A 46,657-nucleotide genomic window follows, 5' to 3' on the forward strand; every position below is an offset into this window, starting at 1 on the left:
GCAGCGGATCATCGTCGATTTGCCGGAACCCGACGGGCCGGCGATGACGATGCGCTCGCCGCGCATGACCTTCAGGTTGATGTCGCGGAGCACGTGGAAATCACCATACCACTTGTTCATGTTGACGATATCGACGGCGACGTCGGTCGCCGACACAGTCATCTTCTTTGCTTGGGCTTCTGCCATGGTCTCTGCCTTCGGTAGCTTGTCAGCCGTACACCGGCGCACCGGCACGGGAGGAAGGAAGGAAAAGATTGGTTCCTCCGCAGACTGTCTGGCGAGCGCCCTGATGGCGCACGCCGCTCGTATCTCGCGCTCAGCCGGGAATGGCGGCGGTGAACTGTATCTCGACCAGAATGTCCGGAAGCCCAAGAACGGACTGGACGGTCGCCCGCGCAGGCGGTTCATCCTTGTCGATCCAATTCACCCAAGCGGCATTCATGTGGTCGAAATCGTTGATGTTGCGAAGCCAGATCGTAGCGCTCAGCAGCATCGACCGGTTGGATCCGATCTGCTCCAGGAAAGCATCTGCTTTCGCCAGGATTTGTTCTGTCTGACCAACCGTATCCTGGCTGCGATCGCCGGCGGTTAGGCCGGAGAAGTAAGCCACGTTTCCATGCACCACGACGCGGCTCAGACGTTCTGTCTTCTCGATGCGCTCTATGGTCACGACCGCGCCCCCATTCCGTTCGTTGCCGCCATGAAGCGATCCGGGCGAAAATCAACGAGGCTTTCATTAACACGGCCGCGAACGACCTCGTCAGCGACAGCCTTGCCCAGATACGGCGCGATCGTCGCCCCGCTATGGGTCACGGCGACATAGTAACCACTGACGCCCGGGACCCAGCCACTGCATGTCAATCGGTCGCTCGGAATCGGCCGCATCGTTGTGCGGATGGATTCAAGATGCTGCGCCTGCGCTGCGGGCACGACCGTTCGGACGGCCTCCAACAGGAGCGAAGCCTCGAGGCCCTTCGGATCGAGGTCCTTGATCTCAGGCACCAGGGAGTCGACCGAGATCTTATGGATCATCAGACGTCCGGCGCCGTCCGGGCGCACATCCAGGTCATCCATGTGAAACTGCCGCTGCAACGTGACCGCCACTGGGAAGGTGAAGCCGAGGACGCCGACATTTGAAGCCATGGGAATGGGAGGAACGCCGCCAAGATCGCGGTCGGCCCAACTTCCGGTGCAATTGATGACAACATCTGCCTCGTAGACAGCGCCGTCTGCAGTCCGCACCGCCTTCGCCGCGCCGGCTTGGACGTCAATCGCAGTCACTTGCGTGAACGGATGGACGACCGCATCCCATTTTTCTTTCGCCGCACGCAAAAGCCATGCAACGTAGAGTACCGGGTGAACCCAACCCTCTTCCGGATAGTAGACGATGGGCGAATCCTTGATCGCCGCAAGATCAATCTCGGGTTCGAGTTCCTGCAACCTGCTCTTGGAGATCCACTCGACACCGTAGCCCCAATCGCGCATCTGTTCAGCGTTTTCCTTCTGCGCCGCCCACTCCTGCGGATTGGCGTACCACTCAATGCTACCCGTCTGCTTGAACCAGGGTGCATGTCCGAATTCCCGGCTGAGATCCAAGTGCGCCCGCATGCCGGCGACATTCAGGGCGAAGTAGGCATGCGGCCTTTTTCCGGTTGCGTTGGTCCACGCATAGCTGGTTGCCGACGCCCCGCCAGCGATCCTTCCGGCTTCCAGAACCGTGACCTTCGCGCCGGCTTTCGCCGCTTCATAGGCAACGGAACTTCCGATAATCCCTGCCCCCAGGACAATGACGCGCATCTTCTTCTCCACTGATTATTTCGACAGCCTCGATCGCTTCGCTAAGGAAGCAGCCGCCGAGGTAGCGACATGTCCAGTTTTTGAAGAAGGGTGCAGTCAGGGTCAAACAACCCCATCGCGGCCGCTTATAATCAATAGTTATGAAGGGCCGATCAGACTGGCGGATCGGCTCAAAGCGACGGAAACTATGAGAAAACACGCGAACGTCGCCGGCGCAGGTTATGAAGTTTGACGACCCCCGCTGTTTCGGCAGCTGCTACATCTAGCGAAAAGTGCAATTGACTTGGGGTTCGGATGTCATCGCATTCTTCGCACGCAGGCGGTTCGGCAGGCACACTGTTGATAATCGACGGCGCCACCGTAGAGAAACTCGTCACGCCTCAGGAAGCCTTCACTGCTGCCGAGGCTGCCCTAAAAAAAACTTCAAGCGGCGTCGCAGATCAGGACATCAGGAGGACATTGGCATTGCCGGGCATGCCCGGATCATGTTTGTCGCTGATGTACGCGTCGATTTCGGGCCAGCCTCATTACGGCGCCAAGGTCCTGTCTGTTTCGCCGCGGAACTTCGATTACGGACTGCCGTCGCATCAAGGCGGAATCCTACTTTTTGAAAAAGAACGTGGTCGGCCCGTCGCCCTGGTCAACGGTCATGCGATCACCGGACTCAGAACGCCGGCTGCGACGGCTGTCGCCACGGCGACACTTGCGCGTCAGAATGCTTCAGAGCTTGCGATCATCGGATACGGCGAGCAAGCCGCACGGCACATCCAAACCATCGGATTGGTGCGCCCTATTGCAAGGATCCGGGTTTGGGGACGCGATCCTGGAAAGGCAGCGACCTTTGCAGCGGCACAGCGGATGGGAGGCTACCCAGCCGAGGTCTTTTCGACGGCGCAGGAGGCAGTTGCGGGCGCCGATATCGTTTGCACCGTCACGTCGGCAAGGTTTCCCGTCCTCGAGGGCAGATGGATCAGTCCCGGAACACATGTGAATGCAGTTGGTGCGAGCGTCGCGGGCCTTCAGGAAGTCGACACGGAATGCGTGGTTCGCTCGAGCGTCTGGGTTGACTACTTGCCCATGGCGCTGACATCGGCGTCAGACCTGGTCGAGCCAATCTCGACAGGGATCATTGATCGCTCGCATATCATTGGCGAGATCGGTGCCGTGCTGAACGGCGATCTCCGCGGTCGCCAGGGCGCCTCCGAAATCACGCTCTATCGCTCGCTCGGCGTGCCCGCCCAGGATATCGAGCTTGCAAATATCGTCTATCAGAAAGCCAAAGCCCTCGGTCTAGGCACCGAGGTATCATTGTGAGGGTTCCCGATGCTCCCCTGCCAAAGACACCTGTTCTCCATTCCTGAAGACGTCATCTATCTGGATGCGGCCTACATGACGCCAATTCCTCAAACGGCCATCGCAGCTGGCGTCCGCGGCGTCAATGTCAAAGCCGCGCCATGGGACATGACGATCAACTCCTACTACGATGAGGTCGAAAAGGCGCGAGAACTTGCAGCGTCATTTATCGGCGCGAGCGCTGAAGACATCGCTATCGTTCCCGCTACCAGCTACGGTATTGCGGTGGCCGCGGCCAACGTCGACGTTCCGTCGGGCTCGGTCATATTGATGATGGAGAACGAACATACGTCGCACCGCTACGCTTGGTACGAGCTTGCAAGGCAGAAAGGCGCACGCGTGGTTACGGTTTCTCGGCGGGCTGGCGAACCATGGGCGCCAGCGATTGTTGCGGCAATCCGGGAATCGAATGCTCCGGTCTCCGTCGTGGCAGGAACCATCGTTCACTGGTTCGAAGGCATGTCTGTCGACATCGAAGCAGTCGCTGAGGCAACGCATCAGGCCGGAGCGAGTCTTGTCATGGATGGAACGCAGTGGGTGGGCGCGGTTCCCTTCGACGTCTCGCGGGTTCGTCCGGACTTTCTCAGCTTCGCGACCTACAAATTTCTCCTCGGTCCGTACCGCCTTGCCTTTCTCTACGCCAGCAAGGATTGGCAAAAAAAGGGCCGGCCGATCGAATTCCATTCCTGGAACCGTAGCGGTGGGGAGCGTCCGGACTTCTATCTCGAAACCATGCCGGACTATCTGCCAGGGGCGCGTCGCTTCGACATGGGCGAGCGCTCGGATTTTGCCGTCCTGCCGATTGCAATTAATTCGCTGGAGTTGATCTGCAGCTGGGGTACTGCGGTCGTTCACGAGCGGCTCATCCAACTCAATCGTCTTGTCTGGGAGGAGGCGGAAATGCTCGGTTTCACCGGACCGAAGCCGGACCAGCGTGCCGGGCACATTTCAGTCTTGGATCTCGGCGACAGATATCGCGACGATCTTGCCCAGAGGCTGAGGGAACACAAGGCGTTCGTTACCGTGCGAGGGACCAAGATGCGGATCACGCCGCACGTCTACAACGACGGACAGGACATCGGCAGGTTCTTCGCGCTGGTCGATGCGCTGACGGCTTGATGCGCAGGTTCCGCATTTCTGACCACCCCGTAAGCTGGGCTAGATCTCACCCAGCGCCTTGATCTCGCGGTCGACGACGTTCATGTAATCCCTGGTCGATTGGATGAGATGCTCGATGAAGGTATCGGCGGCAGAGGACGCGATCGTACCCCAAGGTCGGTAAACGCTCAGATTGATGTCGAGGTGCGGATGGAAGTCGCGGATATCGATTGGCAGGTCTCTTGCCATCCAGGCCGACAGTCTGTCCACGACGGCAATGCCAATGCCGTTGGCCACCAGATTGATGCAGGTATTGGAAAGAGCCGCTTCGATTTTCAATGAACGCTTAACGCCGCGCTCCTCGCACAGCGTGTCCAATTGCCGGCGCATCGGATCGCCCACACCGAGAGACACGAAGTTCGAGCCGTCGAGGTCATCGACTTGAACGACCTTAAGACGACTGAGAGCATGGCCTTTTGGCATGATGCAAACAGGGGGAGTGGCGACAAGCGACCGGCGTACGACAGAGGGTGTTTCATCGTTGACCTCTGCTGCCACCCCGATATCGAGCTGGTTTCGGCTGGCGCGCTGGATGATCGTCGATGAACTTCTGATGTCCAGCGTCACCGCTACATCGGGAAATTGTTGCGTGAATCCTGCTACGATGGAAGGCAGCAGGGTCAAGCCGAACGCCGGAAGCGCCGAAACGTTCAGGCGACCGCTTCTAAGCTCCTTGATCTCCTTCGCTGCCCGCGAGATGCCACGGACAGATTCGAAGACACGCCGCACCTCCGCATAAAGCATGTGTGCCTCCGGGGTCGGGATCAGGCGCTGTCGATGGTTCCGAAACAGAGGGAAGCCAGCTTTGTTCGTGAGCTGAAGAATGATCTTGCTGACGGCCGGCTGCGTGATGTTGAGGGCATCCGCTGCTCGAGTCGTCGTTCCATGCGTCATGACGGCCGCGAAGACCTCAATCTCACGCGGCGTGAACTCCGTGTCGTTTGAAACCAACGGGACCTCCGGTAGCGAACGGGACGACTGCGGTGCAACGATCAATACCGCGATGCGATCCGTTTTTCCAAGAACTTGAAACTGGACGTGATGATGACAGCGAGCAGAAAGTAGGCGAACGCTGCTGCGAGAAGTGGTTCATAAACACGGAACGTCTGAGCCCTCACGAAATTCGCCGCCGCCATCAGCTCGAAAACCGTGATCGCTGCCGCCAACGCCGTCCCTTTGAGGAGCAGAATGTTCTGCCCGCCGATGGAGGGCAGCGCGAGGCGCAAGGCCTGCGGCAAAAGGATGAAGCGCATGATCCGGCGGTCAGACAACCCGAGCGACAGGCCTGCCTCGGTTTGTCCTCTCGGGACACCGAGTATGGCGCCCCGCCATATTTCCCCACAATAGGCGGCAGTGTTCAGCGATAGTGTCAGGAAGGCGTAGCTGTAGGCGCCGCGCAAGAACGGCCACATCGGGCTGTAACGTATCGATGGGACGCCGGCGAGGATCTGGCCGACCCCGAAGTAGAAGATATAGAGCTGCACCAACAGAGGCGTGCCTCGAAACAATAGCACGAAGGCGGTCGCCGGATATCTGAGCCAGCGCCGGTTGGAGATCCGCGCGAAGGCCACCGGAAGCGCCAGCAGATTGCCAACGACAGCGCAGCACAGGAACAGCGCCACAGTCGTCTGCAGGCCAACAAGAATCTGATTTGTCAGATAGACGGCGAAATCACTCATTACCCTCGCCTCCACGCGCGATCGGCGTTCAGTTCGATGACGTGCAGAACGAGCGTCGATATCCCGGACATGACCAAGAAGATCCCGCCCACCGCCGCGTAGAACAACAGATAGTGGCGGGTTGCTCCGGCGGCCATCTTGCCCGCCAGCACCAGTTCGGTGAATCCGATCAGACTGACCAGCGAACTCTCCTTCAAGACGATGAGCCACAAGTTGCCCAACCCCGGTAACGCCAGCGGGATCACCTGCGGCAACGTCACTAGGAAGAACGTCTGCCGACGGGTGAGACCGACCGCAAAAGCCGCCTCCGACTGCCCGCGGGGCACGGCAACGATGGCGCCCCGCAAGACCTCCGTACTGTAGCCCCCCTGAACGATGCCAAGTGAAAACGACGCCGCCGCAAATCCGTTGATCTCGAAGTTTGAAGAGAGGCCAGCCATGCTCACCAGCGAGCGCAGCGCGTCGGTGGCGGTGTAGTAGACCAGGAAGATAATAAGGATATCGGGAACAGATCGAATAATCGTGGTGTAGGCACTGGCAAGCGAAGTTGCCACAAGGTTTTTGGAGAGCTTCGCAACGGCCCCGATGAGGCCCAGGATCAGCCCGGTGATATATGCACTTATCGAGATCCCTAGGCTCAGATAGGCGCCCTTGATGAGTTGGTTCGCCCAGCCGTGATCTCCGAAGCTGAGCAAGGTCAGCCAAGACGATGTCAAATCCATGCAGCACTTCCCGGTCAACTACGATGGTGCCGGCCGCGACTAGGGGGCCAGCACCCATTTGAGCCCAGCGGTCAGTCGCCGTAAATGTCGAAGTCGAAATAGCGCTTCGTTATGGCATCATATTCGCCGCTCGCATGCACGGCTTTCAGCGCTGCATTGAGGCGGTCCCGGAGCGCGGTATCCTCCTTGCGGACGCCGCCGCCGTCCCCGTAGCCGAACATCTTCTCCTGAGGTAGCGTGACCTTCACCTCATATCCCTGCCCTTCCGGCTTCTTCAGGAAATCGGAAATCTGAATGGCGGAAGCCGCGATAAGATCGGCACGTCCGGCCTGCAGGTCGGCGACTTCGTCATCAAGCGTGGGGTAGATCTTGAGATCCGCCACACCCTTGAGTTTGTCCTGTAGGTAGGTGGCCTGCAAGCTTGCCGTCTGTGCCCCGACGGCAACGCCCTTGAACGAATCTGGTTTGGTGACGTCGAAGCTGCGCGTATCGGCCTTGGCGCCGACGAGAACGTTTGGCGAGAAGTAATACTTGTCGGTAAAATCGATCACCTTCTTTCGCTCGTCGGTGATGGACATCGAACTCCATATGACGTCGAACTTCTTCTCAAGGAGAGCCGGGATGATCCCATCCCAAGCGATGTCGACAACCTCGCACTTTGCCTTCATCTGCTTGCAGACGGCATCCATGAGGTCAATTTCCCATCCCTGCCATTTGCCGCTCGCGTCCTTGACGGAGAAGGGAGCGTATGGCTCGGCGGCGACGCCAAATCGGATCACGTCGTTGGCTGCCTGAGAAGGCTTGGCGACAACAAGCGTGGTCAGAACGACCGATAGAACTGCTACAATCGTTTTCACTTTATTCCCCTTTTTTGGTTGCTGTGAAATATCGAATTCCTGCCTGTCAGACCCCCACCTGGCAGAGGGCCGTGCATGTTGAAAACAGCGCCTCCTCCTCATTCGGGAGCATCGAGATCTGGATCGATGCCGGAAGCCCGCCCTCGATCGGCAACGGCATCGCGAGGGTCGGAACGCCAAAGAAGTTCGCCCAGCGCCGGAAGTTGCCGCCGGCCAGTCCGTAGGGAACGAAGTCTTCTCCTACCTTCGTCATCTCGTCTGAAAGACGCGGCGCCAATCCTGGAACCGGGGGAGTGGCGAGTAAATCGACCGATGAAAGCAAGCTCAGAAACTCGCTCCTCATGTCCGACCGGGACGCGACTGCAGACATGTACGGTTTCTCCCCGATCGACGAGGCCGTCGACAGGAAGTCGAGGACGGCCCTTCCGACGCAATCTGGATGACGCTCGACAAGCGAACCATATTGCTGGGCGAACTCGTACATCAGGATGATACGACCGGCTTCGCGAACGTTTTCGGCCCGATTAAAGGGCAAGGTGACGGTGGTCGCGCCCGCGTCCGCCAGCGATCGTAGCCACCGATCATGTGCCCGTGTTACTTCCGGATCGGTCGTCGCGAAGTAGATATCCGGACACAGGCCGACGCGAAGACCTGCTGTTTCGATCGCGCGTGGCTTGGGTGGGACCGCCCCTCGCATCGCGAAATGGACGAGCCGTGCATCCTCGACGCTGTTTGCGATGGGACCAATCGTATCGAAGCTTGGCGCCGTCGCCCGGACGCCGCCGGGATCGATAATTCCGTTTGTCGGCTTCAGGCCGACCAATCCGGTTGCCGCTGCAGTCGATCTGTTGGAGCCTCCGGTATCCGTACCGATGGCGGCTACACAGAAGCCCGCAGCCACGGCGGCCGCCGATCCGCTGCTTGTTCCACCAGTACCTCGTGTTGAATCCAAGGGGTTCACGACTTTTCCATACCAGGGATTGTCATGGTCTCCGCCAGTCAGTTCGTGAAGGTTGGTCTTGCCGATGATGATCGCCCCGGCGGCGCGAAGGTTTCGGACGCAAGATGCATCCGCACCTGCGACAGAATTGCGGAACAGGCGAGAACCAGACGTCGTGGGCCAGCCGCAAACGTCGATCACGTCCTTGATCGCTATCGGTATGCCATGAAGCGTGCCTCTGCGCCGACCGGCCCGAAGCTCGCCCTCAGCAAGACGGGCACCGGCAAGGGCTTCTTCCCGAGCAACATATATCATTGCGTTGCAGTCGGCGTTACCCCGGTCGATGCGCTGAAGACAGTCTTCGATCAAGCGTACAGGAGAGAGGCCATGGTCATAGTCGGCCTGTATCTTCGTGATCGATTGGGGAACAAATCCAGCCATCGTCTTTAGTTCGCCTTTCACTCAGCCCGCTCGCACGATCAAAGGCTAGCAGTTGGATTCAAGTCTTCCTAATTCCGTGGGCCGGGTGGTTGATTACCAATAGTTATGATTGCCAGGAAGCGGTGCTACCCCTTAGCCCTTGAGCAGCTTGCGCATCAGCCGAAGAGCTGCCTTCCTGTTTCTGTGGCTTTGCAGCAGGGCATCGAGAACGCACCCGTTAGCATCGACGGCGCGCCACAGCCAGTACTTCTTCCTCTTGGTCGCCACGACCATCTCATCGAGGCGCCTCTTATCGGCAAAGTTACCGCGAGACCGTCGACGAAGCTGATGGGCGAACATCAGGCCAAATTTCGTCGCCCATTCAGCGACGGTCTGAAACGAGACATCAATGCCGCGCTCGGCAAGCAGGTCCTCGACGTCACGCAGGCTCAGCGGAAATCGATAATAAAGCCACACCGCATGCGCGATGATCTCAGCAGGAAATCGGTGGCGTTTGTAGTAGGCAGACACGTCTTCAGTCATGCCGGTAGACTATCGTCTCGATCCGTACCAGCCCGTTAAGACGACGCTGCCCCTAGCATCAATGAGCTTTTCGTGCATTCGGCACCTGATGCGGTCGGCTTCTATAAGAGACTCGGCTTTTTACCTTTTGAATTGGAAGCTGGCAATTTTAGCAGTGTGCAGTTGCACACAAAGCGATCTAGCTATCCGTTTGCCGGAAAAATCCTAACTTTCTATCGGCGCGAAAGTCAGGGTATGTATGGAGCAAAGTCCGGGAATTTAGCAAAGGAAGGGGATTGGGCGATATCATCGGGTTCTTGGGTAGAAACAGTTCGGCAGAACGCTGCCAAATATGGAGAGCTTGTTGCCGGCATCGATCCCTCGCCCTCCGAGATTCCTTTGTTTTTTGAGCAAGACGACCCTGCATGGATCAGCCGCTTTGTCGATTTCGTTCTGGATACGATCGAGGGACAAGTCGGGTTCGTGAAATTCCAGAGCGCTTACTCTGAGGCATGCGGCTTTGCCGGCCTCACGGCCCTTTCCCTCGGCATGAAGCGCGCAAAGGCTGCCGGCATCGGTGTGATCCTCGACGCTAAAAGAGGCGACATCGGAGCCACCGCCGCCGCCTATGCTCGCGCCTATCTGACGCCGGTATCAGAAGGTGGATCTGGCGACTTTGAGGCCGATTGCCTGACCGTGAATCCGCTGATGGGTCCCGATACGCTCGAACCATTTGCCGAATGTTCCCGCCGTTACGGAAAAGGCCTCTTCGTTCTCTGCCGCACGTCCAATCCGGGTGCGGGATGGCTACAGGACAGAATGACGGGGAACCGACCGATTTCCGATCATGTTGCCGAACTCATCGGAGGTATCGGCCGAGTAGATGACGAAGACCTGAATCCAATCGGCGCAGTCATCGGAGCGACCGTCGCACATGAAGGGCGACGACTGCGAATGCTCATGCCTCATACGATCATTCTGGCACCTGGCTTGGGAGCGCAAGGTGGCGACGCAAGCAGCATCAATGCGCTTCGTGGCAAGCAATTAGGCGATCTTTTGGTTCCGGTGTCCCGCGGCCTCGCGAGTGTCGTTAACCGCGAGATCTCCCCGACAGACTATCGCGAGCTTATCTTGAACCGGATTACTGTGTTCAAGGATGCCATCGCTCATCGTCCTGCCTCCCAGCAGCAGCTAACCGGTGACATGCAATGCCTGAGTTTCAGTCGGTTTATGCTTTAATTAGGCAGTTAAAGGGGGAACGCGGTGCGGCCATTAGGTTCGACCCATAGATAGGATGATTCTTCGCATCCGATTTCACCGAAGTGTTCAGTGCAAGGCAGTCTCGAAATCGAATACACCAAGGTCGGCTCGAGCATTTCGACGGTTTGTGGGCAGATTTTATTAGATTGAGGGGCTGGCTGTGATCCAAACGAAGATCGACATTCTTTGGCTCAGGCAGTGCTGCGCTCTTCACTTGCAGTACTTTCCGGATACTCCGCTTCTAACAAAATTCTGCGACCTGCAGAACCGTATCGAGCAGGACAGTACCGCGCCACTTTTGCATGTCCTCCCAAAAAGCCTGCACATGAGGGTCGCCACGTTGATGGGACGCGAGGAGCCAATTCAAGGTTTCAAATCATGGGCTCTGGAAGATGGAAGGGGCTCGATGTAGGGATATCATCGAAAAGCTTGTTGAGAAGACGCGGCCAATTGATCTTGAATTCACCGAGCTTGCTACGTCGGAGGCCGCCGTCTTCATAAAGCACAAGAACCATCAGAACTGCACAAACTGCGTGCGGCGATCTCACATACCGTCTGCTTCGAAGATTGGCTACCGAGACCGCCAGCCCATATAATCTTGTTCAGGTTTTCTGCCGCAAAATCGATATCAAGGGTGAACGTTGATCCCGGATTTGCCCCGATGGAGGCCACAGTACGATCTCTTCAGTTGCTAGAGGAACTGGTTTATCCGAATATCGAGATCAACAGGCTGAGTGCGCCGCGATTGCTGGGCGTGCGGGATGAAGCTTCGTGAACGCACCGGCAAACACTCGAGTCTTGCTCTCGCGGCCAGCTCGCTTAGCGCTATTAGCATTCTGATGATCCGACCGATATCAATAATCCGATCTTGAGGTGACCAGTCGCGATGCGTCTCATAAGCCGATGGCAGAATTCCGCTGGGGAGCGTGTGCGGATTGCCCTTCGCCTCAAGGGTATCGATCACACCTACGTCCCGGCCAGCTCGCTGCAACGCGGCCAATTTACCGAACTCAACCCCCAGGGACTGCTGCCTGCGCTCGATGTCGGCGGCCGCATCATCGCCCAGTCGGCCGCCATTCTCGACTATCTTGAAACAACATTTCCGGAACCAAGCCTGTTGCCTGCCGACCCCGTGGTCCGCGCCCAGGTAAAGGCCTTCGCAGCCCTGATTTCTTCTGAAATGCATTCCTTGACGGTGCAGCGAGTGAGACGGTTTCTGACGAAGGAATACGGCGTCGAAGACAAGGGCGTTGAGCGCTGGGTTCATCATTGGCTGACATCGGGCCTCCAGGCGCTGGAGACTACGCTTAAGCAACGGCCAGTGCAGTCGGTCTTTGCTTTTGGCGACCGTCCGGGCTGGGCCGACCTGCATCTCATACCGCAGCTGAGCGCGGCGCGCCGGTTGCAGTGCGATCTATCGCCTTACCCGCGGCTCCTGGAGGTGGAACAGCATTGCACTGTCCTGACGCCTTTCGCATGTCACGCCCTGAGGCCCAGCCGGATTTTCCGTCTTCACCGTGATCGCGAGGGCGACCTTGGCGATGTCCAGCCGTCCACTCTGGGCGATTGCGCGACTATGAAGCCAGCCGTCGGAAAATGTCGAACATGTCTTCCACGGAGATTTGGCGCTACCGATAGCCGAGCGCACTAATCATGCCGCGTGCCGTATCGCCGCTGGTGATGTAGAACGTCATCGACGCCAGATAGAGAAGGCTGACCAGGCCCGTGGCAACCCAATAGACGATCTTCTTGATCTTCATAAATAAGTCTCCTCAGGCGAGGCGGTTGGCGAGCAGGTCCCGCAGCCTTCGCGGCTTGCGACCCGACAGGCGCTCGAGGTCGGTGGTGAGGATGTCGTATCTTCCGGCGACGAAATCGCGCTTGATGTCGGTGAGGGCTCCGATCACGACGTCGGGCAGACCTGCCTGATTGAGCCCGCCACGCAGGGCCTCTTCCGTGATGACGACGAACGGGATTGATTTGCCCGTCACCTAGGACAGTATGCTCGCCCGATCCTCGCCGCTCAGCGCCTCTGGACCGGTGACGTTATAGATCGCGCCGACATGGCCCTCGGACACCAATGCGCCGGCGAGTGCGGCAGCGAGGTCGTCACGCGACACATAAGCCACCCACTCGGCCCCTGAGGACATTCTCTGAACGGGCCCCTTCTCTCGCTGGCAAGTTGGGCGCGAAGCCAGCAGGATATATCGAAAGCGCGCGTAAAATATATGACGAGCGGTCGGGAGAATAACGAGCTGCTCAATAAACGCTTGTGAGCGCGGTACAATGGGCGCGACTTCGGATGATGTTCTGGCCGAAATCAAGGACCAAACACCTGGCTTTATCCGCGGGGCGCAGCCTCTTATCAATTTGAACATCCGACCCACCCAGCGTGACCGACGGCACAGTGCTCTCTGAGCACCCGCCAAAAATATCCAAGAGCAAGCGGCGCCTCAGTTGGCTCCCATGATCATTCCGATAAGCTCAGGAACGGATTCCTTCCTAGGAATTGCCGTACCCGAGATGCGCCCCTGCCGCATGACGACGGCTCTGTCCGCAACCTGAACCACGTGATCCATGTTGTGGCTGATAAGAATTACCGAAACGCCGCGCTCCGGAAGCGACTTGATCAAGCGGAGCACCTGAGCTGATTCACGTACACCGAGTGCGGCGGTAGGCTCATCCAAGATGACCACCTTGCTCGCGAACGCCACCGCTCGAGCGACGGCAACCGCTTGACGCTGTCCGCCGGACATCAGCCCGATCTCCTGACCAGGATTCAACGCCTTGATCCCGAGGTTGTTTGCAGCGCCGACCCAACCGGTTGCCTCCCGAGTCTTATTCAGGAAGCCAAAGGGCCCCATCCAACTCGGCCATGTCTTCTCGCGACCGATGTAGAAATTGGAGGAGACATCCAGATTGTCCAAAACGGCGAGATTCTGAAACACCGTTTCTATGCCCGCACGACGCGCATCGCCCGCCGAACTCAGCGAAAGCTTCTCGCCAGCAAGATGGATATCGCCCTCGTCGAGCTGCATGACACCACTGATCGCCCGAACCAGGGTAGTCTTCCCAGCTCCGTTGTCGCCGAGGAGAGCGAGAATCTCGCCCTTGTGGAGGGTCAGGTCCACACCGCCCAGGGCAGTGACGAACCCGTAGGATTTCACGGCGTTGCGCACCTCTAAAACGACGTTGCTGTTCATCGCATTGCCCTCGCCGCACGTGCACGGAGTTTTTCTTCGAAGTATCGACGGAGGACGTCGAGTTCGAGCGCCAAGAGGATGGAAGCGCCAATGGCGATGGCTTCCCAGAACGGAGAGACACTCATCAGGTTGAGACCGTTGCGGATGACCCCGATGATTAGAGCGCCGATCAGGGCGTTGACGATATGGCCCCGACCGCCAAAGAGGCTGGCCCCGCCAATGATCACGGCAGTAACGGCGTCCAGTTCCATTCCCACACCCGCGAGCGGCGAAGCGGCATCCGTGCGGCCGGCATAGATCAGCCCGGCGATGCCTGCGGTCATGCCCGACAGCATGTAGCAGCTCATGATTACCCGGTCCCGCGGAACCCCCAACCATCCCGCAACATCTGGGTTACCGCCAACGGCATAGATCCACCGGCCCCAAAGCGTCCTGAGCGTCAGAACCGCGAGCACCAGCGTAACGAACGCAACGAGTATCGCAGGGACCGGAACGCCCCCAATCGACCCATTGCCAGCGGCTTGCACGAGAGGTGCCATCCCGATGTGCTCGGTGCCGCCGCTCAGAAGAAGCGCCATGCCTCTACCGATACCCAGCGTCGCGACGGTGACGATCAAAGGCTGTGGAATTCCACCCTTCACGATCATGAAGCCGTTGAACAGTCCGAAGAGTGCACCTGCCGAAAGGAAGACCACGACATGGAGTAGACCGTTGTCGATGCCGGAATCCATCATCAAACCGGACAGCACCACCGTCAGACCAAGGACGCTACCTACCGAAACATCGACCCCCCGCACGATGATGACAAGCAGCTGCCCTAGCGCCAGTGTTGCGATCATCGTTGTCTGCGTCAGGAGGTTCTGGAGATTCCGAACCGTTAGGAAATACTCATTGAGGAAGCTCATTATGATTATGAGCGCGATGAGGATCACCGCCGGTCCCGTTCTCAGGATACGCAGCCCCAATCGAATACCGGGTGCTTTCAAAGCTTCGGAGCTGTCCAGCTCCGGCGTAGTCGGTTGGGCATTCGCCGCACCTGCCACGTTATCTGTGTTGGTGGATGACATGATCGAAACCTTCTGACGTCGGCTGCCGAGCCGAAATCGGCTGAAATTACAACTTTGCGCCCCTGAGCGTCGCCCTGGGGCGCAGTCTCACGCTGGTGCCGTGAATTACTTAACGGCGAGCTTCGCCTTGAGGTCCTTCACGTAAGCCTCGGCGTTGTCCTTGGTCAGCGGTGTGGCGACAGGCACGACGGTTACAGGCTCAACGGCTTCGTTCTTGGCGACCTTGACGGCGGTATCGATCGCGGTCGAGCCAATAGCTTCGAAAGGATACGGCACGGTGTATTTCCAGTTGCCATCAGACGCGACCGCCTCTGCACCATACAGCTGACCGCCGATCGACCCCAAAGGCACCTTGCTGCCGCTGGATTTGAGCGCTTGGAGGGAACCCTGTGCGGACACGTCGAACACGTTGAAGATACCGCCCAGATCAGGCGAAGACGTCAACATGTTTTCGGTGATCGTTCGCGCGCTGGCGGGATCGCACTTGGCATCGGCGTCCATAACGACGTTGTACTTCTTCGACTCCGTTGCCTTCTTGAAGCCATCGATAAAGGCATCGGTGTCCGGATTGCCAATCAGGCACCGGATGATGCCGATCTTCGCCCCTTCTGGCACAATCTGGGCAAACAATTCGCCTGCCTTACCCGACGCGCCGGGAATGTCGTAGAGCACGTCGGAGGCGTGCCCCTTCAACTCGGGTAGACCGGTGTCGAAACCGACGACCTTGATGCCCTGCGCCTCTGCCTTCTTCAGCGCCGGGTAGAGCTGTGCGGCCGCACCGCCATGGTTTATAGCGATTACGTTGTAGTTTTCTGTCATCGCCTTTTCGATGGCGGTGATGAAGTAGTTGGCATTGGTGCGATCTGGACCAGCAACGATGTCGATCTGGACGTCCGGGAATTTCTTCGCCTCCGTCTCCGAAGCCTTGTGCATTCGAACGAACGACTGGTCGCCCAGGTACGGATAGATCACAAGCACCTTGGGCTTGTCCGCCGCATACGCGGTAGCGCTCAGCATAGATGCGGCTAGCCCCAGCAGGATGCCGGCTTTCACTGTCAGTTTCATTGGTTCCTCCACTTCCCGTTACGATCGATGTCGCTCCAATCTGAAGCTCACTGTGCCGCCTCGACCTCCTGCGGCTTTCGCTGCCGATACTGTCTGTCCCGGGCATCGAACATGTGAAGCGAGCGCATGGCCCGCCGTAACTCTTCATCCGCAGCTAAGCGTCTGTATTCGGCGTAAAGCTCCTGATAATCCGCCAAGCGATCCTGGTTCGGCTCGAACCTCTGGAGGCTGCGTGCCCCAAGTTGCTCAGCGCCCTCGGCAAACGAGCCGACAATCCCAGCCGCGACGGCACCGTGGATTGCGGCACCGAGCGCAGTCGGGTTTTCAACGTCGGGGACCTCAATAGTCCGCCCCAAAACGTCCGCCATTGTTTGGACGAGAAACGGGTTGTTGCGTGTGAGACCGCTCGTCATGATCACGCGCCGGACAGGAACGCCCGCAGCGAGGGCCAAGTCCAAGATGGTTTTCGTTCCGTAGCAAAGAGCTTCGATGAGGGCCCGATAAATCCCCGCAGCCGTCGATTTGAGGCTCAGGCCAACGAGTAGTCCGGAAAGGGCTGAATCTCCGAGCGGGATGCGGTTGCCGGCAAACCAGTCGAGAGCCATGACGCCGCCTTCGCCCGGGCCGAGCGCTTGAGCGGCTTCGTTGTAAGAGGCGAAGTTTTTTGAGAGGTCGGGGTCGCGAGGAAACGTCTTCACGTACCATGCCAGCATATCGCCGAAGGCCGCCTGCCCTGCCTCGTAGCACCATAGGTTCGGCAGAACGGCACCAAATGCCGCGCCCTCAAGACCGGTCGGCAGGCCTCGTCCCCCGTCGTCCAGGATAAGGAATCCGGCAGAAGTTCCGAGTGCGCCAACGAACACACCTGGGGCGACGGCACCGACAGCAGGCAGAACAACGTGACTGTCGATCACTGCGACGGAGACAAGGGCATCGCCCAGGATGCCGGTGCGTTTGCGCCACTCAGCCGTCAGAACGCCCGCCGCGCTACCAACCTGCAAAGGCGGAGACAGCCGCCGATTCAGCCCGGGCACGACATCTTGCGGGTAGCCTGTTGCTGCGGAGAACTGTGCCTTGTAAGAGGCGAAGTCCAAGCTTCGCATCTCGTTACCGGTAAACTGCCACACAAGCCAGTCGCCCGCCTCGATGAAACGGTCCGTCTCATCCCAGATTGCAGGTGCCTCGGAACTCAGCTGAGCCGCCTTCGCGATCAACCATTCTCCAGACAGCTTCCCACCAAAGTTTTCGAGATACTCGCCGCCGCCAGCGTTGATCGCGTCCGCATGAGACTGGGCCGAGTGCTTCCACAGCTTCACATAGGCGTGCGGGTCTTCAGGGTGGAGTTCAGCGAGGGCCGTTCCATCCGCTCTCGCGGGCATCGGTGACGAACCCGTGAAGTCGATACCGATACCGTCAATGGTCTTTCCGTTTCCTAGCGCAGAAAGAATTTGCTCGGCGGCCTCCGTGTAGTCAGAGGGAACCTGTAGGACGAAATTCGCTGGCAAGACATGGCCCATAAGGGAGGTCGTCAAAATCCCATTGGTGTAGGGGTGGACGTGATGTCCCTCCTGTGCGCCGGTCCGGGAATTCACCAGGATACCGCGGGCTGACTCCGATCCGAAATCCATGCCGATGAGATAGGTGTCGGCCATGCCGTTATCCTTTTCTCGCTTCGAGCATCGTTCTGACACGATCAACGACAGCCTTTGCAGTGATGTTGAAGTGTTCGAAAAGCACCTCGGCGGGGGCGGACTCGCCGAATGTGTCGATACCGACGACCGCTCCGTCGAGACCGACGTATTTACGCCAGTAGTCCGTCACTCCGGCCTCGACAGCGAGGCGCGGCAGGCCGCGCGGGAGGACGATGTCCTTGTAGGCGTTCTCCTGGCGGTCGAAGGCGAAGGTTGAGGGCATCGATACGACGCGGACGTGAATGCCTTCCGCGGCAAGCCGCGTCTGGGCTTCGATTGCCAGTCCAACTTCAGAGCCCGTCGCGATAACGACCGCAGCAAGTGCTCCCCCCTCCTGCTTGAGGATATATCCGCCGCGCCGGATGGCCGCCAGTTTATCGGCGTCGCGGGTCTGGAAGGGAAGGTTCTGTCTTGAGAGGATCAGACTGGTTGGATTGGAGACATTCTCGATCGCGACCTGCCAGGCGACAAGCGTTTCCGCTGTGTCGCAGGGCCGCCAGACGTCCATGTTCGGCATTAGCCGCAACGTCGCAAGCTGCTCGATCGGCTGGTGGGTTGGGCCGTCCTGCCCCAGTGCGATAGAGTCATGCGTAAATACATGGATAGCGCCGACCTTCATCACGGCCGCCATCCGCAAAGCATTGCGGGCATATTCGGAGAACATCAGGAAGGTGCCGCCGTACGGACGTACGCCACCATGGCGCAACATCCCGTTCATGATCGCGGCCATGCCGAATTCGCGGACACCGTAGTAGATGTAATTGCCAGAACCGGACTGGCCAAGCGCACGCGTTCCGCTCCACATCGTTAGGTTCGAACTTGCCAGGTCGGCCGATCCCCCAACCAATTCGGGAACCAGCGGCGCGACAAGCTCCAGAACGTTCTGGCTCGCCTTTCGGGTCGCTATCGTTTCAGCTTTCGCGACTACGGCCTCGAGGCCCTCTTCCATCTTCTCGGCAAATTCCGCCGGCAGCGCGCCGCTCATCCGGCGGTCGAACTCGGCTGCAAGCACTGGGTATTCGGACCGATAACGGTCGAAAACCTGCAGCCATTTTGCTTCTCGCGACGCTCCTGCAGCAGTGGCGTTGAATGCCTCGTACACCGTTGCTGGGATGTCGAAAGGCTCGTCATTCCAGCCCAATACCGCCCGGGCAAGTGCGACCTCGGCAGCACCGAGCGGGGAACCGTGGCTATCGTGGCTATCCGCCTTGTTCGGCGACCCCTTGCCGATCGTGGTGCGGCAGCAAATCAGGGTCGGTCGGTCGGTCTCCGCCTTCGCCTCAGCAATTGCACGATCAACGGCGTCGACGTCGTGCCCGTCAATCCCGCGGATCACGTGCCAGCCATAGGCTTCGAAACGCTTGGGAGTATCATCGGAGAACCATCCGCCGACATGACCATCGATGGAGATGCCGTTGTCATCGTACACTGCGATGAGTTTCCCAAGGCGCAGTGTACCTGCGAGCGAACAGGCCTCGTGACTGATCCCCTCCATCAAGCAGCCGTCGCCCAGGAAAACGTAAGTATGGTGATCGACGATGTTAAGTTCGCTCCGGTTGAACTCAGACGCCAAAAGCCGTTCGGCGATGGCCATCCCGACCGCGTTAGCTACACCCTGCCCCAGTGGACCAGTCGTCGTTTCCACGCCAGGGGTGTAACCGAATTCCGGGTGCCCTGGTGTCCGGCTATGCAGTTGCCTGAATGCCTTGAGATCCTTGACGGTAACGTCGTAGCCGGTCAGATGAAGGAGGCTGTACAAGAGCATCGAGCCATGACCATTCGACAGAACAAAGCGGTCGCGGTTCACCCAGTTAGGGTTGGCTGGATTGTGCTGAAGATGACGCGTCCAGAGTGCAACCCCGATTTCCGCCATGCCCATCGGCATACCGGGGTGACCTGATTTGGCTGCCTCCACGGCATCCATTGAAAGCGCTCTGATGGCGTTGGCGAGTATGGCGTTGCTGTGAGACATATTTTCCATGACTTTATTCATGCGGGAATAGGGGCTGACCTAAGCCACCGGTTGTGGCTTAGGCCGTTGCTTGGGCAAAATCGGCCGCGGTCGCCGCCCCGGTCATTATCGCTACGGCGTCGGACATCGTGACGACTCGTGGATTGACCACGGCAGCGCGCCTTCCAAGTCTGTGGATGTGGATGCGGTCGGCGATCTCGAAGACGTGGGGCATGTTGTGGCTGATCAGGACGATTGAGAGCCCTCGCTCACGAACGCCCTGGATCATGTCCAGAACCTTCCGCGACTCCTTTACACCGAGCGCCGCAGTTGGTTCGTCCAGGATGATCACCCGTCCACCGAACGCACAGGCCCTCGCGACCGCGATACCCTGACGCTGCCCACCCGAAAGCGTCTCCACGCTTTGATGGATATCCTGAACGGTCATCAAGCCAAGGTTTGAGAGATGACGCCGTGCTTCAGCTGCCATCTTTGCTCGATCGAGCAAACGAAACATCGATCCACGCATGCCCCCCACCCGCATTTCCCGTCCGAGAAAGAGGTTGTCGGCGATGGAGAGTGCCGGAGACAGCGCAAGGTTCTGGAATACCGTTTCGATACCGGCTGCTCGCGCGTCCATAGGGGACTTAAAGGCGGTCAGCTTGCCGTCCAGCCTGATTTCCCCGGCGTCCGGGATGACCGCGCCGGCGAGCGCTTTGATCAAGGTCGACTTGCCAGCCCCGTTGTCCCCGATAACCGCAAGGATTTCTCCCCGGCGCAGTTCGAAGTCGGCGCCGTTAAGCGCGACGACATTGCCGTAAGTCTTGGTGAGGCCACGACCTTCAAGAGCGAGTCCCTGGCTCATGCCGCAACCCTCCGAATCCACTGATCAACGCCGACGGCGGCTACGATTAGAATTCCGACGGAGAACTCCTGCCAAAGTGCATCGAGCCCAGCGAGTGCGAGACCGTTGCGAAACACACCAACGATGAGTGCCCCGATCAGGGTTCCGACGATCGTCCCGCGACCACCGAAGAGGGAAGTTCCGCCGATGACCGTTGCCGTGATGGAGTCAAGGTTTGCAGTCGAGCCTGAGGTGGGGCTGATAGCGCCCACGCGTCCGATCAGTGCCCAAGCGCCGATAGCCGAGATAAGACCAGCGCATCCGTATACCGCGAGCAACACGCGCCGTGTATTGATACCGGCAAGTCGAGCAGCATCGGGGTCATCACCGGTGGCGTAGACGTGCCGACCGAACGCTGTGCGGTTGAGTACGTACCAAGCGCCGGCAGCAAGAGCGAGCATGAGGACGGTCCCCATGGTGATGCGCGCTCCGCCGATTTGAACGGCTGCGCCCATCCACTGCAGGATCGGAGCAGCCTCGGCTACTTCCTGCCCGCGGATTGTCTGGCTGCCGGAGTACCATAGGTTCAGCGCACCGAAGACGCTCCAACTGCCCAGGGTAACGATGAAGGGAGGTAGGCGCACGTAGGTGACAAGCACGCCGTTGATCAGGCCGCAGAGAAGCCCGGCTGCTAGTCCGATAAGGAAAGCGAGTTCAGGTGGCAAACCGGCGACGATTGCGAGGCGACCCATCATGGTCGATGTCAGAACCATGATAGCCCCAACAGACAGGTCGATACCGGCGGTTAGGATGACGATCGTTTGCGCGATGCCGATTATACCGATGATCGTAACCTGCTGCAGAATGAGCGACAGATTGAAGGGCTGGAAGAACCGTCCGCCAACGACCACCGAGAAGACAATGACGCTAGCGGCCAAGACGATGAAGGGCACCATCGTTGGGTTGCTGTGAAGAAACCGCTGCAGCCGACCGAGGGGGCTATTGCGCTTGTTTTCGAATACAGCGACCGCATCGTCACTTTCTGAAAGACGTGCTTCGAAGCTGGCCGACGTCGCCGCCACCTTGTTTGAATCTGTCATGAGGATACACCCTATTTGGGCTCGCTATGAAGCTGCTGACGCTGGTCCCGCTGATCGACGGCGGGTCCAGGTAGCGAGTTGCTCGAAAGCGAGCGGAGTTAGGTTGACGATAGTGTCCGGGCGCAAAGCACCCGGAGCACCTACGGGATCAACCCCAGCATGCTTTCAAGGCCTCATCGGACGTGATCGAGTCGACGCCGGGTACCGGTTTGTCGGTCACGAGCGTGACACCTGTGTTGAAGAAGGGAAGACCTGGGCTGGCCTCTGGCTTGTTGCCGGATTTCACGTATTCCACGATAGCCTCGACACCGAGCGAAGCCATCTTCAACGGATATTGCATCGATGTCGCACCGATCACGCCTGCCTTGACGTTCTTTACGCCCGGGCAACCGCCGTCGACTGACGTAATGAGCACTGACCCCTCTTTTCCGGTTGCCTTGAGCGCTTCGTAAGCACCGGCAGCGGTCGGCTCGTTGATCGTGTAAACGACCGACAGGTCGTTATCCTTCTGGAGAAGCGTCTCCATGCCCGTACGGCCACCCTCTTCCGATCCCTGGCCCCACTGATGGCCAACGATGCGGTTGTCGTCTTCATCGAGGTAGCGCGAGACATCCTTTGGATCGATGCCAAAGCCCTTCATGAAGCCCTGATCTCGGGCAACGTCGACAGTCGGCTGGTTCTCCAAAGCATCCAGGAATGCCACCTTCGCTTTGGTGGGATCTGCAACGCTTTTTGCAGCCCAGGCACCGATCAATTCGCCCGCCTTGAAGTTATCCGTTGCAAAAGTGGCATCGGCAGCGTTAGCCGGCTCGAGCGGGGTGTCGAGAGCGATAACAAGAATGCCCGCCTTGCGAGCCTGCTCGACGGCGGAAACCAGGGCCTTCGTGTCACTGGGAACCACGAGAATACCCTTCGCGCCCGCGGAGATCAGGTTCTCGACGGCGGCCACCTGGCTGTCGTTGTCGCCGTCGAACTTCCCGGCAAAGCTTTGAACCTTCACTCCACCGAGTTCCGCCGCTTTCGAGGTCGCACCCTCACGAATCTTGGCGAAGAACGGGTTAGCGTCCGTTTTGGTAATAACGCCGATGAGGATGTCCTCGGCAAGGACGCTCCCTGGCAAGCCAGCAATGCCAGCGCCGACGAGAAGTGCAGCTAGGCCCAAGCGCCGTGACGAGACGCTGTTGTGCAAGGCGTTTTTAAGCTGACGGATCATTTAAGTACCTCCCAGATTGACGAACCGAGACCCCTCCGAGGCCAATCGGTCTTAACGCGAACGTTAATGAACCGTGTTTTGCTCTCTGTCAATCATATCACCCATATCTTTTGTATAATTTTATACGTAATTAGCCACTATTAAGTTGATTTTGGTCCGCGGTTTTGGAAAAATCTTCGTGCCGGCCTCGTCACGCGGCGTAAGAAATGTAAGAAAATGAGCATTCATGACTGACAGGATCCATCCATGCCCAGCACCAACCAAACCCACGGGAAAACTAGGCAGAGGGGTGCGGGCGACGTCAGCTCCGACAAAGCAAGCGGACAGATTCTCTCACTTGTAGGATCTGGCAGAGCCCGATCGCGGAGCCTGTTGACCGAACTGTCGGGCCTCTCTCGAGCGACAGTTCATCAGAAGCTGGGGAATCTGATCGATGCCGGGCTGATCAGAGAAACGGAGGAAACGCTTCCAAGCGGGGGCCGCCCGACTCGGGCGTTGGACCTGAACAGGGATTTCGCGGTCGTACTATGTGCCGACATTGGCGAACAGCATATTCGGGTAGCACTTACCGACCTTCGCCCGGCGATATTGGCGGAAATTTCCGAAACGTTCGATATCCTTCGCGGCCCGACGATCGCCCTTGAGTGGATCGAAGAGCAGTTTGAAGCGCTTCTCGCTGCCACCGGTAAAGCTACGAGCGATGTGATTGGAATCGGTATCGGCCTTCCAGCACCCGTGGACTACGCCAATGGCCGTGTTGTAGGACCGTCGGTCCTGGTCGGATGGGATAATTTCGACATCCGTGGGCATCTTGGCCAAAGATTTGGCGTGCCGGTCTATGCAGAGAACGATGTGAATCTTCTCGCTCTCAGTGACCATCGGCTACGCCGTTCGACTGTCAGCGAAATGGTTTTCGTGAAGATTGGTACGGGCATCGGGAGTGGAATTATCACTGAAGGCCGGCTCTACCGCGGGGCTCAGGGTGCCGCTGGTGATATCGGACATATACAGTTTGCTCGGGAGCCAGCGCCCCTATGTCGATGTGGGAAGGTCGGCTGTGTTGAGGCGCGGGCGGCAGGTTGGGCGATTGCTCGTGAACTTCGTGATGAAGGGATCGAGGCTCGAAACGCACGAGATGTAACCCAGCTAGTGCGGGCGGGCCAGCCATTAGCTATCCATCTGGTACGTGAGTCCGGACGCATCCTTGGCGAGGTCATGACCAGCCTTGTAAGCATCCTAAACCCAGAGATGATCGTAATCGGCGGCACGCTAGCAATATTGGACGATCATCTCCTCGCCGGCGTTCGGGAACTTGTCTACAAACGTTCGCTGCCACTTGCTACCAGAGAACTGGATATAGTCATCTCGCCTCCGGACCCTGACGCCGGGATTGTCGGCGCGGCGTTCCTCGTCATTGAGGAACAAATGAAAGAGGCGAACGTAGACGGCGTAATAACGCGCCACAGCCAGCGACTCTCTAAGCGCTCTTCGCTTGTGTCATAGAAAATCCGCGTTTTCTGCAGGCGTCGCAACTGACGGGACTGAGGTCATTGGCTTATTGCGCGAAGAACGCATCTGGTCACCGTTCGCGCTCGCGGTGAGCCTGATCTCGATGAGCGTGACGAAGGTCAATCTCATGGGTATCAGGTCAGAGCGAACCGTATGTAATGGGTAAGCGTTAAAGGAGGTATGCCCCAGGTCCTTCGTCGAAATCCTGCACTAAGACGAACAAGAGTTGACGACCGGAATGAGAGCGCTAGGGCGGCCGTGGTCACAATTTGCACCCGGGTGCACGAGCGGTCCTTTGGTCGGAGGAAGACCGAAGCCGAAACGCCCTCGTCAGCTTGAGCAGCGAAGGCGATCTACCAAGTGCTGATTGACACCATCGGCGGGACCAACATTGCTGCTCTTCTGCGGTGAAGCAACCAATTCGCCAAGAAATGACTTCGCATCATCTAGCGAGTTATCATTCGGCACGTCGGAGTCAAAGGCGCCTGCGACCTAGCGCACGTTTGCATTGTCGATCTCAAGATGTTCCATAAACCCCGCTTCGTAGCGATGATAAAGACAATGCAGCGCATCGGAGCTTCCGGCATAGGCCGCGCCAGGGCGCGAGAAAGCGGGAATTCGCGTCACGCGCGGGCGTGAGGAAGGGCAGCCGCAGGAGCGTCAGCGTCAGCGGTCCGAAGGAGACACGGGACCGACTGCCCCACGACCGCGTGTTCCGCTTCGGGCCGATCGCCCATAGCCGTCACCGTGGGCACTTATTGCCGGCCACTCCCGACCCACGCCTCGCCTTCCCTTTCGGGCAGGCGACGTTCTCCCCGTCAAAGCTTTTCGTTGATCGTTGCTACGCGCCGCCCTCAAAAGGCTTTCTGCCTCGAGGATTGCCTCGTCGATGCGTTCGACCACTCTGCCAAGCACTGGGTTTTTCTTGGCAATCGGTCGGGCAGATTTCAAACACTGAAGAATGAGCTCCAGTCGATCCGACATGTCATCTCCATGCGCATGGAAACCTGGTTGGAGTGTAGCATTTCGGCTCATGGCGGTGCCCCTATGCTTGTGATGGTGCCATCGGGATCATCTCCTGCTTATTGGGCATGCCAGTGGCAAAACGCATCATCTGCAGAAATCTCCCGCGCCCTCACCTGCCCGGCCGCACCAGCGACCTGGCGATATCGATGATGTCGTCGCGCGAGGCGGTTGGATCCTCCCGGTTCCAGGCGACACCCAGCCCGATCTTTCGCGGTAGGGACGCCCGTTGCTGAGCGCCCCCCGCACAGATCCCGGCGAGCCCAATTCGGGCACCGGGCTCCTACCTTGGGTGATGGACGGCGAAGCGCTTTTCCGGCCATGGATGAAGGATATGCGGACTGGGAAGCCAAGTGTCCGCCAGCTTTGCCATTCGATCCCAGGTGAGGCCGTCTCTTTGACTGCGTCGCCGGAGCGTGCGCAGCCATAGCTCGGTCACCCGACGCCGGAACGCGAGGAGCGCCCGGATGTTTGTTGGGACCGCGTAGTAGGCGAAGTGGCCGGTCACGATCTGCTTCAGCCACTCGCCCTGTTCGGGGATAGGCCAATGCATACGCCGCCACAGCTCTGCCTTCATGGCCTTGAGCTTCGCTCGCATGCGGTCGCTTCGGGTCTTCCGCTTGAGCTGGAAGGACCCTTGGCGTGATTTTCCGCAAATGAACGTGAACCCGAGGAAGGCGAAGGTTTCCGGTTTGCCGAGCCCCCGCTTCTTGCGATCGACCGCAGCAAAGCGGCCGAACTCAATCAGGCGGGTCTTGTCCGGATGGAGTGACAGCATGAACTCCCCAAGCCTCGCACGCATCTCATCGAGGAAACGACGGGCGTCGCCTTCGTGCTCAAAGCCGACAATTAAATCGTCGGCATATCGAACGACGATCATATCGCCCTTAGCTTCGCGGTGTCGCCAACGCTCAGCCCATAGGTCCAAGACGTAGTGTAGGTAGATATTGGCCAGAAGCGGCGAGACCACCGAACCTTGACCCGTTCCCCTGTCATCTACTGTCACGACCCCGTCTTCCAAGATGCCCGCCTGCAGCCATTTCCGGATCAGGCGGATGATGCGCTTGTCGCCGATCCTGTGCTCCAGGAAGCGAACCAGCCATTCCTGACTGACCGCCCCAAAGAAGTTTTGGATATCGGCGTCTAAAATCCAGTTCACCTTCCGCGAGCCGACCGCAACGCACAGTGCATCCAATGCATCGTGTGGTCCCCGTCCGGGCCGGAACCCGTAAGAGAAACCGCAGAAGTCGCCTTCGTAGATGGCATTGAGCACCATGACCGTAGCGCCTTGGAGGATTTTATCTTCCAAGGCTGCGATCGCCAGCGGCCGCCGCTTGCCGTCCGCCTTGGGTATATACGTCCGGCGGGACGGTTGCGGACGGTACGTACCTCGATGGACTCGTCTGTGCAAAACCTCCAGCCGCGGCTTGAGGTCTGCCTCATAGTCCCGCCACGTCACGCCATCCACTCCGGGAGCCGCCTTGCGTTTGAGCGCATAGAACGCCGTTCGTAGTGTGTCGACATTGATGTGGTGGAAGAGCGCGGTGAGCCGTTCCTTCTTCTTCTGCCTTGCGGCTTGCCGTACGCGATCCAGCGACTGGGACATACGAGCCCGGCTCTGTGTCCGGTGCATGTGTTGCTGTTCCGCGTTCCCCTTGGTCTCCGGCCTTGGCTCCGCCGACTCCGCTGCCGGTTGCCCAGCTTTGTTCGTCGGTTTCACAGCTACTATGCCGGAGTCAGACTTCTCTGGATCGTGCGTCATCGGCTACGGCTCCTCGCCTTCCCGATGCGGACCATCCACCCCGAAGACGTGGGAGAGTCTGGTCGGTCTGCGTCGGAATTGGACTTTGTAAGAGTGGGCATCGTCCGAGGCAAAAAGGGGAACGCAGCCAGGGACCGTTGGGCGGTCCATGAGCGCCATCAATCACGGGCTGGCCGCTAGCGCTGGAACGTGATGTGGACAGTGCCGCTCTCGCCGTTTCCGACTTGACGGTGTAGCCGGCTTCCAGCCCGCGTAACTCGTCCCAGAGGCGTATGCCCCTCATCAATAGAATTGGGGTAACGGCAACATGCAGGCGGTCCACAGGCCTTCAGATAGTCCCGAACCATGGTTGGTCCGCCACCTCTCCACACGTCCTTTGCCGTTCGCGGCTGTCACGGCCTGCTGCAGCGCATCAACCGGGGCCGCCGCGAGGAAGTGGAACGTGGTGCCTCCAGCCATCTCGTTGGAAGCCGCGGCGTGTGCAGACAAAGACCGGGCAGTTGAATGGCGGCTAATCACCCCACCACCCTTTCCAGTTCCGATCATCGGGATGGTTGTGCAGCCCGAACTTGCCGGCCCCCATGATCCCGGCGCGAATGTTGGCGAAGTAGCCCTTGGCATACTCATCGTCCATGCCCGCGGTGTCTTTGCCGCTGGTGCCTTGAGCACGTGCTCCCGGAACGTCCTTGTGACGGCATAGGACCGACCAAGCGCGACCAGTCGGGGCCGAACGGGTTTTCAAGCGTCTGGTCGGACCCGAGCCGCGAACGCCGCCAAGTGGTCGTCGGTTTCGGCGCGGTGGAGTATGGGTTGCAGACGCTGGACGGCCTCGCTGCGTGGCTGGATGGTTGACCGATCCTCCTCGCGGGGTTGTCGGTCCCGGCCACGGTTTCCCTAAACGACCGCTTTGAGGACTTTGCGGCGTAACCGCGTGTGGCGGAGCCATGTTCGCAAAAGTCCCAATCGAAGCGATAGTTTTGTGTCAGCCTTTTCCCTCGGCCTTCTTTTTCCGGTACTGGACGGTTGGAAGGCCGCCCCAGCCCCAGTTGTCGAGCTCGACCTCTTCGATTACCACGTAGGTCGATTCGAGCGGCTTGTTGAGGACGTCGAGCATGACTTGGCTGACGCCCGCGATGATGGCGACCTTTTCGTCGGGGGTAACCGAGCTGCGATCAGGTGCTGTGCCTTCACGGGTTACCTGTACGGTGACTATGGGCATTTCGTAATCTCCTGGTTCAAGATCTGGATCGATCTGCTAGGCCATCGCCGCAAGGTGGTTCTCAAGTTCATCGACATGCGCATATCCAGCGCCGACCCTGCGAAGAGCTCCACCCTTCTTCAGGAAAAGCGTGGGGAAACTCGAGACGCCCATGGTACGAGACGTGGCGAAGTCTGTCGCTGCGTCTTCGATGGTGCTCCGTTTCTTAAAGGTCTCCAGGAACTCGTCGGCGGTGACGGGATGGCCAAGTTCCTCAAGAGCGCGCGATCCGACTTCCGCCAGTACGAGGCCATTCGTGGTGTCGAGCGCATCGACGTAGAACGCGTGCTGGAATGCACGGAAGACCTTCAGAAGATCCGCCTCCGGCCGAAGGATTCGAGCGGTCACGACCGCGCGGCATACAGGCTCGGTGTCGTAGACGAAGCCCGTTCTTGCAAGCAGGCCGTGACGGTTGAACGGTACGCCGCTGGCTTCCTCGACCTTCGCCCAGTGGTGCAGTCTGAACTGCTTGCCTGCGTCGTCGAGAACGTCGGTTGCGCCCGCGCGGAGCCCGCCGAGAACGATCTTCAGCGAGGCGTCCGGACGCCGCTGGAGCAGAAGCTCCATTTGCTTGCCGAATCCATAGCACCAAGAGCACATCGGATCGGCGGCCAGTACGAGTTCCATTGTCTTTCCTTTCACTTGTCAGCAAGGGTGCGTGGCGCATTCACGACGCGCACCCGGTTTCTCAGCGGCCTACCAGCGGCCGGCGTTCTGGCCACCGTCGACGTGCAGGATCTCTCCCGTGACGAAGCTTGCGCCCTCGAGGTAGATCACGGCCTCGACGATGTCGCTGATCTCGCCCATGTGGCCGACCGGATGCAGCGCGGAGAGGAACTCGTGGGTCTCGGGAGCATGCATCGGGGTCTTGATGATGCCAGGAGACACGGCATTCACCCGGACGCCCGTCTTGGCAAATTCGATTGCCAGTTCCTTCGTGACGGCGTTCAGACCGCCCTTGGTGAGCGATGCGAGAGCCGTGGGGACGCTCGACACCGGCTGGTTTACAAGGCTCGTCGTGATACTGACGATGTGACCGGAGCCCTGCTTGAGCATCTCCCTCGCCACCCGCTGCGTGATGTGGAAGAAGCCCGAAACGTTCACGCCGAAGTTCAGGTCGTAGTCTTCCTGAGTGAAGTCGACGAAAGGCTTTGCAGTGAACACACCCGCGTTGTTGACCAGCGTGTCCACGCGGCCGTAGCGCTCGAGTGCCTCGCGCACCACACGGTCTGCCGTCTCGGAATTGGAGATGTCGCCAGCTACGGCGTGCACGCCTTCGTCCGAACCCTGCTTGATTGAACGCGAGGTAGCGACGACCCGATAATTCCGCTCGCGATAGGCACGGACGAGACCTTCGCCAATGCCCTGCGATGCCCCGGTGATGATGGCGACCTTCCGATCATTGCTCATGATGTGAATCCTTTCAATTGCAGCGGTCCTGATTGGGCCGCCCGCCGCCCTCGGCGTCGGTGCAATGAATTTAGGACTTGTCGGCTCTCGGAAGAATTGCCGGACTGCGGCAGTCACTATGCCGTTTTCCGGGGGAATGCTCGTCTCCGGCGCATGCGATAACAAGGTATCGGGAACACCATCGGACAATATCAGCCGGATGTTGTCCCAGGTAGCCTCTATTCGCCGCCATGCTTCGGCGGTCTTTTCAACTTGGAGGATCCCGACATGAACGACGCGACGCTGCAAACAAAACCTTTAGCTAAGACCTCGGAAACAGGCACGACGATCATGAATCTTGAACTCCTCGTGATTCCGGTCTCCGACGTCGATCGTGCCAGAATCTTCTACGAGAGCCTTGGCTGGCGCCTGGACATCGACCACTCCACGGGCGACGACTATCGCATCGTTCAATTCAGCCCGATAGGCTCTGGATGCTCGGTGATGTTTGGAAAGAACATCACGGTTGCGACTCCCGGCTCCGCGCAGGGTATGCACCTCGTCGTCTCCGACGTGATTGCCGCACGCGACGACCTGGTCAGGCGCGGAGTGAAAGTCAGCGAACCTTTTCATGACGTGGGCGGTATCTTCCACCACTCCAACGGCAAGGGAATTGCCAAGGGACCCAATCCCGAAAGGAAGAGCTACGCCTCGTATGTTACGTTCGAGGACCCAGATGGCAACGGATGGACCTTGCAGGAGGTGACGGCGCGTCTACCTGGAGCGCCCGCGGACACGAGCTTCACGACGCAGCTTCACGAGGCCGTCTGGGGACCCTAAGGCATACGCCGGGAAGTTCAAGGCGACGTACGAACACCGCCTGGTCACGGGCGGGATTGGCCACAACCTTCCGCAAGAGGCCCCGGAGGCCTTCGCGAAGGCGGTTTGAAGGATGTCGATTCCTAAGCATGAAGGTTACTGTGGCGGTTCAGAGAGCGGTCTAGTGGCGCGATGCACCTATCGAATATTTCGATGATTTCCATCAGATAAAGGAGGCTGGCGCGGCGCTCGCCAACCGTGTGATGAGTGGCCGGTTTCCGCCGCCGTATCCGCACTTGGCGCTCGGGTGGCAACCTTGCCGTGAAAGGATACTACGTTGGAGATTGGTATCGACAGTTTTGCCATGCTCTTGACCGACCCCGCTACGGGGCGGTTGCAGTCGGCTATCGACCGCATGGGGAGCGTGCTGGCCGAAGTCGAGTTGGCGGATCAAGTCGGTCTCGATGTCTTCGGAATGGGTGAACACCATCGGGAGAACGCGCTTGATTCCGCGCCGGCGGTGATCCTCGCCGCTGCGGCTGCGCGCACGAAGTCGATAAGGCTGACGAGCGCCGTCGCTGTCCTGAGCGCCGCCGATCCCGTGCGGCTCTTCCAGGAGTTCGCCACGCTGGATCTGATTTCCCGCGGACGCGCGGAAATCGTGGTGGGTCGCGGCTCCTCCGTGGAGGCCTACCCTCTCTTCGGATTCGACCTGCGGGACTACGATGCGCTCTTTGCGGAAAAGCTGGACCTGTTGCTAAAGGTCAGGGAGCATCCCAACATCAAGTGGCAGGGCCGTTTTCGTCCTGCGATCAATGGCGAGGGAGTATTTCCCCGCCCGCACCAGCCAATCTTGCCTATCTGGCTTGGCGTCGGCGGGACGCCTGAATCGTTCATCCGCGCTGGAAGACTTGGCTTGCCGTTGATGATTGCCATCATCGGCGGTAGCTTCGAGCGCTTCCAGCCTCTCGTCGAACTGTATCGACGTGCGTGGCTTGCGTCCGGCCATCCTCCCGAGAACCAGAGGCTCGGCGTGCATGGTCTTGGCTTTGTGGGAGAGACCGACGAGGCGGCCAAGGAAGCGTTCTTCCCGGGCTGGTTCCAAATGTTCACGGACGCTGGAAAGGAGCGGGGCTGGCCGCCGCCGACGCAGGCTCAATTCGAGCACATGTGCGGGCGCGATGGCGCGTTCCTGGTCGGCAGCCCTCAAACGGTAGCCACCAAGATATTGCATGTTAACAGGACATTGGGAGGGATCGCGCGCATCACCTTCCAGATGAGCACCGCCGCGCTCGACGCGAAAGCGATGCGTCGTTCGATCGAACTACTGGGAACCGACGTTGCGCCTTTGGTGCGGGGAGAACTTTACAACTAGCGGGGGCGTGTCCGCGCCGAGCGTCGACATCGGCCGGCGCTCGCTCTCTTCATCCGAAGATCAATTTCTGATAGGCAGCCAGCATCTGCGGATCCTCAACCGACCCGTGATGGTGGAGCTGTCGCCAGGCCCCTTCCTTGCGCACGAACCACCGGGTCGTCCGGAACGTGACGTCGAGCGTCTCAGTTGCCGTCCTGCAGATTCCACGTTCTCGGCCGACGAAGAGATGCCAGTCGTCACCGCCCTGGCTCGTGAAGTCATGGAAGGTCACGTGAACTTTCGCCTGTCCCTTGAACAGCTTCGAGTATCCTTCGGCGATCTGCTCCCACCCGCGGCGGATGCCGCCGATGGGATTGTCCATGCTGGGTTCCGAACCTCCTAGCCACACGGCTTCGAGCCCCCCGAGATCGCTCGTGTTGAAAGCCTGGTAGAATCCGATCAATGCGTCGATCGGGTTGCCGTCGCCCCGCTTCGTCTCATTGCCGTCGATCTCAGTGAGATCTAGCATCTTGGTCATCGATATCTCCATTCGTTGCAAAGGCACCCGGCCCCGTTAGGTCTGATCTGTGGGCGGCCACAACGTCGTCGCGCCCTTCATAGACCCCGAGAGTGCTCCAGCGTGATCGTTGGTTCCATTGTACGATGGTGTCGTCGGCGTGCCGCAGACAAGCGGGCAACGGACTGCGCCCACGCGCGGCGCGTAACGACCATGAGTAAAGCGCGTGAGCTCCAGGCGCTTGAGATAGAATGCTGGACTAAACCGTCCAGCATCCGTCCGATATCCCTGGTCATCGATACCTAAGTTCAATAACCCCGTCTGCCGCCTCAGGCTTACATTTTAATAGTCGTCTCGCTCATCACAGACGCCCCTAATCAGCGCTGGTCCGCGCTTTGAGTCCAGGAGGAGTGCAATGAAATCCCTCTCGGCAATTGCCGCGCCGCTCAGCTTCGTACTCGCCTCGTTTGCAAACGTTCACGACCTGTCGGCGACGGACAACGGCAAACCCGCTTCGACGATCGATCGCCTCTACAGGGTGGACTGCGGCCATTCGCTCGCAAACGATGAATCCGTTTGGACGCCCGGTGAAAACAAGGGGAAATCGATCGAGTTCTCCTCGACATGCTATCTCATTCAGCATCGAACGGATTATTTGATGTGGGACACTGGCGTTCCGGAGTCCACGATCGGCGATCCCAAAGGATGGTCCACTCTTCCCAGCCTCATCGTCTATCACCTTGACAGGACGATATCCTCACAACTCGCGGCGATCGGATTAAAACCCGCCGATGTCAACTATGTTCTTGTGTCTCATACGCACGGTGACCACATCGGGAACATTGGACTTTTTCCCGATGCGACAGTGGTCATGCAGCAAGCGGAATATCTGTGGATCAACTCGCCTCCCCCTTCAGACCCAAACCTGAGCACGCTGGTGACGCTCGCTCGCAAACTACTTGGGCAACCTCGGCGGCTGGAACTGATTACTGGCGACATCGATATCTTTCGTGACGGAAGCGTCAGGTTGATTTCAACGCCCGGACACACGCCCGGAAGCCAGTCGCTGATGGTGCATCTAGCCAAGTCCGGCTACATCGTCCTGTCTGGCGACGTCGCCCACCTCGAGGACAATTTCGAACGGGACATCGTTCCGTCGCTGAACGTCGACAAGGGCGAATCCGTTGCGTCCATGGATCGGATCAAGCAAATCATGGCCGACTACGACGCCCAGCTCTTTATCAATCACGACAAGCATCAGGCCGACCAGCTAAAGCTTCTGCCTGATTATTACGACTAACTGGAGCCTGTGGAAGAACCGCAACTGCCTTTTGTTATCGGACATTGAAAGGAGCTTTGAAAATGGACATGCTTTCCTTGGCGAAGGATATTGCCGACTGCGTGGAGACGGAGTCCGTCCGTGCAAAGATACCGGTCACAGTTACGGTCATCGACGTTCATGGCAACACCGTGCTTCAACATCGGATGAACGGCGCTCTAGCCTTCTCCATGCTCATTTCCGAACGCAAGGCCTACAACTCCGCTCTTACCAGGCTGCGAACGTCCGACCTCTTTCATCTGGTTCGGCTCTTGAGGCCACAGAAGATACGTACAATGTGCGAGCACCATTACCAGCACCGCTCCTGCCCCTGCTTCTGTCATGGTGCGCCTCAGGTCAAAGGATTCATCGAACGGTTCATTGCCACGACATCATCATGTGTGGGGCTTGCCGCAAGCGTTGCAAATTTGCCGATGAGTTGGTCACGCGTCTCGGGCGCTTCACCCTTTACCGCCGCACCGAGCGCCTTGCGCATGGTCGCCGCGTCGTAATCACAGCAGTAGCCCGGCGTCGACGGTTGCTGCCGCCAGGACTCTCCAAGCGGACCGCCATCAACCGAATCAAACCCAACTTCGTTGACGATGCCCATCACGAGCTGCTTGGCTGCCTCGTCGTCTCCGGCGACCGCCACTGCCAGACGACCAGGAGTCCCGTCGGGCTGACCAAGTTCCGCCAGGGAATGTGCGAGGATGTTGTTGAACGCCTTGATGACCGAGCGGCCGAGCTGCTCGGAGACCCAGACGCTTTCGACCTCGCCAGCATCGAGGGCGGCGATCTGTGGATCGCGCAGGCCCGGATAATAGTTGCTGGTGTCTACGATAGGGACGCCGTCAGGTAGGCCGTCGAAGAGGCCCTTCGGCAGCTTTTCGATAGCTGGAAGCGGAATGGACATGATCACCATATCCGCCCCGGAGATAGCTCCCCTCGTATCGGTGGGCGTCGCTCCGATCTTTTCCGCAAAAGGCCGAACCGCGTCAGCGCCCTTGGAGTTCGCGACGCTGACGTTATGACCCGCAGATGCGAGCTTGCGGGCAAGGGTACCTCCGATGTTGCCGATACCAATAATGCCGATCTTCATGATTATGATCCTGTTGTTCTGCAGACCGAGATAATAGATGCTGAGGCATCGACAAGAACTGACGGATAAGTGGGTTACCCACAAAAAGGTAAGTATGGCACTGGATCGGGACTGGAAGTGCGGAGACCCGCAAGAGCATCTCAAATGGGCGGAGGTGACGACCGATGCCCTTCGGGTGCTCGAAGGCAAATGGAAGATTGTCATAATCTGCCAGTTGTTCGGGGCAAAAGAGGCGCTTCGCTTTTCCGAACTCGAACGGCGGTGCGAAGGGGTGAACCAGAAGATGCTGATCCAGCAACTGAAGGAACTTGAGAAGGACGGCCTAGTAACGCGCACCGTCTATCCTCAGGTGCCGCCGAAGGTCGAGTACGCGCTGACGGAAATGGGCAAAGCTCTGGGGCCATCGATGGCTGAACTGATCGACTGGGCGTTTACACGCCGCGAGAAAATGCGCGAAGGGGCTCGTTGAATAAGGATCAACAGGATTTCTGGCGCTTTGTTGCCATCAATGTCGCGGCGAAGCTTTCGGAGCAACCTGCCGTGTCTGGTCAATGTGCAAGGAAGGCACCCCTTACATATGAGCTTCCCATGTACCCGCAAAGTAGACGGGCCGAACAGCGATGTCGCCGATCGCGATACCGCCGTCGGGCGTTTCGCTCCTGAACTCGTTCTGCGTTTCAGGTCATCGTGAGGCCGTGAGGTTTTCGTCTCCCGACCTCGTTCTCGCTCATCGATGTCCGGCCTATGCTGCGGCGCCAGCCTTCAAACTCGTGAGGAGCGCGACGAGAGCCTGCGCTCCGGCGGTGGACGATGCGGGATTTTGCCCTGTGATCAGCCTGCCATCGGTAATGGCGAAGCTCTCCCAGTTCGCCTTCTTCTCGTAGAGGCCGCCGAGCCGCTTGAGTTCGTCCTCCACGAGGAACGGCACGACCTTCGTCAGTTGCACTTCCTCTTCCTCGCCGTTGGTAAAGCCTGTCACCCGCTTGCCCTTGACGATTGGAGCACCCTGGTAGGTTACCCGGTGCAACACGGCCGGGGCGTGGCAGACTGCCGCGACGGGCTTTCCGGAGTTGTAGAAGGACTCGATCAACTGGATGGACTCAGAGTTGTCGACCAGATCCCACATGGGACCATGGCCGCCCGGATAGAAAACCGCATCGAAATCGTCTGAGCGTACTTCGCTCAGCTTCTTGGTGGTCGCGAACACTTTCTGCGCGGCCTCGTCTTGCTTGAACCTCGTCATGGCGGGCGTCTGGTTCTCAGGCAGATCGCTTTTCGGGTCGATCGGCGGTTGACCGCCCTTGGGTGACGCGAGCGTCAGTTCGACTCCGGCATCGCGGAAGACATAGTAGGGGGCGGCGCCCTCTTCGAGCCAGAAGCCCGTCTTGCGCCCTGTGCTTCCGAGTGTGTCATGAGAGGTGAATACCATCAGGATCTTCATCGTTCAGCTCCGTCCAATTCTGTTCAGCAGCGGAATAGCTGCACGTGAGAATTACCGGGGATCAACGCATTTCGCACTTGCACGTTGGTATCGCCACACCTTGGTATCGGTTGACGCGCGAAATTGGAGCACTGTCTCTGGCGATCTATCGCACAAGACGCCTGGTACTTGTCATTCGAGCTCACCGGTGAGGAACTGCGCCCGACCGGAGCCAAACGACCAGTCCTCGTCCGAGTTGGTCAGCATCGTAATCATCACATCGGAAGGCTCGATTTTGCAGCGAATCTGTAGCTCCCGGGTGAGACTGGAGTAGAAGGCTCTCTTGGCGGCTTGGGACCGACGGCGGCTGATGATTCGAGAACAACGAATTTCTCGGTTCGCGGAATGTCGAGCCCGGTGTCCAAGAACCGCACGTGAGACTTCTCGTGCTCATGAAGGATCTGATAGCGGTCACGCTGAGGAACCCCGAAGGAATCGACAATGACGGTATGGATCTTATCCAGCAGCGCGTCGATCTCTCGAAGCGAGCGTGATTTCAGGACGTGGACCTTTACAAGGGGCATTGGGGGAATCCTTTTGTTTGTTGCTTGTTTCAGCTTTGACGGACCGGTCGTCCAATCCCTCTGGCGCTCCGCTCGCCGGGAAAGAGCAGGATCATGAGGACGTAGATCGAGGCACCCACCACCAAGGCGATACCGGCGATGGCGAGCGCGAGATCGAACCCGGCATCGACGTTCGCGACGCGACGCATAATCGCTGCGACAGCCGGAGGCCCCATGATCTGGCCGAGTGCGAACACCGCCGTCAAAAGTCCCATGTATCGCGCATGGTGGCTCGACCGTATCCTTCGCACTTCGTTCATCGCAAAGAAGCTTATCGCGGTGAACGGCAGGCCAACAAGGATACTGCTGAGGGCAAGCCCGAAAGCGTCGTGCCAGACCACAGAGAGCGCAACCCCAATCGCCTGCACAAGATATGCGCCGATGAGATGGAGCCTCACGTCGGAGGTGTGCTTTACGCGTGCCGCAAGCAGCGATCCCACCACGGCCGCCATTCCGAAGAGCGGCCAGAAGACCGTGAGAAGAGGCGAACCAGGCATGCTGTTCTTCGCGATCACCGGAAGATAAGTTGCTGTGACGATGTAGCCGAAACCGGCCAAGCCATAAGCGAGCGCAAACAGAGGCATTTCCGATTTCGGAACCTTGCCGGAAGCCCTGGTCGGCGCCCCGACCGAATATGCGTTTGATGGCCTCGAATCCTTCCGGAATATCGACCAGATGATCCCACTGGTGACGGCGGATATCGCCGCGAACGTGAGCCAGGCGGCACCGCCTGGCATACCGAGAACTGTCATTCCGCTCGCAGCCAGCCCTGAGGCTGCGATGCCTGCGCCCGGACCGGTGAAAATGGCGCTTGCAACCGAACTCCCGCTTCCCGAAAGCTGGGCGAGACACCAGCCGGACGTGAAGACAAAGCCGACCGCGGAAGCCATCCCCGCTAGAAACCTCAGGCCAATCCAGACGTCCGGATAGGGTGCCGACATCAAAGCGGTGAGGATAACCGTTGACACCAGCGTGAGGCGGATGACTGACGTATCGTCCCAACTCTTGGGCACCAGCATTGCCGTCAGCGCGCCGACCAGGTAGCCGGCATAGTTCGCAGTCGCCAGCTCTCCTGCCCGCGCTAGGTCGAGCACTCCGTCGTGCAGCATCATTGGCAGAATGGGCGTGAAGGCAAATCGGCCGACGCCCATGGCGATCGCCAACGACGCGGAACCTGCGAGGACGACCAAAATCGGATTCTGTCTATGCTTCGACATCTTGCTTTCCTTCACTTCGCTTCAATGCTGGCTTTTGTGCGCGCACGCACCGCCCTCATGACGTGGTGATCAAGCACGTCTGGGGGAACGAACGGCAAGCGGTAGGCTGTCCACCGCGGCTCGAGGGAATCGGCGGTGTGAAAATCAGCCTGGCTGCGGCGGTCGATAACCTCCAGCGCCGCTCGATAGAGCTCACGAGTGAGTTCCTCGGCCCCAGTCCTTGGAGCGAGCCTGGCGGCCTTACCTGACCAGTGGTTTGTGAAGTCGCCACGCGACGCCGTCTCCGCCTTCGCTCTGATGGGAGCGATTGCGCCGCCGGCAGTTGGAAACCAGGAACGTCGACGGAAAGGACCGAGCTCCCGCATCAATCGGTTCACCACGCTCCTCGCCGGACGGCCAGTGAAGACGTTCGTAATCGCGGTGTTATCATCGCGTGCCGTAGCCAGCGCGCTCGCGTAGACAGCGGGGATCCTTGCTTCAGGGCACAACAGGTAAGCGGTCCCGGCGGTGGCGACGACCATGTCGACCGTCGTTGCGCCGGCCATCGGCGCCTGGATGATGGGGAGCTAGATTCCGAACAGATCGAGAATTCGTCGATCTGGCCAGCGGGTCATTTGGACTCCTTGTCGTGCGTGACGTTGCAACGCTGAGACCTCCGGCCTCCCGTCACGTCTATTGGACCTTGGTGTGCCGAGGAACGACCCGATCCGAAGGTATCGGGGACACCGACGCGCTTCCGGCTCATGGCCGGATCATCGCATCAGTCCCCGCTTTCAGGATATGAACACGCGCGCCGAACAGTCGGTCCATTGGTCTGATAGATATCGGTCTCGCGGGGCACCATTTGAGCCAGGACGACTTCGCATGCCAGTCCGGTTCTGGCGCAGGCGGCCGCGGCCAATCGGGCGAAATTTGACTGCACTCCGCCGGTCACGACTACGGTATCGCAGCCCTCCGACTGAGCTTGTCCGATCAGGAACTCGAGCTTGCGAAGCTTGTTGCCGCCACCGGCGAGTTCCATGAGATCGTCCCTCTTCGCCCAGATCGAGACGCCTCTTCGGCGTTCGTCGAGCACCTGCTCCAGACGATCCAGCGATCTCGCTTGTGCGTGTTGTCGTGCCGCTTGTCAGGACGCCAGCGTCGGCGTCCGGTAGCGAGGGGCGGGAACATTGCGCGAGAGATTCGGTATCAGCTTCTGCCGGGCCGCTTCGTAAGCGTTCCAGTCTGCGATGTCGGGTACCGAAGGAAGGGTCATCAGCTCGGCCATATCGAGACCGGCGAGTGCAGCATCGACCGCATCGTCAGCCCTCATAACGATCTGGTCGGGCAGCCGGTCGAGGGAGCCGCCGGATGCTTCCCAGAAAGGTGTTTCCACCGCGCCGGGGAGCACGACCTAGATGCGAATGCTCTTTTCGGCAAGCTCCTTCTGCAGGGAGAACGTCAGGGCGATGACGAACGCCTTCGTCGCGCCGTATACGCCGTTGAGGATTTCTGGCACGAGTCCCAGTGCCGACGCCATGCTGACGATCGTTCCGTGCTTTCGAGCGACGAAAGACGGCGCGACGGCATAGGCCAGACGGAGTCGAATGCGTCAATGGATCGCCCGTTAAAAGCGCCGACGAGTTTGTGCAATGGTATCGGCGATACCTAAGGATCGGTCGCACCCATCTCGAAGGCCCGACACCTTTGGACGATGGATAGACACATTAGGGGGCGCCGCATTGTCCCCGCGTAACGGATGCCAAATGGCAATTCATGAACCAGAGCAACTAAGCCCCGCTCTTGCCGACGATATCGACATGTAGCTTGAGGTGGTCGTCATTCCGATTTCTAACGTCGATCGCGCCAAATCCCTCTACACAGGCCTCGGCTAGCAGCCGAGGCCGACGTGCCGGGGAAGGACGGTTTTCCGCCTGGTCCACGTCACGCCTCCCGGTTCGCCCTCCTCCGTAGTCCTCGGATCGAACGCGATGTCCGCTGCACCTTTAGCCGCGTTGTGGCTCAGGAGAACTGTCGCTTTGCTGCAGGCACTCAACCGTAACTCGGCACGATCACTCCAGGCTTCCGGCTTCCGCCGCGATGCGTCCCAGTTCCGAACGAAGACGCTGGGCCGCGAAGTCGAGGAACGCCCGAACTTTCGGGACCGCGGCCCGACCCTGCGGTGTGAGGACATGGACCGGGAGCGGCGGCGGCTCATCGTCCTGGAGGAGGATCTTTAGCCGCCCGTCGCGGACGTATTCGGCGACATGGTAGGAGTACAGCCTCGTCACGCCCATCCCGTCTGCGGCCGATGCCGCGGCTGCCCGCACGCTGTTGACGAGATAGCGCGGCGAGAAATGGACGGTTCTGGGAATGGATGATCCCTTCGATGGCGCGAAGGCCCAGGATTCCAGACCGAAATTCGTGAACGCGATGAGATCGTGCTTTGAGAGATCGGATGGCTCTTCGATGGCAGCCTTGCTTTCCAGATAGCCCGGAGCGGCCACCACGACGCGCCGGACGTCGCCGCCGATACGGATGGAAATATGCGTCGAGTCCGCGAGATTGCCAATCCGCAACGCCACGTCCACGCCCTCGTCGACGAGATTGACGAAGCGATCGAGCATCAGGAGGCGAACAGAAACGCTTGGGTGCTCGCGGAGAAAGCTGTCGATAATCGGCCGCAGCACCTCCTCGCCGAGAATGGGTGGCGCGGAGACGGTGATGGTTCCCCGCGGCGAGGATCGTTCTGCTCCGGCGACCATGTCCGCCTCCTCGAGGTCGACGAGGACCCTCCGGCAAGCTTCCACGTAGCGCTGGCCCGCTTCGCTGAGCTTCAGGCTCCGCGTCGTTCGATGAAGCAGTTCGACGCCGACATGCTGCTCGAGCAATCCCAGGGCCCGGCTGATCGCCGTCGGGGATCGCTTCAGCCTTCGGGCGGCACCCGCCAGGCTTCCTTCCTCAACGGCAGTGACGAAGACCTTCATTGCATCGATGCGATCCATGACCGACTCCTTTTTTGCTGTGCGGATATCTTCACAGCATGCGTGGCGGCGCAATATCCTGGATCTTTGAACATCAGCATTCCGGTCGACACCACATCCAATGGACAACAAAGGCGGCCACGACGATATCGATCTTCGAAGTACGCCATGCGATTAAACGGGCAAACAAGATGGCACGGCATCGCACGGGCTCGAGTGGGATTTCGCTGGCTGGCGCTTTGCCCCGATACCATCGTACAATGGACTTTCAAGCCCAACCACGCATGCTTGCCTAGCTTCGAAAAGCGATCGATAACCAGGTCACCAAGCCACTACGATGATAGATTTTCGTGCATTGAGAGAGTTTGATGGCTTCGTGGAAGGAGCTAATGTACCGGATGGTCTCGACGGTGACGACTATGAACCCTGGCAACGCAATCGACCGACCAACGGTTTTCGTTGTTGATGCCCACGTGTCTGTCCGAGAATCCTTGGAGGGCTACGATGCTGATCTGGGGGCGGTCCGAAAGCCAAGCTGGGCGGTCGATGGCTCCCGATCTGGCAGGAGAGCAATGGTTTTGCGTCGTCCCAGATCGCAGATGATGGTCCCATAGCGTTGGTTACGTCGCCACGTCCAGTCGTTGATCCCGATCACGGTCGGCGGGACAAAGCGCGGACTGCCGCGCCGCCGCACAACGCGCAGCAGCGTGTCGTGGCTTACCGGCAACATCAGCCTCTTGGCAAAGGTGGCCGCTGCCACCCAGTGCAAGCCCGAGATGATGGACGATGTGGTCGAGCCTGAGCGTGGTGGGGTGCCGGCAATGATGGGCAGTGGCTTCGATGAATCCATTTGCTATCGTCCACTATAGAGCGCAGGTTAAGATTCTCGGCAGCCATTGAACGGGCGCTGCCGATTGAGGCCTGTGAGCTTCGCCCCGACTGGAAGGAGGACAACATGTCTTCCGAAATCAACACCGCCAATCTGAAAAGCGAAGACCTGAAGATGCTTCAGGAAGTTCTCGTCAGCTGCGGCTACAAAGGCAAAATATCGGCGAACCCGGAGGGAGAGTTCATCGTTGCAGCCAGGCTGATTATCAAGCTTTTCCACCGGGGTCTGAGAGAGCCGGTCCAACTTGCTAACGCTCTGCGCAGAAACTTCGGTAGCTCGCAGAAGGGGGCGAACGTCATAAATTTTTCGGGTCCGCATCGAGACGCCGTGCCGGGATTAACTCCGCCGGGGCGTCGCGTTCACTGACAGACGCCTCAATCGACTACGACAGGCAGCTATGGGCGGCGAACCGATCAACTTTGAACATACGATTGGCTGCCATCCCACCACATCCTTCGAGGGAGCAGCGGTGCGGCACGCGGCTCGGACGCTACTACCATTGTGATTTGCCGGCCGTATCGAGCGCGTTAGATCTGCACTCGGGGGAACAATGACAGGGGAAGCAAGATGAGTTGGGAGAATGAGGTTTTCGGTCGGTCTGTTTGGGGTGTGCCTGTATATGTCAGGATCGGCAGTGGCATGACCGAGACAATTCGTGGTCCCGAAGAGGGACTGGGTTATCTCTTGAACAGGTGGCCGGCCGAGCATGGAAAACACTATGGCTTGGCAAAGCTTGCGTGCGTGGGAGCTCTTGTAAATCTGGGCTCTCTTAAAATCGCCAGAGAGGCGTTCAAAGCCGCTGCAATTGAGGTGAATCTCTTGGCTTAGAGGGACGAACGCGCGCTTTGTGCAGACGTTTAGGGGCTGGATTTTTGCTGCTGGTGGCGATCCAACCATTACTTGTGCAGGTGGAACATTCTGGCCGCCATGCAGAGGGCCTGCGCCGCGGCGGCTTCCTCGTTTCCGTCGAGGTCGACGACGCGAGCTATGAGACGGCTCACGACATCCTCGACGACGAAGGCTCGATCGACATCGATGAGCGCGCCGACACCTGGCGTAAGGAAGGCTGGAATGCGCAGGGCTCCAATGAAGCTCTGGCGAACACCAGCTACGATTGCAATGCAGGTTTAAGTTCGGTCGTACGCACCGAGCAGCGCAAGTTCGATGACGACCTGGACGGCGTGGTTCAGTCGACGGCGGCCTCCCGCGAGGACGCTTTCGACGACGGGTCGCGTGACGAAACCATTCCGGTGGTCGAGGAAAATCTCCGGGTCGGCAAGCGCAACGTCAACAATGGCTCTGTGCGCGTGCGCGGCTACACCGTCGAAACGCCCGTCCGCGAAGACGTCAGCCTGCGTAACAAGACGTCGACATCGAACGTTGCACGGTTGTTCGCCCCCTGACCGACGCCGATCGCGCCTTCCAGGATCGGACGATCTCGGCAGAGGAGCATCCCGAAGAAGCGGTCGTGTCGAAAGACACTCGCGTCGTCGAAGAGATCGGCATTCGCAAGACTGCAAGATCGGACCGAGACGGTCAACGATATCCGCAGGTTTTCCGACGGCGGGCAGCGCGTCTCCGTCCGCTGAGCAGATGGCGTCGCCCGCACCGTCGCAGGAGACAGCTCGTCCAGCGATGGCCATGAGGCGCCGCGACCATCGGTCGATACCGAGCCCATCCTCAACGCCGCAGTCCAGAAGTCCGGTCAGAAGCTCGACTGGCGACATTCGATCGTCGACCTGATGAAGGCGCTCGGGATGGACGCGAGCCTCGAAGAACGCAAGGAACTCGCCCAGGAACTCGGCTATTCGGGACGCCCACGGAAACGCCAAGATGAACACCTATCTCCACAAGGCGTCGATGAAGAAACTGGCAGAAAACGGCGGCAAGGTGCCTGCCGACCTGCTTGACTAGGCACCACAGCGCAGCCTCCGCATTCTGCGGTCATGAAGACGCGCTCGATATTTCTGCGGCTTTCTGAAACCGCTGTCTAACTCGCCGGCCAGACCGCGTCTCCGGATCAGTTTCCTCAGCAAGCGAGTCGTCGATACTGCCTTCGCCTTTCGCTCCCGACGTTAGCGGCACCTCCCGAACGCTGAAATCTGTACCATCATCTGCTTCGCGCGACCGATCGCTGCACTCTCGCCGGCGACGGTGTCAGATGCCACACGAACTGAGATCAGCTCGTTTCCCTCTCGATGAAATTCGACCGTGATGGTTCCTTCGGTGGTTTTGGGAACATTCGTGTTCAGTAACCGCATCTTCATCTCCCTACGCGATCAGTCCGGACGAGGGTTCACATCTTCACGCTTGAAGGCCCGCGCCGACCTGCGACCGTCAATCCAGTCCATCGTTGGCGTTACCGCCACGCCGTGAACCACGATCGATATGAGTACAATCAACAATACGGTTGCCCAGATCGTCTCAACGCCGGCGAACTCCGCGTGACCCGTCGCGTAGGCGAGATAATATATCGAACCCAGCCCGCGTATTCCGAAGACCGCGATAATTACACTTTCTGAAGGCGGATGATCTGAACCGAGAAGACTAAGCCATCCTATAACGGGTCTGACGACGGCAAGCGCGAGAACAGCGACCGCGACCACACACCAGTCGACCGCCGCCATGAACGGAACGCTCACCGCGATCGCCCCGAGGCAGACAAGAAGAGCCATCATCAAAAGACGCTCTATCTGCTCTGCGAAGTCGTGGAGTTGTTCATGCCAGTCGTGTTCTCGTTCAGCGTCCCTGAATGCCACGGCGGCGAGGAAGACCGCGACAAAACCATAGCCGTGGACAAGCTCCGTCAGGCCGTATGTCGTAAAGGTCATTCCGAGCGCCACGAAGCCGTCGCGGGTTCTCGAAAGGCTGCCGACGCTCATCCGGAACGATAGCACGCCGAATACTTTGCCAAGACCCCAACCCATGACGACGCCTGCGAGCAGCCTCCAAACGACGTCGAGCAAAGCCCAGTGACCGAGAACATCCAGGCGTTCCGTTCCCATCAGCGTCATAGCCACCGCAAGATGCACGAATGGGAAACTGAGCCCGTCGTTGAGGCCTGCCTCGGACGTCAGCGCAAACCGCACTTCATCTTCTTCTCCGGTCCTCGGAGGGCCAACTTGAACATCGCTTGCAAGTACCGGATCGGTTGGCGCAAGTGCGGCACCGAGAAGAAGTGCTGACGCGGCACCGAGTCCGAGTATCCAGTGGCCGAGAAGAGCAAGGGCTCCAATCGTGAGCGGCATGGCAATCCCCAATAGCCGCCACGTCGTCGCCCAGCTTCGCCATCCAATCGGTCGATCAAGCTTGAGCCCCGCCCCCATGAGAGCGACGATGACGACGATTTCTGTCATCCGTTGCGTGAACTCGCGGTTTTCGAGCGGGTTGAACTGGGGAAGCAGTGGGAAAGGCGACCAGGCGAGGACCGCGCCGATTGCCAGACAGGCTATAGGCAGCGACAGGGGAAGCCGGCGGAAGATCATAGGAAGCCAGGCAGTCAATAAGACTACAAACCCCAGTATGGTCAGCGTGACGATGTAGATATCCATTCCACGCTTCCACAAATACTCTATAAACCACAAACGCGGTCAAGCGCCAAAGGTTACACACAAGGCGTAGGCGTCTCGAAGCTTGTGATCGGCCGCCGAGAACGTGCTGTGGTCCGCAAGCCTCGCGCGCAGGGATCGTCCTTTGAACACTCAGACTAGGCGACGAAGTCTGGCCGGACAAAAACCGCCAATGCCGAGGACGGTGAATCGGTCATCCTCATCGGCAGACCGGTCGAGGCGCTGACATTATGGCTAAAGGAAGCAGGCATTGAAAAAGGCGATGTCTTCCGGGCGATCGACCGGTGGGGCAATGTCAAGAAGACGCAGATTTCACCGCGATCGGTGAACCTGATCATCAAGTCTCGTTGCAAGCTCGCCGGCCTCTCTCCCAGCGAGCTTTCGGCGCATGGCTCGCGCTCCGGGTATCTGACGCAAGCCGCCCGCAATGGCATCCCGTTGCCGGAAGCGATGGAGCAGTCGCGTCATCGGTCTGTTCAGCAGGCGGCGAGCTATTATAACGGTGAAGCAAGGCGAAGCGGACGGGCAGGCCGCCTGCTCGTATAGGCAAAAACCACAGACGGTTGGCGTGTTGCAGCTCGTCCGCGGACCTCACGACGTTTACGGGCTCTAAAAACAGACAGCACGGCCGGCCTTCGGGAACCCGAACCTTTATCGACTTCCCCCGGCCCAGGTCTTGGAGCGCGAAATGAGTCACAGAACGGTGGCTAGAACGCATGCAATGGAACTGCGCGCAGGCTGACTGAACTGCTCGCAGCAGATCGGTTGCTATGACAGATCGCGAGCGATAGATTGCTGGTCGATCAACAGCGAGCACACGAGGGTTCTCATGCCAACTGGCAAGGTCAAGTTTTTCAACAACGACAAAGGCTTCGGCTTCATCACACCGGACGACGGCGGTGCCGACGTTTTCGTGCACGTCTCGGCGCTGCAGTACGGTGACGGGCTGAAGGAAGGGCAAAGCGTGTCCTTCGACGTTGGCCAGGATCGGAAGACCGGCAAGTCGAAGGCCGAGAACGTCAGATCGCTCTGAACCGAGCGGGATCTCCTTCTCGACAAGCCCAATGCATCGCGGGGCGCCATTGA

General features: G+C 59.0%; 45 protein-coding genes and 12 pseudogenes. 19 read left to right on the forward strand and 38 right to left on the reverse strand.

Annotated elements, in window-relative coordinates; all coding sequences use genetic code 11:
- The 3 genes from AC1DUP_RS34430 to AC1DUP_RS34440 form a co-directional block, all read right to left on the reverse strand.
- The coding region (locus AC1DUP_RS34430; RefSeq protein ID WP_477837001.1) for an ATP-binding cassette domain-containing protein at nucleotides 1–186 on the reverse strand (186 nt) is incomplete at its 3' end.
- A gap of 130 nt (nucleotides 187–316) precedes the next feature.
- The gene (locus AC1DUP_RS34435) at nucleotides 317–670 is read right to left on the reverse strand and encodes a RidA family protein (protein WP_115038224.1); all 354 of its coding nucleotides are present in this window, start codon (nucleotides 668–670) and stop codon (nucleotides 317–319) included.
- Nucleotides 667–1,797 (reverse strand): NAD(P)/FAD-dependent oxidoreductase, encoded by a 1,131-nt coding sequence (locus AC1DUP_RS34440; protein WP_115038255.1) that lies wholly within the window; start codon nucleotides 1,795–1,797, stop codon nucleotides 667–669. The genes AC1DUP_RS34435 and AC1DUP_RS34440 overlap by 4 nt, the downstream gene beginning before the upstream one ends.
- 339 nt (nucleotides 1,798–2,136) lie before the next feature.
- On the opposite strand from AC1DUP_RS34440, the gene AC1DUP_RS34445 reads away from it, so the two are divergent.
- Both AC1DUP_RS34445 and AC1DUP_RS34450 read left to right on the forward strand, forming a co-directional pair.
- Nucleotides 2,137–3,111 carry an ornithine cyclodeaminase family protein gene (locus AC1DUP_RS34445; RefSeq protein ID WP_477837003.1) on the forward strand — a complete coding sequence of 325 codons (975 nt, stop codon included), beginning with the start codon at nucleotides 2,137–2,139 and terminating at the stop codon, nucleotides 3,109–3,111.
- 9 nt (nucleotides 3,112–3,120) lie between these two features.
- Entirely contained in the window at nucleotides 3,121–4,269 is a 1,149-nt protein-coding gene (locus AC1DUP_RS34450; protein WP_477837005.1) for an aminotransferase class V-fold PLP-dependent enzyme, read from the forward strand.
- A 39-nt stretch (nucleotides 4,270–4,308) separates the two neighbouring features.
- On the opposite strand, the gene AC1DUP_RS34455 is transcribed toward AC1DUP_RS34450, so the two are convergent.
- From AC1DUP_RS34455 to AC1DUP_RS34480, 6 genes and pseudogenes are all read right to left on the reverse strand, one after another.
- Entirely contained in the window at nucleotides 4,309–5,259 is a 951-nt protein-coding gene (locus AC1DUP_RS34455; protein WP_477837007.1) for a LysR family transcriptional regulator, read from the reverse strand.
- 41 nt (nucleotides 5,260–5,300) lie between these two features.
- Entirely contained in the window at nucleotides 5,301–5,987 is a 687-nt protein-coding gene (locus AC1DUP_RS34460) for an ABC transporter permease subunit (protein WP_115038258.1), read from the reverse strand.
- Entirely contained in the window at nucleotides 5,987–6,709 is a 723-nt protein-coding gene (locus AC1DUP_RS34465; RefSeq protein ID WP_115038260.1) for an ABC transporter permease subunit, read from the reverse strand. The genes AC1DUP_RS34460 and AC1DUP_RS34465 overlap by 1 nt, the downstream gene beginning before the upstream one ends.
- Before the next feature lie 71 nt (nucleotides 6,710–6,780).
- Nucleotides 6,781–7,566 (reverse strand): transporter substrate-binding domain-containing protein, encoded by a 786-nt coding sequence (locus AC1DUP_RS34470; protein WP_115038262.1) that lies wholly within the window; start codon nucleotides 7,564–7,566, stop codon nucleotides 6,781–6,783.
- Nucleotides 7,567–7,612: 46 nt separating this feature from the next.
- Nucleotides 7,613–8,947 (reverse strand): amidase, encoded by a 1,335-nt coding sequence (locus AC1DUP_RS34475; protein ID WP_115038263.1) that lies wholly within the window; start codon nucleotides 8,945–8,947, stop codon nucleotides 7,613–7,615.
- Between the two features lie 138 nt (nucleotides 8,948–9,085).
- A pseudogene (locus AC1DUP_RS34480) lies at nucleotides 9,086–9,469 on the reverse strand (IS6 family transposase); the annotation flags it as partial.
- 72 nt (nucleotides 9,470–9,541) lie between these two features.
- Between AC1DUP_RS34480 and pyrF the strand changes: the two are divergent.
- Both pyrF and maiA read left to right on the forward strand, forming a co-directional pair.
- Nucleotides 9,542–10,687, forward strand: a complete 1,146-nt coding sequence (gene pyrF / locus AC1DUP_RS34485; RefSeq protein ID WP_477837010.1) for an orotidine-5'-phosphate decarboxylase — start codon at nucleotides 9,542–9,544, stop codon at nucleotides 10,685–10,687.
- Between the two features lie 907 nt (nucleotides 10,688–11,594).
- Nucleotides 11,595–12,359, forward strand: coding sequence for a maleylacetoacetate isomerase (gene maiA, locus AC1DUP_RS34490; protein ID WP_477837012.1), 765 nt, complete (start codon nucleotides 11,595–11,597; stop codon nucleotides 12,357–12,359).
- On the opposite strand, the gene AC1DUP_RS34495 is transcribed toward maiA, so the two are convergent.
- From AC1DUP_RS34495 to AC1DUP_RS34545, 11 genes are all read right to left on the reverse strand, one after another.
- The gene (locus AC1DUP_RS34495) at nucleotides 12,337–12,468 is read right to left on the reverse strand and encodes a hypothetical protein (RefSeq protein WP_477837014.1); all 132 of its coding nucleotides are present in this window, start codon (nucleotides 12,466–12,468) and stop codon (nucleotides 12,337–12,339) included. The two genes, maiA and AC1DUP_RS34495, sit on opposite strands and share 23 nt — an antisense overlap.
- Nucleotides 12,469–12,480: 12 nt before the next feature.
- A complete protein-coding gene (locus AC1DUP_RS34500; protein ID WP_115038267.1) occupies nucleotides 12,481–12,699 on the reverse strand; it encodes a Rossmann-fold NAD(P)-binding domain-containing protein in 219 nt (72 codons plus the stop codon).
- A complete protein-coding gene (locus AC1DUP_RS34505) occupies nucleotides 12,700–12,858 on the reverse strand; it encodes a Rossmann-fold NAD(P)-binding domain-containing protein (RefSeq protein WP_162805124.1) in 159 nt (52 codons plus the stop codon). It lies immediately after the preceding gene.
- A 303-nt stretch (nucleotides 12,859–13,161) separates the two neighbouring features.
- Entirely contained in the window at nucleotides 13,162–13,911 is a 750-nt protein-coding gene (locus tag AC1DUP_RS34510; RefSeq protein WP_115038269.1) for a sugar ABC transporter ATP-binding protein, read from the reverse strand.
- Nucleotides 13,908–14,978 carry an ABC transporter permease gene (locus tag AC1DUP_RS34515; RefSeq protein WP_115038270.1) on the reverse strand — a complete coding sequence of 357 codons (1,071 nt, stop codon included), beginning with the start codon at nucleotides 14,976–14,978 and terminating at the stop codon, nucleotides 13,908–13,910. Before AC1DUP_RS34515 ends, AC1DUP_RS34510 begins: the two co-directional genes overlap by 4 nt.
- A gap of 105 nt (nucleotides 14,979–15,083) precedes the next feature.
- The gene (locus AC1DUP_RS34520) at nucleotides 15,084–16,043 is read right to left on the reverse strand and encodes a sugar ABC transporter substrate-binding protein (protein WP_115038273.1); all 960 of its coding nucleotides are present in this window, start codon (nucleotides 16,041–16,043) and stop codon (nucleotides 15,084–15,086) included.
- Between the two features lie 47 nt (nucleotides 16,044–16,090).
- The gene (locus AC1DUP_RS34525; RefSeq protein ID WP_477837017.1) at nucleotides 16,091–17,695 is read right to left on the reverse strand and encodes an FGGY-family carbohydrate kinase; all 1,605 of its coding nucleotides are present in this window, start codon (nucleotides 17,693–17,695) and stop codon (nucleotides 16,091–16,093) included.
- 4 nt (nucleotides 17,696–17,699) lie between these two features.
- Entirely contained in the window at nucleotides 17,700–19,706 is a 2,007-nt protein-coding gene (gene tkt / locus AC1DUP_RS34530) for a transketolase (protein ID WP_477837032.1), read from the reverse strand.
- A gap of 58 nt (nucleotides 19,707–19,764) precedes the next feature.
- The gene (locus tag AC1DUP_RS34535; RefSeq protein ID WP_113334940.1) at nucleotides 19,765–20,550 is read right to left on the reverse strand and encodes a sugar ABC transporter ATP-binding protein; all 786 of its coding nucleotides are present in this window, start codon (nucleotides 20,548–20,550) and stop codon (nucleotides 19,765–19,767) included.
- Nucleotides 20,547–21,629 (reverse strand): ABC transporter permease, encoded by a 1,083-nt coding sequence (locus AC1DUP_RS34540; RefSeq protein WP_113334939.1) that lies wholly within the window; start codon nucleotides 21,627–21,629, stop codon nucleotides 20,547–20,549. Before AC1DUP_RS34540 ends, AC1DUP_RS34535 begins: the two co-directional genes overlap by 4 nt.
- A gap of 148 nt (nucleotides 21,630–21,777) precedes the next feature.
- Complete coding sequence (locus AC1DUP_RS34545) at nucleotides 21,778–22,842, reverse strand: substrate-binding domain-containing protein (RefSeq protein ID WP_115038279.1); 1,065 nt, start codon at nucleotides 22,840–22,842, stop codon at nucleotides 21,778–21,780.
- A 372-nt stretch (nucleotides 22,843–23,214) separates the two neighbouring features.
- Between AC1DUP_RS34545 and AC1DUP_RS34550 the strand changes: the two genes are divergently transcribed.
- Nucleotides 23,215–24,345: an ROK family protein gene (locus AC1DUP_RS34550; RefSeq protein ID WP_477837020.1), complete on the forward strand. Its 1,131-nt coding sequence runs from the start codon at nucleotides 23,215–23,217 to the stop codon at nucleotides 24,343–24,345.
- Nucleotides 24,346–25,486: 1,141 nt separating this feature from the next.
- Here the strand turns inward: AC1DUP_RS34550 and AC1DUP_RS34555 are convergent.
- From AC1DUP_RS34555 to AC1DUP_RS34565, 3 genes and pseudogenes are all read right to left on the reverse strand, one after another.
- Nucleotides 25,487–25,585: pseudogene (locus AC1DUP_RS34555) on the reverse strand (LysR family transcriptional regulator); the annotation flags it as partial.
- A 72-nt stretch (nucleotides 25,586–25,657) separates the two neighbouring features.
- Entirely contained in the window at nucleotides 25,658–27,136 is a 1,479-nt protein-coding gene (ltrA, locus tag AC1DUP_RS34560; RefSeq protein WP_477837022.1) for a group II intron reverse transcriptase/maturase, read from the reverse strand.
- A gap of 176 nt (nucleotides 27,137–27,312) precedes the next feature.
- Nucleotides 27,313–27,891, reverse strand: a pseudogene (locus AC1DUP_RS34565) (dihydrofolate reductase family protein); the annotation flags it as partial.
- Nucleotide 27,892: 1 nt separating this feature from the next.
- Here AC1DUP_RS34565 and AC1DUP_RS34570 point away from each other — a divergent pair.
- Nucleotides 27,893–27,988: pseudogene (locus AC1DUP_RS34570) on the forward strand (ATPase); the annotation flags it as partial.
- Nucleotides 27,989–28,118: 130 nt separating this feature from the next.
- Here the strand turns inward: AC1DUP_RS34570 and AC1DUP_RS34575 are convergent.
- From AC1DUP_RS34575 to AC1DUP_RS34585, 3 genes are all read right to left on the reverse strand, one after another.
- Entirely contained in the window at nucleotides 28,119–28,355 is a 237-nt protein-coding gene (locus AC1DUP_RS34575; RefSeq protein WP_113297666.1) for a tautomerase family protein, read from the reverse strand.
- A gap of 36 nt (nucleotides 28,356–28,391) precedes the next feature.
- Nucleotides 28,392–29,021: a thioredoxin domain-containing protein gene (locus AC1DUP_RS34580; RefSeq protein ID WP_115038285.1), complete on the reverse strand. Its 630-nt coding sequence runs from the start codon at nucleotides 29,019–29,021 to the stop codon at nucleotides 28,392–28,394.
- Nucleotides 29,022–29,090: 69 nt separating this feature from the next.
- Nucleotides 29,091–29,804 (reverse strand): SDR family oxidoreductase, encoded by a 714-nt coding sequence (locus AC1DUP_RS34585; RefSeq protein WP_113297664.1) that lies wholly within the window; start codon nucleotides 29,802–29,804, stop codon nucleotides 29,091–29,093.
- Nucleotides 29,805–30,071: 267 nt separating this feature from the next.
- Between AC1DUP_RS34585 and AC1DUP_RS34590 the strand changes: the two genes are divergently transcribed.
- The 3 genes and pseudogenes from AC1DUP_RS34590 (at nucleotide 30,072) to AC1DUP_RS34600 (ending at nucleotide 31,977) form a co-directional block, all read left to right on the forward strand.
- A complete protein-coding gene (locus AC1DUP_RS34590) occupies nucleotides 30,072–30,623 on the forward strand; it encodes a VOC family protein (RefSeq protein WP_477837025.1) in 552 nt (183 codons plus the stop codon).
- Nucleotides 30,607–30,732, forward strand: a pseudogene (locus AC1DUP_RS34595) (alpha/beta hydrolase); the annotation flags it as partial. The gene AC1DUP_RS34590 and the pseudogene AC1DUP_RS34595, both read left to right, overlap by 17 nt.
- 207 nt (nucleotides 30,733–30,939) lie before the next feature.
- Nucleotides 30,940–31,977, forward strand: a complete 1,038-nt coding sequence (locus AC1DUP_RS34600) for an LLM class flavin-dependent oxidoreductase (protein ID WP_115038286.1) — start codon at nucleotides 30,940–30,942, stop codon at nucleotides 31,975–31,977.
- 49 nt (nucleotides 31,978–32,026) lie between these two features.
- On the opposite strand, the gene AC1DUP_RS34605 is transcribed toward AC1DUP_RS34600, so the two are convergent.
- Entirely contained in the window at nucleotides 32,027–32,485 is a 459-nt protein-coding gene (locus AC1DUP_RS34605; RefSeq protein WP_162805162.1) for a nuclear transport factor 2 family protein, read from the reverse strand.
- 403 nt (nucleotides 32,486–32,888) lie between these two features.
- Between AC1DUP_RS34605 and AC1DUP_RS34610 the strand changes: the two genes are divergently transcribed.
- The gene (locus AC1DUP_RS34610; RefSeq protein WP_115038289.1) at nucleotides 32,889–33,773 is read left to right on the forward strand and encodes an N-acyl homoserine lactonase family protein; all 885 of its coding nucleotides are present in this window, start codon (nucleotides 32,889–32,891) and stop codon (nucleotides 33,771–33,773) included.
- A gap of 68 nt (nucleotides 33,774–33,841) precedes the next feature.
- Nucleotides 33,842–34,048 (forward strand): annotated as a pseudogene (locus tag AC1DUP_RS34615) (GlcG/HbpS family heme-binding protein); the annotation flags it as partial.
- 95 nt (nucleotides 34,049–34,143) lie between these two features.
- Here the strand turns inward: AC1DUP_RS34615 and AC1DUP_RS34620 are convergent.
- On the reverse strand, nucleotides 34,144–34,890 hold the full coding sequence (locus tag AC1DUP_RS34620; protein ID WP_115038291.1) for an NAD(P)-binding domain-containing protein: 747 nt from the start codon (nucleotides 34,888–34,890) through the stop codon (nucleotides 34,144–34,146).
- Between the two features lie 94 nt (nucleotides 34,891–34,984).
- Here AC1DUP_RS34620 and AC1DUP_RS34625 point away from each other — a divergent pair, with 94 nt between their 5' ends.
- Nucleotides 34,985–35,359 carry a winged helix-turn-helix transcriptional regulator gene (locus AC1DUP_RS34625; RefSeq protein WP_113297798.1) on the forward strand — a complete coding sequence of 125 codons (375 nt, stop codon included), beginning with the start codon at nucleotides 34,985–34,987 and terminating at the stop codon, nucleotides 35,357–35,359.
- Between the two features lie 273 nt (nucleotides 35,360–35,632).
- On the opposite strand, the gene AC1DUP_RS34630 is transcribed toward AC1DUP_RS34625, so the two are convergent.
- From AC1DUP_RS34630 to AC1DUP_RS34665, 8 genes and pseudogenes are all read right to left on the reverse strand, one after another.
- Nucleotides 35,633–36,331 (reverse strand): type 1 glutamine amidotransferase domain-containing protein, encoded by a 699-nt coding sequence (locus AC1DUP_RS34630; RefSeq protein WP_113297660.1) that lies wholly within the window; start codon nucleotides 36,329–36,331, stop codon nucleotides 35,633–35,635.
- Nucleotides 36,332–36,502: 171 nt separating this feature from the next.
- Nucleotides 36,503–36,894, reverse strand: a pseudogene (locus tag AC1DUP_RS34635) (tautomerase family protein).
- Between the two features lie 29 nt (nucleotides 36,895–36,923).
- Nucleotides 36,924–38,150 (reverse strand): YbfB/YjiJ family MFS transporter, encoded by a 1,227-nt coding sequence (locus AC1DUP_RS34640; RefSeq protein WP_115038293.1) that lies wholly within the window; start codon nucleotides 38,148–38,150, stop codon nucleotides 36,924–36,926.
- Between the two features lie 152 nt (nucleotides 38,151–38,302).
- Nucleotides 38,303–38,701 (reverse strand): annotated as a pseudogene (locus AC1DUP_RS34645) (nitronate monooxygenase); the annotation flags it as partial.
- A gap of 209 nt (nucleotides 38,702–38,910) precedes the next feature.
- On the reverse strand, nucleotides 38,911–39,171 hold the full coding sequence (locus AC1DUP_RS34650; protein ID WP_477837029.1) for a pyridoxal-phosphate dependent enzyme: 261 nt from the start codon (nucleotides 39,169–39,171) through the stop codon (nucleotides 38,911–38,913).
- A 105-nt stretch (nucleotides 39,172–39,276) separates the two neighbouring features.
- Nucleotides 39,277–39,729 (reverse strand): annotated as a pseudogene (locus AC1DUP_RS34655) (SDR family NAD(P)-dependent oxidoreductase); the annotation flags it as partial.
- A 472-nt stretch (nucleotides 39,730–40,201) separates the two neighbouring features.
- Complete coding sequence (locus AC1DUP_RS34660; protein ID WP_115038297.1) at nucleotides 40,202–41,134, reverse strand: LysR family transcriptional regulator; 933 nt, start codon at nucleotides 41,132–41,134, stop codon at nucleotides 40,202–40,204.
- 476 nt (nucleotides 41,135–41,610) lie between these two features.
- Nucleotides 41,611–41,919, reverse strand: a pseudogene (locus AC1DUP_RS34665) (ISL3 family transposase); the annotation flags it as partial.
- Nucleotides 41,920–42,068: 149 nt separating this feature from the next.
- On the opposite strand from AC1DUP_RS34665, the gene AC1DUP_RS34670 reads away from it, so the two are divergent.
- From AC1DUP_RS34670 to AC1DUP_RS34690, 5 genes and pseudogenes are all read left to right on the forward strand, one after another.
- On the forward strand, nucleotides 42,069–42,368 hold the full coding sequence (locus AC1DUP_RS34670; RefSeq protein WP_115038299.1) for a hypothetical protein: 300 nt from the start codon (nucleotides 42,069–42,071) through the stop codon (nucleotides 42,366–42,368).
- 201 nt (nucleotides 42,369–42,569) lie between these two features.
- The gene (locus AC1DUP_RS34675) at nucleotides 42,570–42,830 is read left to right on the forward strand and encodes a DUF982 domain-containing protein (RefSeq protein WP_113297657.1); all 261 of its coding nucleotides are present in this window, start codon (nucleotides 42,570–42,572) and stop codon (nucleotides 42,828–42,830) included.
- 53 nt (nucleotides 42,831–42,883) lie between these two features.
- Nucleotides 42,884–43,405, forward strand: a complete 522-nt coding sequence (locus tag AC1DUP_RS34680; protein WP_477837035.1) for a DUF2382 domain-containing protein — start codon at nucleotides 42,884–42,886, stop codon at nucleotides 43,403–43,405.
- A pseudogene (locus AC1DUP_RS34685) lies at nucleotides 43,402–43,473 on the forward strand (hypothetical protein); the annotation flags it as partial. The gene AC1DUP_RS34680 and the pseudogene AC1DUP_RS34685, both read left to right, overlap by 4 nt.
- A gap of 50 nt (nucleotides 43,474–43,523) precedes the next feature.
- Nucleotides 43,524–43,916: pseudogene (locus AC1DUP_RS34690) on the forward strand (DUF3597 domain-containing protein).
- Nucleotides 43,917–44,077: 161 nt separating this feature from the next.
- Here AC1DUP_RS34690 and AC1DUP_RS34695 read toward each other — a convergent pair.
- Both AC1DUP_RS34695 and AC1DUP_RS34700 read right to left on the reverse strand, forming a co-directional pair.
- Nucleotides 44,078–44,263, reverse strand: coding sequence for a hypothetical protein (locus AC1DUP_RS34695; protein WP_115038302.1), 186 nt, complete (start codon nucleotides 44,261–44,263; stop codon nucleotides 44,078–44,080).
- 18 nt (nucleotides 44,264–44,281) lie between these two features.
- A complete protein-coding gene (locus AC1DUP_RS34700) occupies nucleotides 44,282–45,553 on the reverse strand; it encodes a cation:proton antiporter domain-containing protein (protein ID WP_115038305.1) in 1,272 nt (423 codons plus the stop codon).
- A 240-nt stretch (nucleotides 45,554–45,793) separates the two neighbouring features.
- On the opposite strand from AC1DUP_RS34700, the gene AC1DUP_RS34705 reads away from it, so the two are divergent.
- Together AC1DUP_RS34705 and AC1DUP_RS34710 are read left to right on the forward strand one after the other, a co-directional pair.
- A complete protein-coding gene (locus tag AC1DUP_RS34705; protein WP_477837037.1) occupies nucleotides 45,794–46,117 on the forward strand; it encodes a tyrosine-type recombinase/integrase in 324 nt (107 codons plus the stop codon).
- Between the two features lie 283 nt (nucleotides 46,118–46,400).
- Nucleotides 46,401–46,604 (forward strand): cold-shock protein, encoded by a 204-nt coding sequence (locus AC1DUP_RS34710; protein ID WP_113310792.1) that lies wholly within the window; start codon nucleotides 46,401–46,403, stop codon nucleotides 46,602–46,604.
- Nucleotides 46,605–46,657 lie beyond the last annotated feature (53 nt).

Source organism: Rhizobium sp. 01L419, from assembly GCF_056400025.1.

Excerpts from the sequence above, each read along its gene's own strand:
- AC1DUP_RS34590 (WP_477837025.1), top strand. The coding sequence starts at position 30,072 with ATGAACGACGCGACGCTGCAAACAAAACCTTTAGCTAAGACCTCGGAA.
- AC1DUP_RS34460 (WP_115038258.1), bottom strand. The coding sequence starts at position 5,987 with ATGAGTGATTTCGCCGTCTATCTGACAAATCAGATTCTTGTTGGCCTG.
- AC1DUP_RS34710 (WP_113310792.1), top strand. The coding sequence starts at position 46,401 with ATGCCAACTGGCAAGGTCAAGTTTTTCAACAACGACAAAGGCTTCGGC.
- AC1DUP_RS34510 (WP_115038269.1), bottom strand. The coding sequence starts at position 13,911 with ATGAACAGCAACGTCGTTTTAGAGGTGCGCAACGCCGTGAAATCCTAC.
- tkt (WP_477837032.1), bottom strand. The coding sequence starts at position 19,706 with ATGTCTCACAGCAACGCCATACTCGCCAACGCCATCAGAGCGCTTTCA.
- maiA (WP_477837012.1), top strand. The coding sequence starts at position 11,595 with ATGCGTCTCATAAGCCGATGGCAGAATTCCGCTGGGGAGCGTGTGCGG.
- AC1DUP_RS34630 (WP_113297660.1), bottom strand. The coding sequence starts at position 36,331 with ATGAAGATCCTGATGGTATTCACCTCTCATGACACACTCGGAAGCACA.
- AC1DUP_RS34575 (WP_113297666.1), bottom strand. The coding sequence starts at position 28,355 with ATGCCCATAGTCACCGTACAGGTAACCCGTGAAGGCACAGCACCTGAT.
- AC1DUP_RS34695 (WP_115038302.1), bottom strand. The coding sequence starts at position 44,263 with ATGCGGTTACTGAACACGAATGTTCCCAAAACCACCGAAGGAACCATC.
- AC1DUP_RS34515 (WP_115038270.1), bottom strand. The coding sequence starts at position 14,978 with ATGTCATCCACCAACACAGATAACGTGGCAGGTGCGGCGAATGCCCAA.
- AC1DUP_RS34625 (WP_113297798.1), top strand. The coding sequence starts at position 34,985 with ATGGCACTGGATCGGGACTGGAAGTGCGGAGACCCGCAAGAGCATCTC.
- AC1DUP_RS34650 (WP_477837029.1), bottom strand. The coding sequence starts at position 39,171 with ATGGAACTCGCCGGTGGCGGCAACAAGCTTCGCAAGCTCGAGTTCCTG.
- AC1DUP_RS34525 (WP_477837017.1), bottom strand. The coding sequence starts at position 17,695 with ATGGCCGACACCTATCTCATCGGCATGGATTTCGGATCGGAGTCAGCC.
- AC1DUP_RS34535 (WP_113334940.1), bottom strand. The coding sequence starts at position 20,550 with ATGAGCCAGGGACTCGCTCTTGAAGGTCGTGGCCTCACCAAGACTTAC.
- AC1DUP_RS34605 (WP_162805162.1), bottom strand. The coding sequence starts at position 32,485 with ATGCTAGATCTCACTGAGATCGACGGCAATGAGACGAAGCGGGGCGAC.
- AC1DUP_RS34440 (WP_115038255.1), bottom strand. The coding sequence starts at position 1,797 with ATGCGCGTCATTGTCCTGGGGGCAGGGATTATCGGAAGTTCCGTTGCC.
- AC1DUP_RS34675 (WP_113297657.1), top strand. The coding sequence starts at position 42,570 with ATGAGTTGGGAGAATGAGGTTTTCGGTCGGTCTGTTTGGGGTGTGCCT.
- AC1DUP_RS34585 (WP_113297664.1), bottom strand. The coding sequence starts at position 29,804 with ATGAGCAATGATCGGAAGGTCGCCATCATCACCGGGGCATCGCAGGGC.
- AC1DUP_RS34475 (WP_115038263.1), bottom strand. The coding sequence starts at position 8,947 with ATGGCTGGATTTGTTCCCCAATCGATCACGAAGATACAGGCCGACTAT.
- AC1DUP_RS34505 (WP_162805124.1), bottom strand. The coding sequence starts at position 12,858 with ATGTCCTCAGGGGCCGAGTGGGTGGCTTATGTGTCGCGTGACGACCTC.
- AC1DUP_RS34540 (WP_113334939.1), bottom strand. The coding sequence starts at position 21,629 with ATGACAGATTCAAACAAGGTGGCGGCGACGTCGGCCAGCTTCGAAGCA.
- AC1DUP_RS34450 (WP_477837005.1), top strand. The coding sequence starts at position 3,121 with ATGCTCCCCTGCCAAAGACACCTGTTCTCCATTCCTGAAGACGTCATC.
- AC1DUP_RS34670 (WP_115038299.1), top strand. The coding sequence starts at position 42,069 with ATGTCTTCCGAAATCAACACCGCCAATCTGAAAAGCGAAGACCTGAAG.
- AC1DUP_RS34520 (WP_115038273.1), bottom strand. The coding sequence starts at position 16,043 with ATGAAACTGACAGTGAAAGCCGGCATCCTGCTGGGGCTAGCCGCATCT.
- AC1DUP_RS34620 (WP_115038291.1), bottom strand. The coding sequence starts at position 34,890 with ATGAAGATCGGCATTATTGGTATCGGCAACATCGGAGGTACCCTTGCC.
- AC1DUP_RS34700 (WP_115038305.1), bottom strand. The coding sequence starts at position 45,553 with ATGGATATCTACATCGTCACGCTGACCATACTGGGGTTTGTAGTCTTA.
- AC1DUP_RS34660 (WP_115038297.1), bottom strand. The coding sequence starts at position 41,134 with ATGGATCGCATCGATGCAATGAAGGTCTTCGTCACTGCCGTTGAGGAA.
- AC1DUP_RS34465 (WP_115038260.1), bottom strand. The coding sequence starts at position 6,709 with ATGGATTTGACATCGTCTTGGCTGACCTTGCTCAGCTTCGGAGATCAC.
- AC1DUP_RS34610 (WP_115038289.1), top strand. The coding sequence starts at position 32,889 with ATGAAATCCCTCTCGGCAATTGCCGCGCCGCTCAGCTTCGTACTCGCC.
- AC1DUP_RS34545 (WP_115038279.1), bottom strand. The coding sequence starts at position 22,842 with ATGATCCGTCAGCTTAAAAACGCCTTGCACAACAGCGTCTCGTCACGG.
- ltrA (WP_477837022.1), bottom strand. The coding sequence starts at position 27,136 with ATGACGCACGATCCAGAGAAGTCTGACTCCGGCATAGTAGCTGTGAAA.
- AC1DUP_RS34495 (WP_477837014.1), bottom strand. The coding sequence starts at position 12,468 with ATGAAGATCAAGAAGATCGTCTATTGGGTTGCCACGGGCCTGGTCAGC.
- AC1DUP_RS34580 (WP_115038285.1), bottom strand. The coding sequence starts at position 29,021 with ATGGAACTCGTACTGGCCGCCGATCCGATGTGCTCTTGGTGCTATGGA.
- AC1DUP_RS34640 (WP_115038293.1), bottom strand. The coding sequence starts at position 38,150 with ATGTCGAAGCATAGACAGAATCCGATTTTGGTCGTCCTCGCAGGTTCC.